At 69.8% G+C, this 55923-nt stretch carries 51 protein-coding genes, 2 tRNA genes and 1 pseudogene (1 of these 54 only partly in view); 33 read left to right on the top strand and 21 right to left on the bottom strand.

From position 1 onward, the window contains the following. Positions 1-46: 46 nt before the first annotated feature. The 5 genes from ACEJ41_RS05175 (at position 47) to ACEJ41_RS05195 (ending at position 6349) form a co-directional block, all read left to right on the top strand. Entirely contained in the window at positions 47-439 is a 393-nt protein-coding gene (locus ACEJ41_RS05175; RefSeq protein ID WP_374013723.1) for an MAPEG family protein, read from the top strand. An 84-nt stretch (positions 440-523) separates the two neighbouring features. Then, a complete protein-coding gene (locus tag ACEJ41_RS05180; protein WP_374013724.1) occupies positions 524-1714 on the top strand; it encodes a hypothetical protein in 1191 nt (396 codons plus the stop codon). Positions 1715-1898: 184 nt separating this feature from the next. Beyond that, a complete protein-coding gene (locus tag ACEJ41_RS05185) occupies positions 1899-3794 on the top strand; it encodes a DEAD/DEAH box helicase (protein ID WP_374013725.1) in 1896 nt (631 codons plus the stop codon). Positions 3795-3947: 153 nt separating this feature from the next. Further along, positions 3948-5633 carry a GGDEF domain-containing protein gene (locus ACEJ41_RS05190; RefSeq protein WP_374013727.1) on the top strand — a complete coding sequence of 562 codons (1686 nt, stop codon included), beginning with the start codon at positions 3948-3950 and terminating at the stop codon, positions 5631-5633. Next, the gene (locus tag ACEJ41_RS05195; RefSeq protein ID WP_374013728.1) at positions 5630-6349 is read left to right on the top strand and encodes a pseudouridine synthase; all 720 of its coding nucleotides are present in this window, start codon (positions 5630-5632) and stop codon (positions 6347-6349) included. The genes ACEJ41_RS05190 and ACEJ41_RS05195 overlap by 4 nt, the downstream gene beginning before the upstream one ends. Positions 6350-6391: 42 nt before the next feature. On the opposite strand, the gene ACEJ41_RS05200 is transcribed toward ACEJ41_RS05195, so the two are convergent. The 4 genes from ACEJ41_RS05200 to yidD are packed head-to-tail and all read right to left on the bottom strand — an operon-like array spanning position 6392 to position 9892. Further along, positions 6392-7348 (bottom strand): DMT family transporter, encoded by a 957-nt coding sequence (locus ACEJ41_RS05200; protein WP_374013729.1) that lies wholly within the window; start codon positions 7346-7348, stop codon positions 6392-6394. A gap of 53 nt (positions 7349-7401) precedes the next feature. Next, the gene (locus ACEJ41_RS05205; protein ID WP_374014073.1) at positions 7402-8232 is read right to left on the bottom strand and encodes a M23 family metallopeptidase; all 831 of its coding nucleotides are present in this window, start codon (positions 8230-8232) and stop codon (positions 7402-7404) included. Between the two features lie 59 nt (positions 8233-8291). Continuing rightward, entirely contained in the window at positions 8292-9644 is a 1353-nt protein-coding gene (locus ACEJ41_RS05210) for a dihydroorotase (protein ID WP_374013730.1), read from the bottom strand. Next, on the bottom strand, positions 9641-9892 hold the full coding sequence (gene yidD, locus ACEJ41_RS05215) for a membrane protein insertion efficiency factor YidD (protein ID WP_374013731.1): 252 nt from the start codon (positions 9890-9892) through the stop codon (positions 9641-9643). The genes ACEJ41_RS05210 and yidD overlap by 4 nt, the downstream gene beginning before the upstream one ends. A 355-nt stretch (positions 9893-10247) precedes the next feature. Here yidD and dksA point away from each other — a divergent pair, with 355 nt between their 5' ends. Next, positions 10248-11342 carry an RNA polymerase-binding protein DksA gene (dksA, locus tag ACEJ41_RS05220; RefSeq protein WP_374013732.1) on the top strand — a complete coding sequence of 365 codons (1095 nt, stop codon included), beginning with the start codon at positions 10248-10250 and terminating at the stop codon, positions 11340-11342. 416 nt (positions 11343-11758) lie between these two features. Here the strand turns inward: dksA and ACEJ41_RS05225 are convergent, their stop codons facing one another. The 3 genes from ACEJ41_RS05225 to cysS are packed head-to-tail and all read right to left on the bottom strand — an operon-like array spanning position 11759 to position 14911. Further along, the gene (locus ACEJ41_RS05225) at positions 11759-12997 is read right to left on the bottom strand and encodes an MFS transporter (RefSeq protein WP_374013733.1); all 1239 of its coding nucleotides are present in this window, start codon (positions 12995-12997) and stop codon (positions 11759-11761) included. Positions 12998-13001: 4 nt separating this feature from the next. Then, entirely contained in the window at positions 13002-13442 is a 441-nt protein-coding gene (locus ACEJ41_RS05230; RefSeq protein WP_374013734.1) for a SufE family protein, read from the bottom strand. 38 nt (positions 13443-13480) lie between these two features. Continuing rightward, positions 13481-14911: a cysteine--tRNA ligase gene (gene cysS / locus ACEJ41_RS05235; protein ID WP_374013735.1), complete on the bottom strand. Its 1431-nt coding sequence runs from the start codon at positions 14909-14911 to the stop codon at positions 13481-13483. 164 nt (positions 14912-15075) lie between these two features. Between cysS and ACEJ41_RS05240 the strand changes: the two genes are divergently transcribed. From ACEJ41_RS05240 to ACEJ41_RS05310, 15 genes and pseudogenes are all read left to right on the top strand, one after another. Continuing rightward, complete coding sequence (locus ACEJ41_RS05240; protein ID WP_374013736.1) at positions 15076-15606, top strand: hypothetical protein; 531 nt, start codon at positions 15076-15078, stop codon at positions 15604-15606. A gap of 315 nt (positions 15607-15921) precedes the next feature. Then, entirely contained in the window at positions 15922-16929 is a 1008-nt protein-coding gene (locus ACEJ41_RS05245; RefSeq protein ID WP_374013737.1) for an N-acetylornithine carbamoyltransferase, read from the top strand. Positions 16930-16964: 35 nt separating this feature from the next. Next, positions 16965-18170, top strand: coding sequence for an argininosuccinate synthase (locus ACEJ41_RS05250; protein ID WP_374013738.1), 1206 nt, complete (start codon positions 16965-16967; stop codon positions 18168-18170). Positions 18171-18213: 43 nt separating this feature from the next. Beyond that, complete coding sequence (locus ACEJ41_RS05255) at positions 18214-18636, top strand: N-acetyltransferase family protein (RefSeq protein WP_374014074.1); 423 nt, start codon at positions 18214-18216, stop codon at positions 18634-18636. A 17-nt stretch (positions 18637-18653) separates the two neighbouring features. Next, positions 18654-18785 (top strand): annotated as a pseudogene (locus ACEJ41_RS05260) (GNAT family N-acetyltransferase); the annotation flags it as partial. A gap of 10 nt (positions 18786-18795) precedes the next feature. After that, positions 18796-19899 carry an acetylornithine deacetylase gene (locus ACEJ41_RS05265; protein ID WP_374013739.1) on the top strand — a complete coding sequence of 368 codons (1104 nt, stop codon included), beginning with the start codon at positions 18796-18798 and terminating at the stop codon, positions 19897-19899. 62 nt (positions 19900-19961) lie between these two features. After that, positions 19962-21278, top strand: a complete 1317-nt coding sequence (locus ACEJ41_RS05270) for an acetylglutamate kinase (protein ID WP_374014075.1) — start codon at positions 19962-19964, stop codon at positions 21276-21278. 3 nt (positions 21279-21281) lie between these two features. Then, complete coding sequence (locus ACEJ41_RS05275; protein WP_374013740.1) at positions 21282-21890, top strand: GNAT family N-acetyltransferase; 609 nt, start codon at positions 21282-21284, stop codon at positions 21888-21890. Further along, the gene (argC, locus tag ACEJ41_RS05280) at positions 21887-22861 is read left to right on the top strand and encodes an N-acetyl-gamma-glutamyl-phosphate reductase (protein ID WP_374013741.1); all 975 of its coding nucleotides are present in this window, start codon (positions 21887-21889) and stop codon (positions 22859-22861) included. The genes ACEJ41_RS05275 and argC overlap by 4 nt, the downstream gene beginning before the upstream one ends. Beyond that, a complete protein-coding gene (argH, locus tag ACEJ41_RS05285; protein WP_374013742.1) occupies positions 22854-24161 on the top strand; it encodes an argininosuccinate lyase in 1308 nt (435 codons plus the stop codon). Before argC ends, argH begins: the two co-directional genes overlap by 8 nt. A gap of 83 nt (positions 24162-24244) precedes the next feature. Beyond that, positions 24245-24502 (top strand): YciI family protein, encoded by a 258-nt coding sequence (locus ACEJ41_RS05290; RefSeq protein WP_374013743.1) that lies wholly within the window; start codon positions 24245-24247, stop codon positions 24500-24502. 13 nt (positions 24503-24515) lie between these two features. Continuing rightward, the gene (gene proB / locus ACEJ41_RS05295; protein WP_374013744.1) at positions 24516-25685 is read left to right on the top strand and encodes a glutamate 5-kinase; all 1170 of its coding nucleotides are present in this window, start codon (positions 24516-24518) and stop codon (positions 25683-25685) included. Positions 25686-25836: 151 nt separating this feature from the next. Next, the gene (locus ACEJ41_RS05300) at positions 25837-27102 is read left to right on the top strand and encodes a glutamate-5-semialdehyde dehydrogenase (protein ID WP_374013745.1); all 1266 of its coding nucleotides are present in this window, start codon (positions 25837-25839) and stop codon (positions 27100-27102) included. 230 nt (positions 27103-27332) lie between these two features. After that, entirely contained in the window at positions 27333-28616 is a 1284-nt protein-coding gene (locus tag ACEJ41_RS05305) for a glycosyltransferase (protein ID WP_374013746.1), read from the top strand. 26 nt (positions 28617-28642) lie between these two features. After that, the gene (locus tag ACEJ41_RS05310) at positions 28643-29554 is read left to right on the top strand and encodes a hypothetical protein (RefSeq protein WP_374013747.1); all 912 of its coding nucleotides are present in this window, start codon (positions 28643-28645) and stop codon (positions 29552-29554) included. A gap of 25 nt (positions 29555-29579) precedes the next feature. Here ACEJ41_RS05310 and ACEJ41_RS05315 read toward each other — a convergent pair whose 3' ends face one another. From ACEJ41_RS05315 to ACEJ41_RS05360, 10 genes are all read right to left on the bottom strand, one after another. After that, on the bottom strand, positions 29580-30836 hold the full coding sequence (locus ACEJ41_RS05315; protein WP_374013748.1) for an MFS transporter: 1257 nt from the start codon (positions 30834-30836) through the stop codon (positions 29580-29582). 100 nt (positions 30837-30936) lie between these two features. Beyond that, positions 30937-31013 (bottom strand) — tRNA-Pro (locus ACEJ41_RS05320). Between the two features lie 70 nt (positions 31014-31083). Beyond that, positions 31084-31212, bottom strand: coding sequence for a cytochrome bd-I oxidase subunit CydX (gene cydX, locus ACEJ41_RS05325; protein WP_374013749.1), 129 nt, complete (start codon positions 31210-31212; stop codon positions 31084-31086). A 17-nt stretch (positions 31213-31229) separates the two neighbouring features. After that, the gene (gene cydB, locus ACEJ41_RS05330; protein ID WP_374013750.1) at positions 31230-32384 is read right to left on the bottom strand and encodes a cytochrome d ubiquinol oxidase subunit II; all 1155 of its coding nucleotides are present in this window, start codon (positions 32382-32384) and stop codon (positions 31230-31232) included. A gap of 13 nt (positions 32385-32397) precedes the next feature. Beyond that, a complete protein-coding gene (locus ACEJ41_RS05335) occupies positions 32398-33990 on the bottom strand; it encodes a cytochrome ubiquinol oxidase subunit I (protein WP_374013751.1) in 1593 nt (530 codons plus the stop codon). A 108-nt stretch (positions 33991-34098) separates the two neighbouring features. Then, positions 34099-35010, bottom strand: a complete 912-nt coding sequence (locus ACEJ41_RS05340; RefSeq protein ID WP_374013752.1) for a DMT family transporter — start codon at positions 35008-35010, stop codon at positions 34099-34101. A 16-nt stretch (positions 35011-35026) separates the two neighbouring features. Further along, the gene (murB, locus tag ACEJ41_RS05345; RefSeq protein ID WP_374013753.1) at positions 35027-36079 is read right to left on the bottom strand and encodes a UDP-N-acetylmuramate dehydrogenase; all 1053 of its coding nucleotides are present in this window, start codon (positions 36077-36079) and stop codon (positions 35027-35029) included. Then, positions 36076-37131 (bottom strand): quinone-dependent dihydroorotate dehydrogenase, encoded by a 1056-nt coding sequence (locus ACEJ41_RS05350; protein WP_374013754.1) that lies wholly within the window; start codon positions 37129-37131, stop codon positions 36076-36078. Before ACEJ41_RS05350 ends, murB begins: the two co-directional genes overlap by 4 nt. A gap of 13 nt (positions 37132-37144) precedes the next feature. Continuing rightward, the gene (locus ACEJ41_RS05355; protein ID WP_374013755.1) at positions 37145-37423 is read right to left on the bottom strand and encodes a DUF4190 domain-containing protein; all 279 of its coding nucleotides are present in this window, start codon (positions 37421-37423) and stop codon (positions 37145-37147) included. A gap of 194 nt (positions 37424-37617) precedes the next feature. Further along, positions 37618-39150: an aldehyde dehydrogenase family protein gene (locus tag ACEJ41_RS05360; RefSeq protein ID WP_374013756.1), complete on the bottom strand. Its 1533-nt coding sequence runs from the start codon at positions 39148-39150 to the stop codon at positions 37618-37620. A 164-nt stretch (positions 39151-39314) separates the two neighbouring features. Here ACEJ41_RS05360 and ACEJ41_RS05365 point away from each other — a divergent pair. The 5 genes from ACEJ41_RS05365 to secF all read left to right on the top strand — a co-directional run bounded on the left by ACEJ41_RS05365 (position 39315) and on the right by secF (position 44524). Further along, a tRNA-Arg gene (locus ACEJ41_RS05365) sits at positions 39315-39391 on the top strand. Between the two features lie 209 nt (positions 39392-39600). Next, positions 39601-40728 carry a tRNA guanosine(34) transglycosylase Tgt gene (gene tgt, locus ACEJ41_RS05370; RefSeq protein WP_374013757.1) on the top strand — a complete coding sequence of 376 codons (1128 nt, stop codon included), beginning with the start codon at positions 39601-39603 and terminating at the stop codon, positions 40726-40728. A gap of 578 nt (positions 40729-41306) precedes the next feature. After that, positions 41307-41642 carry a preprotein translocase subunit YajC gene (yajC, locus tag ACEJ41_RS05375; protein WP_374013759.1) on the top strand — a complete coding sequence of 112 codons (336 nt, stop codon included), beginning with the start codon at positions 41307-41309 and terminating at the stop codon, positions 41640-41642. A gap of 58 nt (positions 41643-41700) precedes the next feature. Then, complete coding sequence (gene secD / locus ACEJ41_RS05380) at positions 41701-43542, top strand: protein translocase subunit SecD (RefSeq protein ID WP_374013760.1); 1842 nt, start codon at positions 41701-41703, stop codon at positions 43540-43542. A gap of 16 nt (positions 43543-43558) precedes the next feature. Beyond that, positions 43559-44524, top strand: coding sequence for a protein translocase subunit SecF (gene secF / locus ACEJ41_RS05385; RefSeq protein ID WP_374013761.1), 966 nt, complete (start codon positions 43559-43561; stop codon positions 44522-44524). 1350 nt (positions 44525-45874) lie between these two features. On the opposite strand, the gene ACEJ41_RS05390 is transcribed toward secF, so the two are convergent. Beyond that, entirely contained in the window at positions 45875-46699 is an 825-nt protein-coding gene (locus ACEJ41_RS05390) for an inositol monophosphatase family protein (protein ID WP_374013762.1), read from the bottom strand. A gap of 93 nt (positions 46700-46792) precedes the next feature. Here ACEJ41_RS05390 and ACEJ41_RS05395 point away from each other — a divergent pair, with 93 nt between their 5' ends. Genes ACEJ41_RS05395 through ACEJ41_RS05405 form a run of 3 tightly spaced genes read left to right on the top strand, consistent with a single transcriptional unit; the run spans position 46793 to position 50708 of the window. Then, positions 46793-47587 (top strand): RNA methyltransferase, encoded by a 795-nt coding sequence (locus ACEJ41_RS05395; protein ID WP_374013763.1) that lies wholly within the window; start codon positions 46793-46795, stop codon positions 47585-47587. Between the two features lie 26 nt (positions 47588-47613). Then, entirely contained in the window at positions 47614-48585 is a 972-nt protein-coding gene (locus ACEJ41_RS05400; protein WP_374013764.1) for a phosphate/phosphite/phosphonate ABC transporter substrate-binding protein, read from the top strand. Further along, on the top strand, positions 48582-50708 hold the full coding sequence (locus ACEJ41_RS05405; RefSeq protein WP_374013765.1) for a putative bifunctional diguanylate cyclase/phosphodiesterase: 2127 nt from the start codon (positions 48582-48584) through the stop codon (positions 50706-50708). The genes ACEJ41_RS05400 and ACEJ41_RS05405 overlap by 4 nt, the downstream gene beginning before the upstream one ends. A gap of 98 nt (positions 50709-50806) precedes the next feature. On the opposite strand, the gene ACEJ41_RS05410 is transcribed toward ACEJ41_RS05405, so the two are convergent. Beyond that, a complete protein-coding gene (locus ACEJ41_RS05410) occupies positions 50807-51463 on the bottom strand; it encodes an exopolysaccharide biosynthesis protein (protein WP_374013766.1) in 657 nt (218 codons plus the stop codon). Beyond that, on the bottom strand, positions 51447-52760 hold the full coding sequence (locus ACEJ41_RS05415) for a hemolysin family protein (RefSeq protein ID WP_374013767.1): 1314 nt from the start codon (positions 52758-52760) through the stop codon (positions 51447-51449). The genes ACEJ41_RS05410 and ACEJ41_RS05415 overlap by 17 nt, the downstream gene beginning before the upstream one ends. Positions 52761-53005: 245 nt before the next feature. Between ACEJ41_RS05415 and ACEJ41_RS05420 the strand changes: the two genes are divergently transcribed. Both ACEJ41_RS05420 and ACEJ41_RS05425 read left to right on the top strand, forming a co-directional pair. Then, positions 53006-53632 carry a DUF47 domain-containing protein gene (locus ACEJ41_RS05420; protein ID WP_374013768.1) on the top strand — a complete coding sequence of 209 codons (627 nt, stop codon included), beginning with the start codon at positions 53006-53008 and terminating at the stop codon, positions 53630-53632. Between the two features lie 85 nt (positions 53633-53717). Beyond that, complete coding sequence (locus ACEJ41_RS05425; protein WP_374013769.1) at positions 53718-54839, top strand: anion permease; 1122 nt, start codon at positions 53718-53720, stop codon at positions 54837-54839. Between the two features lie 27 nt (positions 54840-54866). On the opposite strand, the gene ACEJ41_RS05430 is transcribed toward ACEJ41_RS05425, so the two are convergent. Continuing rightward, the gene (locus ACEJ41_RS05430; RefSeq protein ID WP_374013770.1) at positions 54867-55280 is read right to left on the bottom strand and encodes a hypothetical protein; all 414 of its coding nucleotides are present in this window, start codon (positions 55278-55280) and stop codon (positions 54867-54869) included. Positions 55281-55320: 40 nt separating this feature from the next. Between ACEJ41_RS05430 and ACEJ41_RS05435 the strand changes: the two genes are divergently transcribed. Both ACEJ41_RS05435 and ACEJ41_RS05440 read left to right on the top strand, forming a co-directional pair. Next, positions 55321-55662 carry an MGMT family protein gene (locus ACEJ41_RS05435; protein WP_374013771.1) on the top strand — a complete coding sequence of 114 codons (342 nt, stop codon included), beginning with the start codon at positions 55321-55323 and terminating at the stop codon, positions 55660-55662. A gap of 109 nt (positions 55663-55771) precedes the next feature. Continuing rightward, positions 55772-55923 carry the 5' portion of a rhomboid family intramembrane serine protease gene (locus ACEJ41_RS05440; protein ID WP_374013772.1) on the top strand. 523 nt of this gene lie beyond the right edge of the window, so the window shows 152 of its 675 coding nt (coding positions 1-152); its start codon is at positions 55772-55774; its stop codon lies beyond the right edge, outside the window.

Genomic DNA, 55923 nt, shown 5'->3' on the forward strand with positions numbered 1-55923 from the left:
GCTGCTAGGCTTGCTGCACGTCGGCCAGCGCGCATGGAGAAGCATCGTGGAGATCGAGATCCGGTACCTGGCCTGGGCCATCGTGCTCGGCTTCGCGCAACTGTTGTTGGCCAGCGCCCTGATCACGCGGCAGCGTGGCCTGGCCTGGGATGTCGGTCCGCGTGACGGCGAGGCCGGGCCGTTGCCTCCGCTGGCCGGGCGCGCACAGCGGGCCCAGCACAATTTCCTGGAGACGTTCCCGTTCTTTGCCGCCGCGGTGCTGGCGGTGGCCTGGAGCGAGCGCACCGATGCGTACACCGCACTGGGCGTGCAGCTCTATTTCTGGTCGCGCCTGGCCTACGTGCCGCTGTACCTGTCCGGCGTGCGTTACCTGCGTTCGCTGGCATGGACGCTGGCGATGGCCGGCCTGGCGCTGGTGCTGTGGCCGCTGCTGTCCTGAGCCGCCACCACGTTCATCGCCGGTTGTCCGCGCCGCCGGGGCAGCGCCTAGACTGTGCGTCTTCCGCTCCCCCGTAACCTGTCCGTGCCGCCACCTTCCTTCCTGCATCGTTTCCATGGCGCTCGCGCCGGCTGCCTGATCACCTGCCTGCTGTTGCTGGGCGCGTGTGGCGGGCAACAGCAAGCCCCCGCCCCCGAAGTCGAGACCCAGACGGTGGCCTCGCCGGAGGAGGGTGGTGCGGTGAGCCGCGCGCCGATGCCGGAGGAGTCCGTTCCCGCGCCTGCGCCCGTGCCTGCGCCCAAGGAAAAGGCGGCGGACTGGTCGCCGGTGGAGCTGGTCTCCGGCCAGGCGTGGATCGACTGCGCCCTGGACTACCGCCGCGGCGATGGCGAGCCGCTGCCCGCGCCCACCCGCGAGAATCTGCGGCAGCTGCTGGAGCCGTGCGTGGAAGGCGATGTCCTGCGCCTGCGCTGGCGCGGCAAGATCGCCAGCGACTTCACCACCCTGGTGGAGCGGGTGACCCGGGTAGCCGACGCCCTGGGCATCGGCAATCGGGTACTGGACCTGGATTCCACCGGCGGCCAGGTCGAGGATGCGATCCGCGCCGGAGACTGGATCGGCCGCCACCACTGGACCCTGTGGGTACGCGAGGACTCGCTGTGCCACAGCGCCTGCGTGTTCGTCCTGGCCGGCGGCGACAGCCGCATGCTGGCCGGGCGGGTGGGCATCCACCGGATCATCCGGCTCAGTTCCACCGCGACCAACCGCGAGGAGCTGAACACCGAGCTGCAGGCCGTGTACGCCACCGTGCGCGCCTACCTGGAGCGCAACGGTGCATCGCCGCTGCTGGCCGACGTGATGAAGACCGTGCCCAACCGCAGCCTGCGCCTGCTCACCACCGACGAACTGCGCGTGTATGGCCTGGACGGCAACAACGCCGCGCAGGACGACCTGGACCGGGTGCGCCTGCTGGACAAGTGCGGTGACGACTTCATGCACCGGCGCGATGCTTGGGTGCGTGCATTCCACGAGCGTTGCCGCGACGAGAGCGAACTCCACGCACTCAACAGCTGCGGCCTGGAACTGCGCCGTGGCTTTGGTTTTCCGGACGAGGACTGTCCGGCGGAAAGTCCCCTGGCCGAGTTCAATGCGCTGGCCGAGGTGCCGGCGGACGCGGCCGAAGCGGTGGTCGAGGAGGCCGCCGTCCAGCCCGCTGCCGCAGCCGTTCCGGCGGCCACCGCAGGCGATCCGGCACTGCTGCGTCCGGGCGGCTGATCCCGCGCCGCAGCGGCCTGCCGGCGCACATGCCGCGTCCCCGCCGGCGCCGGCCGGTCCGGTCGGCGCTGAATGCTTGCAGTGGTCCGCACCGCCCCGGACGCGACAAAGCCCCGCCCGGCAGCGCACAATGGCGCCTTTCGCATACCCGCCGCGCCGTCCTGGCGCTGCCGCCGGAGCCCGGATGTCTGCCCCAACCCCCGAATCCCCTGCCGCGCCGACTTTCGGCGAACTCGGCCTGCCAGAGACGTTGCTTGCCGCCCTGTCCGCGGTCGGCTACGAATCGCCATCGCCGATCCAGTCGGCCACCATCCCGGCGCTGCTGTCCGGCCGCGACGTGCTGGGCACCGCCCAGACCGGCACCGGCAAGACCGCTGCCTTCGCGCTGCCGATCCTGACCCGGCTGGAGCCCTCGCAGCAGAAGCCGCAGGCGCTGGTGCTGGCGCCCACCCGCGAGCTGGCCATCCAGGTGGCCGAGGCGTTCCAGACCTACGCTGCGCGCACCCCGGGCTTCCAGGTCCTGCCGATCTACGGCGGCCAGGGCTATGGCCCGCAGTTGCACGCGCTGCGCCGCGGCGTGCACGTGGTGGTGGGGACCCCGGGGCGGGTGATCGACCACCTCGAGCGCGGCACCCTGGACCTGTCGCAGCTCAAGTGCCTGGTCCTGGACGAGGCCGACGAAATGCTGCGCATGGGCTTCATCGACGATGTCGAGACGGTGTTGAAGAAGACCCCGCCCACGCGCCAGGTGGCGCTGTTCTCGGCCACCATGCCCGCGCAGATCCGGCGCATCGCGCAGACCTACCTGCGCGACCCGGTCGAGGTCACGATCGCGGCAAAAACCACCACCGCGGCCAACATCCGCCAGCGGTACTGGTTTGTCAGCGGCCTGCACAAGCTCGACGCGCTGACCCGGATCCTGGAAGCCGAGCCGTTCGACGCGATGATCGTGTTCGCCCGCACCAAGGCCGCCACCGAGGAACTGGCCAGCAAGCTGCAGGCGCGCGGCGTGGCCGCTGCCGCGATCAACGGCGACATGCAGCAGCAACAGCGCGAGCGCACCATCGCCCAGCTCAAGGACGGGCGTCTGGACGTGCTGGTGGCCACCGACGTGGCCGCGCGCGGGTTGGACGTGGAGCGCATCAGCCACGTGCTCAACTACGACATCCCCTACGACACCGAAAGCTACGTGCACCGCATCGGCCGCACCGGCCGCGCCGGGCGCAACGGCGAGGCGATCCTGTTCGTCACCCCGCGCGAGAAGGGCATGCTGCGTGCGATCGAGCGCGCCACCCGGCAGCCGATCGAGGAGATGCGCCTGCCCAGCGTGGCCGCGGTCAACGACCGCCGCGTCGCGCGTTTCTTCGAGAAGATTTCCGGCGCGCTGGAAACCGGCGGGCTGGAGCCCTACCACGAGCTGGTCGCGCGCTATGCCGGCGAGCACGATGTCGGCGCCACCGAGATCGCCGCGGCACTGGCGCGGCTGCTGCAGGGCGATACGCCACTGCTGCTGGACGCGCGTGACGAGCCGGCCCCGCGCGAACGGACCGCACGCCACGAGCGCGAGCTGCGTCCGTTTGCGGCCACCGATGCCCCCGGCCGTGCGCACGCGCCGCGCCCGCCGCGTCACCCCAGCGGCGACGAAGGCCACGCCCCGCGCCCGCCGCGCCAGGCCAAGCCGCCGCGCGCTGCGCCCGATACGGGCATGGAGGCCTACCGGGTCGAAGTCGGCCATGTGCATGGCGTCAAGCCGGGAAATATCGTGGGCGCCATCGCCAACGAGGCCGGGCTGGAAAGCCGCTTCATCGGCCGCATCGACATCCACGAGGACCATTCGATCCTCGACCTGCCCGAGGGCATGCCGCCGGAGATCATGGCCCACCTGCGCAAGTCCTGGGTCGTCGGCCAGCAGCTGCGGATCAGCCGCTGGGACGGCAGCCACGCGCCCGGCGAGGCGGTCGAGCCGCGTCCACGTGCGCGCCCGCACGCAGCGCGCGCCAATTCCGCGCGGCCTGCGGGCAAGCCCGCACGGGCGCCGGCCAAGCCCCATCGCAAGGGCCCGCCGAAGCCGGGCGGCTGACCGTATCGCGCGCGCTGCGGGCATTGCCGCACCGCGCTGCTGGATGAACGTTTCCGCGTTGCCGCCCCTGTCCCGGGGTGTTCCGGCCTGCGCTCATGCAGCGGCCGGCCGATATCATGTACGGGCGGCCGGGGAGGCCGCTGGGGAATGCAGATGGGAATCACGTCGCGCCGCGTCGCCGGTGCACGCCGGTGGTGCATGCACGTGGCGCTGCTGCTGCTGGCAGGGGCGTGGGTGCTGCCGGTCCAGGCAAGCCCTGCCGGCGCGCAGCAGGCCCCGCGCTACCTGATGGCCGGTGCTCCGGCGACCGGACCGGCACCGAGCAGGGCCTGTGAGCCGGAGATGCTTGCGCGGCTGGACCAGCACGCAGAGGTGCCGCCGCCGCCGGGGGGATGGCCCGGCGTGCCGCAGGCGGTGGAAGTGTTCAACGTGTTCGCCGGCGAGGTGATGGTCGGCCATGGCGAACAGGCGATCTGCGGCCGCCTGCATGATGCGCGCACCCTCGATACCCGCTTCCTTGCGGGCGTGGGCATGGTGCTGGTGCCGCCGGCAGGTGACATGCAGCCGATCCGGGTGGCCTGGGCCGCGCCGCTGCAGGCGCACTGGGTGCCGACGGTGCGGGTTGGCGCACCCAGCCAGGTGCACCAGATGGACACCGCGCGCCTGATGGTGCGCATCGCCAGCCTGTCGGTGGCCAACGCACTGGCGTTTGCCGCGTTGATGGGCTTCCTGAGCGCGCGCGACCGCGTGTTCCTGGGCCACGCCGTGCTGTGCGTGCTGGTGATGCTGTGGCAGGCCGTGCTCAGCGGGCTCAGCGGCTATCCGGTGCCGTGGCTGCCGGTGGACGAACACGCCTCGCGCTGGCTGCTGGCATTCACCTGCATGGGGCTGAGCGCGCTGTTGTACGTGCTGTGGCAACTGGCGGGCGTGCGCAGCAGGTCGCATGCGTTGCGGGTGTACCTGCTGCGGGCGCTGGCGGGCTTCTGGCTGCTGGGCGCGGCGGCCGCGGCGTGGCTGCCGCTGCACCTGCTGGGCATGTTTGCCGACGGCGTGGAGATCGCCTTCCGGGTGGCCAGTGTGGTGCTGTTCCTGGTCGGCGTGTACATGGCACGGCAACGGCGCGCCAATGCGCTGGTGGGGCTGCTCGCGATCGCGCCGTTCCTGGTGATGTCGGCCCTGGAAATCGCCGACAGCCGCTACCTGGTCGCATTCCGGGTGGAAATGATCCAGTTGTCGATCACCTGGTTCCTGATCATGAGCGCCTATGCCCTGAACCTGCGCCTGGGGAGCCTGCGCCGGCAACGCGACGAGATGCAGGCGCTGGTCGATACCGACGCATTGACCGGGCTGGCCAACCGCCGTGCCGGGCGCGCGCGCCTGGCGGCCCATGTCGAGCATGCGACCACGCACGGCGGCGCGCTCACGGTGGCGTTCCTGGATATCGACCGGTTCAAGGCCATCAACGATGTCTACGGCCATTCGGTTGGCGACCAGGTGCTGGTGGCGGTGGCACAGACCCTGTCGGCCGGGGTGCGGGATGCCGCCGACGCGGCGCGCATCGGCGGCGAGGAGTTCCTGATGATGCTGCCCGGGGTGGACACCGCCGCGTCGATGGAACGGATGGAGGCGGTGCGCGCCCAGGTGCCGCTGGCGGTGGCCCGGCTCGGCCTGCCCGGGCTGACCGCGACGATCAGCATCGGCGTGGCCACCCTGCACCCGCACGATGCCGGCCCCGACGCGCTGCTGGCCCGCGCCGACGCTGCGATGTACCAGGCCAAGCGCGGCGGCCGCGACCGGGTCGTTGCCGCAGGGCCACCCGGCGCCGAGAATGGTGCATGACCACCCGCCTCAACAAGCACATCGCCGGTACCGGGTTCTGTTCGCGTCGCGAGGCCGATCGCCTGATCGCCGCGCGCCGGGTCAGCGTCAACGGCCAGCCGGCCGGTACCGGCGCGGAAGTGGGCGAGGACGACGTGGTGCTCGTGGACGGGCAGCCGCTGCGTGCACGCACGGCCCGTCCCGGCCGCCGCCGCCACGTGTACATCGCGCTCAACAAGCCGGTGGGCGTGACCTGCACCACCGAGCAGGACGTCAAGGGCAACATCGTCGATTTCGTCGGCCACGAGCAGCGCATCTTCCCGGTGGGGCGGCTGGACAAGGACTCCGAAGGGCTGATCCTGCTGACCAGCAACGGCGACATCGTCAACCGCATCCTGCGCGCCGAAAGCGGCCACCAGAAGGAATACCTGGTCGCGGTGAACAAGCCGGTCACCGACGAATTCCTGCGCGGCATGGCGCGTGGCGTGCCGGTCCATGGGCAGATGACCCTGCCGTGCCGCACCGCGCGCATTGCAAGGTTCGGCTTCCGGATCATCCTGCAGCAGGGCCTGAACCGGCAGATCCGGCTGATGGCCGCGGCCTTCGGCTACCGGGTGACCCAGTTGCGGCGGGTGCGCATCGACAACATCTCGCTCGGTGCACTCAAGCCGGGGCAGTGGCGCAACCTGAGCGATGCCGAACTGCACGGGCTGTTGCCGGAGTTCAGCGACTGGTGAGGCGCTGGCCGGACACGCCCGGATGCCCGTGCGCCGGCGCGCTCAGTCGACCAGGCGCTTGGCTTCGGCCGTGCCCAGGACTTCCGGATGCGGGGCTGCGCCGCCGGGCCGGCGCCGGCCCAGCAGCGGGTCGAAGAACACCGCGCCCAGGATGATGGCCACGCCCAGGTAGAACTGCAGGCTCAGTTCGTGTTGTTCACCCAGCAGCAGCGCGGCCAGCGCGATGGCATACACCGGCTCCAGGTTGGTCACCAGCTGCACGGTGTAGGCGCTGAGCTGGCGCAGTGCCACCAGTGCCAGCGCGAATGGCAGCAAGGTGCAGGCCAGCGCCAGCAGCACCAGCAGGGCGCCGTCGCGCAGCCCGGGCAGGACCAGTAGTTCGCCGGCAAGCGCCGGCACCAGGGTCGGCATCAGCGGTGCCAGCGCAGTCAGCACGATCGCGCCCGCGCCCAGCTCCAGGGCGGTGACCGTCAACGGGTCGGCATGCTCGACCAGGCGCTTGTTGAGCGAGCCGAACACCGCCACCAGCAGTGCCGATACGGCGCCCATCGCCACCCCCAGGCGCATCCCGTCGGGCACGCCGCCCACCACCAGCGCCACGCCCGGCAACACCGCGATCCCGAGTGCCAGCTCCCGCAGCCGGAATGGGCGCCGCGCCACCCACGGCTCGATCACCGCGATGAACACCGGCGCCAGCGCGATGCAGGTGGCCGCCACCGAGGCGTTGGCCAGCTTGATCGCGCCGTAGAAGGTCAGCCAGTGCAGTGCGACGACGGCACCGATGCCGGCATACGCCAGCGCCAGCCGCGGCGCCAGCGCGCGCAGGCCGCGCCAGACCCGCGGCAGCATCGCCAGCGCGGCCACCACCAGCAGCATGCGCCACCACACCAGCGGCAGCGCGGGCAGGGTGATGAGCTTTCCCAGGATCGCGGTGCAGCCCCACAGCAGGACGCAGGCGTGGATCTGCAGGTGGGCGCGTCGGGTGGGGGCTGCCGGCATCGGCGCATTATCGCCGCAGTTGCCGCCGTGTCCGCAGCGCTACAGGCGTCTGGTCAGGGCTGGCGCTCAAGCACCAGCAGGGGATCGATGCGGGTGGTGAACCAATTCATCCCCCAATGCAGATGCGGCCCCGTCGCCCGCCCGGTCGCGCCGACCGCGCCGATCACCTGGCCCTGTGCCACCCGGTCGCCTGCCTTCACATCCAGCCGCGACAGGTGCAGGAAGTTGGAGCTGATGCCGAAGCCATGATCCAGCAGCACCGTGCCGCCGGTCAGGTACAGGTCGGGCGCGGCGAAGGTCACCACGCCGGCGGCCGGTGCCTTGACCGGCGTGCCGGCGGGGGCGGCGATGTCCATGCCCGAATGTGGCGCACCGGGCGTGCCGTTGTACACGCGCTGGTTGCCGAAGCGCCCGCTGATGCGCCCTTCCACCGGGCGGATGAAGCGCTGGGCGAAGTCGGCGCGGTCGTCGTCGCGCATGCGCGCGGCGGTCACCTGCGCCTGCTCGCGGGCGATGCGTTCGGCAATGGCCGGCGGCGGGTTGACCGTCTTCGGGGGCACGCCATCGACGCGCTGCACCGGCCAGTCGCGCGTGGTCACCACGATGACGGCGTCGGCGCGGCTGCCATCGGGGCGGGTCACCACCACGCGCACCGGCTCGCGCACGTCGCGACCGATGCCGAACACCACCGTGCCGTAGCCGGTGGTGCGCAGCACCCGTCCGGCGTATTCCACGCGGCTGCCGGGCGGTACCTTGCCCAACACCATCGACCCCTGCGGCACGCTGTCGGGGAATACGACCCGGTTGTCGGCGGCAGCCTGCGCAGGCGCAAGCTGCGCAGGCCCCAATGCAGGTGGCGCGGCCAGGCAGGCGGCAGCGGCAATGGCGGCGATGCAGACACCGATTGCCGCGCAACGGCGCGGCCGCGTTGCTCGCGCCGTGCTCAACGTGCGAACTCCAGGCGCTGCCCGTCGGCCGCGCCGACCAGCGCGCGGCCGTCCCACACCATGCGGCCGTTGACCCAGGTCGCGCCGATCCGCGAGCGGAACGTGGTGCCCTCGAACGGCGACCAGCCGCAGCGCGACAGCACGTCCTCGCGGCGCACGGTCAGCGGCGCGTCGTCCACCAGCACCAGGTCGGCCCAGTAGCCTTCGCGCAGGAAGCCGCGTTCCTTTACGTCGAACAGCTGCGCCGGTGCGTGTGCGGTCTTCTGCACCACCCGGGCGATGTCCATGCGCCCGTCATGCACCAGCTCGATCGCCGCCAGCAGCGCGTACTGCACCAGCGGCAGGCCGGACGGTGCCTGCAGGTAGGGGCGCTGCTTTTCCTCCAGGGTATGCGGGGCGTGGTCGGTGGCCAGCACGTCCACCACGTCGTCCACCAGCGCGGCGATCAGCGCCTGGCGGTCGGCCGCGTCCTTGATCGCCGGGTTGCACTTGATGAAGTTGCCCAGGCGCGCGTAGTCGGCGCGGTCGAAATGCAGGAAGTGGATGCAGGTTTCGGCGGTGATCTTCTTGCGCACCTTGCCATCGGCATCCACCAGCGGGCCGCGCTCGAACAGCGCCAGCTCGTCGGCGGTGGAGATGTGCAGCACGTGCAGGCGCGTGCCGTGGCGGCGCGCCAGCGACAGCGCCAGCTCGGTCGACTTGATGCAGGCCTCGCGCGAGCGGATGTCCGGGTGCATGTCCGGGGTCAGCCCGTCGGCCCCGAACTTCTCCTTGAACGCGGCCATGGTGCGGTCGATGGTCGGGGTGTCCTCGCAGTGGGTGATGATCGGCGTGGGCGCCTCGCGGAAGATCCCGTCCAGGGTCTGCGGGTTGTCCACCAGCATGTTGCCGGTGGAGGCGCCCATGAACACCTTGATGCCCGGGGCGGTCTTCGGGTCCAGGCGGCGCACGGCCTCCAGGTTGTCGTTGCTGGCGCCCAGGTAGAAGCCGTGGTTGCCCCAGGCCCGCCCGCGCGCGGCGGCGTACTTGGCCTCCAGCGCGGCCGCGTCCAGGGTGGGCGGGTTGGTGTTGGGCATGTCCATGAAGCTGGTCAGCCCGCCGGCCACCGCCGCGGCCGACTCGACCGCGATGTCGCCCTTGTGCGGCATGCCCGGCTCGCGGAAGTGGACCTGGTCGTCGATCATCCCCGGCAGCAGCCAGCGGCCTGCCGCATCCACCACCGCCTCGCCGGCGCGCGCCTGCAGGGCACTGCCGATCTGGGCGATGCGTCCGCCGGCGATGCGCAGGTCGCCCTCGAACTGGCGGCCTTCGTTGACCAGGCGGGCGTTGGTGATCAGGGTGTCGGTCATGGGTGGGGGTCCTTGCAGCAACGGGAGGAGGGGACGGCCGGGACGGGATCATGCCCGCCCGGGTGCAGTGGATGGCAACGCGCCAGCCGGCGTGCGGCCAGCCAGCTTCCGCGCGCGGCGCCATGGGTGGCGATGGCCTGCATGGCGTATTCGGAGCAACTGGGCACGAAGCGGCAGCGTGGGCCCAGCAGCGGACTGACCAAGCGCTTGTAGCCGCGCAATGCCAGGATGAGCGCGCGCGCGATCACCGGGCGGCATGCCGGTGGCAAGCCGGGCCATGGCGCGTCGATGCCGCGCCCATCGCCCGGATGCAGAGGGCGAAAGTCACGTGGCCGACACCGCGTCCGTGCGTCAATGCCAATGCCGGCGCCGGCCCGCGGAGGGTGGCGGAGCCGGACGCGCCGGCGCCTGGTCCACGTTGCGGGCGGCGCATGGTGGACATCACGCTTCCCTTGCAAGAGTGGGCACGCACGGACACGCTCGCATGATACTCCGGGGTGCGTGAGGTTGCCCCCCGGAGTGGGGTGGGCTATAAAGGCGCGCTTTCCCGGCAACGGGGCCAATTTTCCCGGTAACGGGGACACTTCGGAGGAACCTTCGTACGTGGCTGCCAAGAAATCCGTGAAAAAGTCCGCCAAGCCGGCCAAGAAGCCCGCTTCCGCCAACAGCAGGAAGCCTGCATCGGTGGCCGGCAAGGCCGTCGCCAAACCGGCCAAGAAGCCGGCGGCGAAGAAGGTCGCCAAGCCGGTGGCCAAGCCCGCCGTCAAGAAGGCTGCCAAGCCGGTCGCCAAGCCCGCCGCCAAGAAGGCGGTGAAGAAGGCCGTGAAGGCACCAGTCAAGGCAGTGAAGGCGCCCGCCAGGAAGGCGGTGAAGGCGCCTGCCAAGTCGGTGGCCAAGAAGGCTCCGGCAACGAAGAAGGCGGTGAAGAAGGCCGCGCCTGCCAAGTCCGCGGCCAGGAAGACCGCAGCGGCCAAGCCGGCCGCGCCTGCCAGGAAGATCGCCGCACCCAAGGCCGCCAGCCGGCCATTGGCCCCCAAATCCCCTGCCGCCAAGCCGGTCGCCACCAAGGCGCCGCCGGCCAAGGCTGCAAAGTCGCAAGTAAAACCAGTGCCCGCACCGAAATCCCCCAGCAAGCAAGCAGCCAAGCCGGCGCCGTCGTCCACCCCGCGTACTCCGCGTACGCTGGGCAAGGTGGCCGTGGCCGTGGTCCCCAAGCAGCAGGAATCCACCGTGGCGCAGCCGGCCCGCCGTGCCGCCGTCGATTACAAGGTCGATGAAAGCACCGGCCGTCCGCTGTTGCCGGCCGGGTACAAGCCCTCGCCGCGCGAGGAGTACATGAACCCGCTGCAGCAGGAATACTTCCGCCAGCGCCTGATGGACTGGCGCGCCGACCTGGTCGAGGAATCCAAGCAGACCATCGAGAACCTCAAGGACGAAGTGCGCGATATCGGCGACGAGGCCGAGCGCGCCACCCGCGAGACCGAGAATTCGCTGGAGCTGCGCACGCGCGACCGTTACCGCAAGCTGATCGGCAAGATCGACAGCACCCTGCGGCGCCTGGAAGAGGGTGACTACGGTTACTGCGTGGACACCGGCGAGGAGATCGGCCTGGATCGCCTGGACGCACGCCTCACCGCCGAGCGCACCATCGATGCGCAGGAGCGCTGGGAGCACCTGCAGAAGCAGCAGGGCGAGTAAGCCGGCCTGCGCGTTCGTATCGAAGCCCGCCGCAAGGCGGGCTTCTTCTTGGTTGTTCTCCCGGTGACGGGATGGTGCGGCCTTGCTGCCTGAACCGGTGCGGCGGGAGGCTTGGCCGCGGCCGCGGCCGCGGCGGCGCGGTGCGATGCCTGCTGCCGTTCATGTCCCCCGGCCGCAGCCTCCTCCTTGACTTCCCGTCAGCAGGCATCGCACCGCGCCGTGTCACCTGCATCGGCCCCCACCTGTAGGAGCCGGTCTTGCCGGCGACCCGATGCAGGCTGCGGCATCGCGACACGCCACCCCGTACCGCGGTCGCCGGCGAGACCGGTTCCTACAGGCGGCGGCCACGCGCCGCGCTGCGCCCAGGGCTCGCCGGAAGCGCGGGACGGGAGGTGTTGTCGCGGCGGCGCGGCCTGCTACAGCTGGCGAAGGTCCAGGCGGCGCAGCTTGGGCGCCTTCCATGCGGTGGTCGCGGCCACGCCCAGGGTCACGCAGCCGCCCAGCACCACGGCCGGTACCAGGCCCAGCAGGCGTGCCATCGAGCCGGCGTAGAACGCGCCCAGCTCGTTGGACGAGCCGATGAAGATGCCATTGATCGAGGCCACCCGGCCGCGCATGTCGTCGGGGGTGACCAGTTGCATGATCGTGGAACGCAGCACCACCGACACGCCGTCGCACACGCCCGACAGCATCAGGAACATCGCCGACAGCCAGAAGTGCCGCGACAGGCCGAAACCGATGATGCACAGCCCGAAGCCGGCCACCGCCCACAGCAGCAGGCGACCGGCACGCCGCCCGGGTGGTCGGCGCGCCAGCACCAGGCCGACCGCGACTGCGCCCAGCGCAGGCGCACCGCGCAGGATGCCCAGGCCTTCGGGCCCGTAGTGCAGGATCTCCTGGATGAAGGCAGGCGCCAGCGAGATCGCGCCGCCGAACAGCACCGCAAACAGGTCCAGCGCCTGCGCGCCAAGCATGATCTGGTTGTTGAACACGAACCGCAGGCCTTCGCCGATGCTGGAGAACAGCGGCGCGCGCGGGCCTTCGGCGCGCGGCTCGTCCACCCGCAGCACCAGCAGCAGCGCGCCTGCCGCCACCGCCAGGATCGAGGCCAGGCCATAGGCGGTGGCGGTGTCCTTCCAGCCCACCAGCACGCCGCCCAGCGCCGGCCCGATCACCATCGCGCTCTGGGTGAAGATGCTGCCGATGCTGGCGCCGCGGGTGAACTGCTCGCGGCGCAGGACCCGGGCAAACAGCGCGGTGTAGACGGGGGTCAGGAACGAGCGCACCAGGCCGGTGAGCACGATTGCCGCGTAGATCGGCCAGGTCTGGCCCGGGGCGATGTGGCCGGCCGCGATCAGGGCCAGCAGCACCGCAGTGGCGCACAGCCCGGAGCAGGCCAGTGCACCCAGCCGGCGCCGCGGCAGCAGGTCGACCAGGTAGCCGGCGAACAGTGCCATGCCGATGTAGGGCAGCACCTCGGCCAGGCCGATCAGGCCCAACGCGAATGGATTGCGGGTCAGCTCGTAGACATGCCAGCCGACCGTGACCGCGACGATCTGGTAGGACAGGATCGCGCACACGCGGTACGCCAGCAGGACCCGGAAGCCGCTTTCGCGCAGCGGCGAACCGGTGGCCGTCGATGGCGCGGCGGCCATGGACTCAGTCCTGCTGGCGGCGCGCGGTGTCGCGGATGAAGCCCAGCAACGCGGCCAGGCCGTTGTTGCGGGTCGGCGACAGGTGCCGGGCCAGGCCGATGTGGGCGATGTAGTCCGGCTCGGTAGCCAGGATCTCCTCGGCCGGGCGGCCCGAATACACCCGCAGCGCCAGGTAGATCAGCCCGGAGACGATGGCCGAGTCGCTGATGGCGTGGAAGTCCAGCCGCTGGCGGTTGCCCTGCGGCACGATCCATACCAGCGACTGGCAGCCGTGCAGGCGGTGTTCCTCGCTTTTCCAGGCATCGGGCAACGGCGGCAGCTTGCGGCCCAGGTCGATCAGGTACTGGTAGCGCTCGGACCAGTCGCTGAAGAAGGCGAATTCCTCGCGGATCGCGTCCTGCGCGGCGGCGGCGGTGGGTTCCAGGGGGAAGGGGGAGTCGGTCACGTCGGTGGTCTGGTGGTGGCGGCCAATGAAAGCGCAGGTCAGCCGCGCTTCCAGCGCACGCCCTGCGGGGTGTCCTCGAGCACGATGCCCTCGGCGGCCAACTGCTCGCGGATGGCGTCGGCGCGAGCGAAGTCGCGCGCCTGCTTGGCTTGCGCGCGCGCGTCGACCAGGGCCTGGATGCGGGCGTCGTCGTCGTCGCTGGCACCGCGGCTGAACCACGCATCGGGCGTCTGCTGCAGCAGGCCCAACGCGCTGCCGGCGCTGCGAAGCTGGCCGGCCAGCAGGCCCAGTTGCCCGATGTCCGCCGGCGCAGCGGACGGCTCATGCACAAGCTGGTTCCGCAGCTGGCGGACCCTGGCGGCGATGTCGGCCAGCTCGGCCAGGGCCTTGGGGGTATTCAGGTCGTCGTCCAGCGCGCCCTCGATCGCGGCAGGAATGGGCTGCGCCGCGGCGTCCTGCGGTCCCTGGCCCGGCACCACGAGGAGGTCGGCATCGCGCAGGGTGCCGTACAGGCGATCAAGCGTCTTGATGCTCTTGTCGATCAGTGCATCGGACCATTCCAGCGGCTGCCGGTAGTGGGCCGACATCAGCGCGTAGCGCAGCGCCTCGGGCGGGTGCTGGCGCACCAGGTCATGCACCTTCTCGATGTTGCCCACCGACTTGCTCATCTTGGCGCCGCCGAAGTTGAGCATGCCGTTGTGCAGCCAGACCCGGGCGAACACCTTGCCGCCGTGGGCGCACTGGCTCTGCGCGATCTCGTTTTCGTGGTGCGGGAACTGCAGGTCGATGCCGCCGGCATGGATGTCGATGGTCTGGCCAAGGTGCGCGGCGGCCATGGCCGAGCACTCGATATGCCAGCCCGGGCGCCCGCGTCCCCACGGCGACTCCCAGCCGGGCTGGTCGCCGGCCGAGGGCTTCCACAGCACGAAGTCGCCCGGATCGCGCTTGTAGGGCGCCACGTCCACCCGCGCACCGGCCAGCATCTCCTCGCGGTCGCGGCGCGAGAGCCGCCCGTAGTCGGGGAAGCTGGCCACCGCGAACAGCACATGGTCCTGCGCGGCATAGGCATGGCCGGCCTCGACCAGGCGCTCGATCATCGCCACGATCTGCGGGATGTGCGCGGTGGCTTCCGGCTCGATATCCGGCGCGGCAACGCCCAGCGCGGCCATGTCCTGGCGGTAGGCGGCGGCGAACCGATCGGTGATGGCCGAGATCGGTACCCCCTGCTCGGCGGCGGCGGCGTTGATCTTGTCATCCACGTCGGTGATGTTGCGCGCGTACTTCAGCGCGCCATGGCGCCGCTGCAGCAGCGCCGCCAGCACCCCGAACACCACCGGGCCGCGCGCATTGCCGATGTGCACGTAGTTGTAGACGGTCGGGCCACACACGTACATCGTCGGGCAGGCGGGATCCAGCGGCGCGAACGGCTCGATCTGGCGCGTGAGGCTGTTGTACAGGCGCAGGGGCATTCGGCACGGAAGGCTGGGGCAAGGCCGCTGATTCTAGCGCGCCGCGCGCCTGGCCCGCGGCGGCAGAGACCCTTGCCGCGATGGCAATGGATGCGGATGGGGCGTTCAGCGGGCTGCAAGGCGCAGCGCCTACACTTGCGCGCATGCCGTGCTTCCCGGGTCCGATGCTGCGTTCGTCCAAACTCCTGCCGATCATGCTGGCGTGCTGCGCAACGTGGCCGACCCTGGCCCAGGATGCAGCCACCAGCAGCGATGGGCGGATCCGGGTGGTCCCGGCAGAGAACGTCAAGCTCGATTATGCCCAGGTGCTGCGGGTGGAGCCGGTCTACCAGACCCTGCGCGCCACCCGGATCGAGGAGCGCTGCGAGTCCACGCCGGTGATCCAGGTGCAGGCGCCGCCTGAGGAAGAACAGTCCCCCGGCACGCTGTCGCGCATGGTCGATTCGGTCAAGGGCCTGTTTGTGCGCGAGGAGGCCGGCGCCAGCGCCGCCGCCCCGCTGCCACGCGCGCCGGGCGAGGGCTGCCGGCTGGTCCAGGTGGAGCGCGAGTTCGAACGCCCGATCGCCTACGACGTGGACTATGTCTACAAGGGCACCAAGTACCGCTCGCGCCTGGCCGAGGACCCGGGCAACCGCCTGCGCGTGCGCGTGTCGGTGGCGCCGTGGGTGGCGGACCTGCCGCCGCCGGCGCCCTGAAGCCATGGCCCGCGCCGTGCGGCCCTTGCGTGGTACGCGGACGCATGCGACCATCGCCACGATGAACACCGACCTGCAGCCGCACGCCGCAAGTTCCGCCCGGATGGCCTCCGGGATGACCTCGCGCGCGCGCCGACCGGAACCCCACCTTTTCGCTGGGTGACCGGAGCATCGTGCTGTCCGTTCGAAAACCCAGCTTGAAGCTGGGTTTTTTCGTTTCCGGGCCGGCGACGGTTTCAACGGTAAGGGACGCTCCCGGACCAAAGTGTCATGCCATCCCGCTCCGCGGGCAGCCACCACCGCAAGGATCGATCGATGTCGCCCAAGCACTTCCTCAACACCCAGGACTGGACCCGCCCGGACCTGGACGCCCTGCTGGCCCATGCCGCGCAGTTCAAGCGCAACAAGCTGGGCGACGCGCTCAAGGGGCGCTCGATCGCGCTGATGTTCTTCAACCCGTCCATGCGCACCCGCACCAGCTTCGAGCTGGGTGCGTTCCAGCTTGGCGGCCATGCCATCGTGCTGCAGCCGGGCAAGGATGCGTGGCCGATCGAGTTCGACCTGGGCACGGTGATGGACGGCGACACCGAGGAGCACATCGCGGAAGTTGCGCGGGTGCTGGCCCGCTACGTCGACCTGATCGGCGTGCGCGCGTTCCCGAAGTTCAAGGACTGGGGCTATGACCGCGAGGACCGCGTGCTCAAGGCCTTCGCCAGGTACTCGACGGTGCCGGTGATCAACATGGAGACGATCACCCACCCGTGCCAGGAGCTGGCCCATGCGCTGGCCCTGCAGGAGCACTTCGGCACCTCCGACCTGCGCGGCAAGAAGTACGTGCTGACCTGGACCTACCACCCGAAGCCGCTGAACACCGCGGTGGCCAATTCGGCGCTGACCATTGCCACCCGCCTGGGCATGGACGTGACCCTGCTGTGCCCCACGCCCGAGTACGTGCTCGACGAGCGCTACATGGGCTGGGCGCGCGACAACGTCGCCGAGAGCGGCGGCTCGCTTGCCGTCAGCCACGACATCGAAAGCGCCTACGCCGGTGCCGACGTGGTCTATGCCAAGAGCTGGGGCGCGCTGCCGTACTTCGGCAACTGGGAACCGGAAAAGCCCATCCGCGACCGTTTCAAGCACTTCATCGTCGACGAGCAGAAGATGGCGCTGACCAACAACGGCGTGTTCAGCCACTGCCTGCCGCTGCGCCGCAACGTCAAGGCCACCGATGCGGTAATGGACTCACCCAACTGCATCGCCATCGAGGAGGCGGAAAACCGCCTGCACGTGCAGAAGGCCGTGATGGCCGCCCTGGTCGCCTGAGGCGCCGTCCACCGATTTCCCCACGGAACCAACCCATGAGCAATCCCAACCAATCCCGCGACATCGTCCTGGCCTTTTCCGGTGGCCTGGATACCAGCTTCTGCGTGCCCTACCTGAAGGAACAGGGCTGGAACGTGCACACCGTGTTCGCCGACACCGGCGGCGTGGATGCCCAGGAACGCGCCTACATCGAGCAGCGCGCCGCCGAGCTGGGCGTGGCCAGCCACGTCACCATCGACGGTGGCGCGGCGCTGTGGAGCGGGTTCGTCAAGCCGTTCGTGCAGGCCGGCGAAGGCTACCAGGGCCAGTACCCGCTGCTGGTGTCCGACCGCTACCTGATCGTGGACGCCTCGCTGGCGCGCGCGGCCGAGCTGGGCACCAACGCGATCGCCCATGGCTGCACCGGCATGGGCAACGACCAGGTGCGCTTCGACCTGGCGGTGAAGTCGCAGGGCGATTACCGCATCGTTGCCCCGATCCGCGAAATCCAGAAGCAGCACACCCAGACCCGCGCCTACGAGCAGAAGTACCTCGAGGAGCGCGGCTTCGAGGTGCGCGCCAAGCAGAAGAGCTACACCATCAACGAGAACCTGCTGGGCGTGACCATGTCCGGCGGCGAGATCGACGAATGGAAGGCTCCGGGCGAGGGCGCGCGTGGCTGGTGCGTGCCGCGCAGCGCGTGGCCGGACGAGCCGCTGAACGTGACCTTGAAGTTCGTCGCCGGTGAGGCGGTGGAACTGGACGGCAAGGCGCTGGAAGGGGCGAAGATCCTGGCCAGGCTCAACACCATGTTCGCCCAGTACGGGGTGGGCCGCGGCATGTATACCGGCGATACCGTGATCGGCCTGAAGGGACGCATCGTGTACGAAGCGCCGGGCCTGACCGCGCTGCTGGTGGCGCACCGTGCGCTGGAGGAAGCGGTGCTGAGCAAGCAGCAGAACCGCTTCAAGCCGGACGTGGCGCGCAAGTGGGTGGAGCTGGTGTACGAGGGCTTCTACCACGACCCGCTGAAGACCGACCTGGAGGCGTTCCTGGCCTCGTCGCAGGCGCAGGTCAACGGCGAGGTGGTGCTGGAAACCCGCGGTGGCCGGGTCGACGCGGTGGCGATCCGCTCGCCGCACATCCTCAACGCCAAGGGCGCCACTTACGCGCAGTCGGCCGACTGGGGCGTGGAGGAGGCCGAGGGCTTCATCAAGTTGTTCGGCATGAGCAGCACGCTGTGGGCCGAGGTCAACCGCTGAGGTGGGTGCCAACACCGCCACTGTCGAGGTGCGCAGCGCCGGCATGGAAGACCTGCCGGCGCTGGCGGCGCTGTTCGATGCCTACCGGGTGTTCTACGGGCAGCCGTCGGACCTGGCGCGTGCCAGCGCGTTCCTGCGCCAGCGCCTGGAGCAGGGCGACTCGCACCTGCTGCTGGTTCCGGACGGGCAGGGCGGGGCGCTGGGCTTTGTCCAGCTGTATCCCTCGTTCACCTCGGTAGGCACGGCGCGGATCGAGATCCTCAACGACCTGTTCGTGGTTCCGGCCGCACGCGGCGGCGGCGTGGCCCGTGCCCTTCTGCAGCGCGCGGTGGCCGATGCCCGCGGCCGCGGCGCGGTGAAGCTGATGCTGTCCACCGCCGTGGACAACATCCCGGCGCAGGCGCTGTACGAGAGCGAAGGCTGGGTGCGCGACCCCGGCTTCGTCGAATACGCCAGGAGACTGTAGTGGACACCCTTCGCAGCCGGTTCATGCTGGCCACCTCCGATGCGCACGGCCTGTACACGCGGCATGGTTTTGCTGCGCCGGCCAGCCCGCAGACGCTGATGGAAGTGGTGCGTCCCGATATCTACCAGGCCGCCGCAGCGGCGCATTGACCCGATCACGATGACCGACCTGCTCGCACCCACCCTGGCCCACCTTGAGAGGCTGGTGTCCTTCGACACCCGCAACCCGCCGCGTGCGATCGCCGCGCAGGGCGGCATGTTCGACTACCTGCGCGCGCAGCTGCCCGGCTTCCACGTTGAAGTGGTGGACCATGGTGCCGGTGCGGTGAGCCTGTACGCGGTGCGCGGCACGCCGAAGTACCTGTTCAACGTGCATCTGGACACGGTGCCCGATTCGCCGGCGTGGAGCGCCGACCCGCACGTGATGCGGCGCCTGGACGACCGCGTGGTCGGCCTGGGCGTGTGCGACATCAAGGGCGCGGCCGCCGCGCTGCTGGCCGTGGCCAATGCCGGCGATGGCGATGCCGCGTTCCTGTTCTCCACCGACGAGGAAGCCAACGACCCGCGTTGCATCGCCGCGTTCCTGGCGCGCGGGCCGCAGCCCTACGAGGCGGTGCTGGTGGCCGAGCCGACCATGGGCGAGGCGGTGCTGGCCCACCGCGGCATCTCATCGGTGCTGATGCGCTACGCCGGCCGCGCCGGGCACGCTTCGGCGGCGCTGGACCCGTCCGCCAGCGCCCTGCACCAGGCGGTGCAGTGGGGCAGCCGCGCCCTGGAGCACGTGCAGTCGCTGGCCCACGCGCGCTTCGGCGGGCTGACCGGGCTGCGCTTCAACATCGGCCGCATCGAAGGCGGGATCAAGGCCAACGTGATCGCGCCGGCAGCCGAGCTGCGCTTCAATTTCCGGCCATTGCCGTCGATGGACATCGACGTGCTGCTGGGCGAGTTCGCCGCGTTCGCGCAGCCGGCCGCCGCGCACTTCGAGGAAACCTTCCGCGGGCCCAGCCTGCCTTCGGGGGACGTGGCCCGCGCCGAGGAGCGGCGCCTGGCCGCGCGCGACGTGGCCGACGCGCTGGGCCTGCCGGTCGGCAACGCGGTGGACTTCTGGACCGAGGCCTCGCTGTTCTCCGCCGGCGGTTACACCGCGCTGGTGTACGGCCCGGGCGACATCGCCCAGGCCCATACCGCCGATGAGTTCGTCACCCTGGACCAGCTGGCGCGGTACGCCGCCTCGGTGGACCGCATCATCAACGCACCGAAATGAACCTGCCGATCCCGACTCCGCTCCCCGCCAAGCCCCCTCCCACCTACCGCCGCGCCGATCCCATGCACGCCCACCAGCAGACCCGCCAGACCATCGTCCGCCTGCTCTCCAGCATGGCCAGCGCCAAGGAGATCAGCCAATACCTGAAGCGCTTCTCGCAGGTGGACGCCAAGCGCTTCGCCGTGGTCAAGGTCGGCGGCGCGGTGCTGCGCGACGACCTGGACGCGCTGACCTCCTCGCTGGCGTTCCTGCAGGAAGTCGGCCTGACCCCGATCGTGGTCCACGGCGCCGGTCCGCAGCTGGATGACGAACTGTCGGCCGCCGGCATCGAGAAGCAGACCGTCAACGGCCTGCGGGTGACCACGCCGCAGGCGCTGGCAATCGTGCGCCGGGTGTTCCAGGCGTCCAACCTGCGGCTGGTGGATGCACTGCAGCGCGCCGGCGCGCGCGCCACCTCGATCACCGGCGGCGTGTTCGAGGCCGATTACCTTGAGCGCGACACCTACGGCCTGGTCGGCGAGGTCAAGGCGGTGAACCTGGCGCCGATCGAGGCCAGCCTGGATGCCGGCTCGATCCCGGTGATCGCCAGCCTGGGCGAAACCGCCGGCGGCCAGATCCTCAACGTCAATGCCGATTTCTCGGCCAACGAACTGGTCCAGGTGCTGCAGCCGTACAAGATCATCTTCCTCACCGGCACCGGTGGCCTGCTGGACGAGCAGGGCAAGGTGATCGACTCGATCAACCTGTCCACCGAATACGAGCACCTGATGGCGCAGCCGTGGATCAACGGCGGCATGCGGGTGAAGATCGAGCAGATCAAGGCGTTGCTGGACCGGCTGCCGCTGACCTCCTCGGTGTCCATCACCCGGCCGGCGGACCTGGCCAAGGAACTGTTCACCCACCGCGGGTCCGGCACCCTGGTGCGGCGCGGCGAGAAGGTGCTGCGCGCCACTTCGTGGGACGAACTGGACCTGCCCCGGCTCACCTCTCTGATCGAATCCAGCTTCGGCCGCGCGCTGGTCCCGGACTATTTCCAGCGCACCACCCTGCTGCGCGCCTACGTCAGCGAGAACTACCGCGCCGCGGTGATCCTGGTGGACTCGGGCGAGGGCGTGTACCTGGACAAGTTCGCGGTGCTCGACGACGCGCAGGGCGAAGGCCTGGGCCGGGCGGTGTGGAACGTGATGCGCGAGGAGACGCCGGAGCTGTTCTGGCGCTCGCGCCACAACAACCAGGTCAACATCTTCTACTACGCCGAGTCCGACGGCTGCATCAAGCAGGAGAAGTGGAAGGTGTTCTGGTACGGCATCGAAGGCTTCGACCGGATCGGGCGCTGCGTGGCCCACTCCGGCGGCCGCACTCCGACCCTGGTGGGCTGAACGATGGCCGCCGCACTCCCGGGCCAGTGGCAGCAGGTGCCGGTCCTCGCCGGCCACCATGCCATGCTCGAGCCGCTGCAGGCCGCGCATGCCGATGGCCTGCGCGCGGCGGTGGAAGGCAGCGGCCTTGACCGGCTGTGGTACACCAGCGTGCCGGCGCCGGACAGGGTGCAGGCCTACGTCGATGGCGTGCTCCAGGCGCAGGCGCAGGGCCGGGTGCTGGCGTTCACGGTGCGCGACGGGTCCGGCGCCATCGTCGGCAGCACGCGCTTCTACGCGCTGGAGCCGGAGGTGCCGCGCCTGAGCATCGGCTACACCTGGTATGCACCCCGGGTGCAGCGCACCGGGCTCAACACCGAGTGCAAGCTGATGCTGCTGGGCCACGCCTTCGAGGTGCTGGGTTGCGCAAGCGTGGGCTTCGAGACCAGCTGGCACAACCACGCCTCGCGCGCGGCCATCACGCGCCTTGGCGCACGCCAGGATGGCGTGCTGCGCAACCACAAGCGCCACGCCGACGGCACCCTGCGCGATACCGTCGTGTTTTCCATCATCGATGCGGAATGGCCGGCGGTGCGCAGCCACCTGCGGTTCCGCCTGGACGCAAATACATGAGCAAGCAGACTTTCACCCTTGGCATCGTCGGTGCGCGCGGGCATACCGGCGCCGAACTGATCCGGCTGGTGTCGGCCCATCCGGGGCTGGAGCTGGCCTTCGTGTCGTCGCGCGAGCTGGACGGCCAGCGCGTGGCCGACCACAGCCACGCCTACCGCGGGCAGCTGCGCTACGAGAGCCTGGACGCCGCAGCCGTGGCCGCCAAGGGGGCCGACGTGGTGATCCTGGCGCTGCCCAACGGCAAGGCCGGCGGATTCGTCGAGGCAATCGACGCGGTGCGGCCCGACACCCTGATCGTGGACCTGTCGGCCGACTACCGCTTCGACCCGGCCTGGTACTACGGCCTGCCGGAAATCACCCGCGGCGACTATGCCGGCCAGCGCCGCATCGCCAACCCCGGCTGCTACGCCACCGCCATGCAACTGGCGATCTGGCCGATGCTCGAGGAACTGGCCGGGCCGCCGCAGTGCTTCGGCGTGTCCGGCTATTCCGGCGCCGGCACCACGCCCTCGGACCGCAACAACCCCGAGCTGCTGCGCGACAACCTGATGCCGTACTCGCTGGTGGACCACCTGCACGAGCGCGAAGTGTCTGCGCGGCTGGGAGTGCCGGTGGAGTTCATGCCGCACGTGGCCAGCCATTTCCGCGGGATCACGGTGACCATCAACCTGTGGCTGACCGAGCCGCGCACGCTGGACTGGGTGCGGGCGCGCTACACGCAGCGCTACGCCGGTGAGGGGCTGGTGGACGTGGTGGAGCAGGCGCCGTGGGTCAGCCATATCGCCGGCCGCCACGACGTGCAGATCGGCGGCTTCACCGTGGCCCCGGGCGGCAAGCGCCTGGTGGTGGTGGCCACCGAGGACAACCTGCTCAAGGGCGCCGCCACCCAGGCCATCCAGAACGTCAACATCGCCCTGGGCTTCCCCGAACTGACCTCGGTGCCCGCTTCCAAGGAGAATGCCGATGGCTGACCTGTTGTGGCAGAAGCCCGGCGTGGCGGTGGATGCGCAGATCCAGCGCTTCCTGGCCGGCGACGACGTGATCCTGGACCGCGAGTTCTTCCTCCACGACATCGCCGCAAGCACCGCGCACGCGCAGGGCCTGCAGCGCATCGGCATCCTCTCGGCCAGTGAGCTGGACGGACTGGAGCGCGAGCTGGCCGTGCTGGCCGAGGATTTCCGCAGCGGTGCCTTCGTGCTGGACGAGCGCTACGAGGACGGCCACTCGGCGATCGAGGCGCGGCTGACCGAGCGCCTGGGCGATGCCGGCCGCAAGATCCACACCGGTCGCAGCCGCAACGACCAGATCCTGGTCGCCACCCGGCTGTGGCTGAAGGAAAAGCTGGCGCGGCTGGCCGCACTTTCGCGCGAGGTGGCCAAGGTCGCCCTGGACCGCGCCGCCGCCGAGAAGGGCCTGCCGCTGCCGGGCTATACGCACATCCAGCGCGCGGTGGTGTCCTCGGCCGGCATGTGGTGGGCCGGTTGGGCCGAAGCCTTCATCGACGACGCCGTCCGCGCCCATGACACCCTGGCCCTGGTCGATGCAAACCCGCTGGGCACCGCCGCCGGCTATGGCGTCAACCTGAAGCTGGACCGCGCCCATACCACCGCTGCGCTCGGCTTCGCGCGGATGCAGGTCAGCCCGATCTACGCGCAGCTGTCGCGCGGCAAGTTCGAGCTGGCCGCGCTGGAAGCGCTGGGCAGCGCCACCCTGGACCTGCGCCGGATCGCCTGGGACCTGTCGCTGTTCACCAGTGCCGAATTCGGTTTCGTCGCGCTGCCGGCGCAGTACACCACCGGCAGTTCGATCATGCCCAACAAGCGCAACCCGGACGTGGTCGAACTGATGCGCGCCACCCATGCCAGCGTGGCCGCCGCGCGTACCGAGATCGAGCAGTTGCTGTCGCTGCCGTCCGGCTACCACCGCGACCTGCAGGCCTCCAAGGGTGCGATCTTCCACGGCTTCGGCCGAGGGCTGGCCGCGCTGGAACTGCTGCCCGCGCTGCTGGCCAACCTGGAATGGCGCGACGACAAACTGCGCGCGGCGATCGACTCGGGCATGTACGCCACCGACGTGGCGGTCGAAGCCGCGCTGGCCGGCGTGCCATTCCGCGAAGCCTACAAGGCGGCCGCCGCCAGCGCCGACACGGCCGGGCAGGGCAGGACGCCGGAAGGCAGCCTTGCGGCCCGGGTCTCGCCAGGGTCGGCCGCCGACCTGCACCTGGACGCGCTGCAGGCGCGCTGGGCGGCGCTGGGCGGACCAGCGCGCTAGTCCACGCCGCCGCGCCCATGCACCGCACCATCCCGGCATGATCGGCGCTCGCCACCGACACCACATCAACCACAGGCCACACCATGCCCCACTATCTCGTTCTGGCCATCCGCAAGCCCGGCTTCGACGAAGCGGTCGTCGCCCCGCATGTGGCCTGGCTCGAGGACCTGCGCGCCCGCGGCCTGCTGGTGTCCAGCGGCGGTTTCAGCGACCGCAGCGGCGGTGCCTACGTGCTGCACGGGCTGGGCAGCCTGGCCGAGGCACAGGCACTGGTGGCCACCGATCCGCTGGCGGTCACCGGCAATTCGGACTTCACGGTCCATGAGTGGAACGCACGATAGGAACGGTGCAGGCATGAGCGCGGCAGCGGAATCGCAGATGGAGACGGTGGCGCTGCCGGAGTGGCGCCGGGCAGTGCTCAAGGTCGGCAGCAGCCTGCTGGCGGCCGATGGCGGCGGCCTGTCGCCGCGCTTCGCCCTGGGCCTGGCCCAGTTCGTGTCATCCAGCCTGGCGGCCGGGCGCGAAGTAGTGATCGTCTCGTCCGGCGCGGTGGCGGCCGGCCGTGCCATCGTGCCGCGTGCGGCCGAAGCCGGCGCGGCGATGGCTGCGCGCCAGGCGCTTGCGGCGCTGGGCCAGGCCCAGTTGATCGGGCTGTGGCAGCGGTTCTTCGAGCGTCCCGTGGCGCAGGTGTTGCTGACCCATGATGACCTGCGCAACCGCCGCCGCTATCTCAACGCCCGCGCCACGCTGAAGGAACTGCTGGCGCTGGGTGCGCTGCCGGTGATCAACGAAAACGACACCGTGTCGGTGGACGAGCTCAAGCTGGGCGACAACGACAACCTGGCAGCCATCGTCGCCGCGCTGATCGATGCCGACGTGCTATTCATCGCTACCGACATCGACGGCCTGTTCGACGCCAACCCGCGTACCCATGCCGATGCCCGGCTGGTGCCGGAGGTGGCCGAACTGACCCCGGAAGTATTCGCCATGGCCGGCGACAGCGGCAGTGCGGTGGGCACCGGCGGCATGCGCACCAAGCTGGAGGCGGCGGCCAAGGCGGCTGCAGCCGGCATCGACACCGTGCTGTTCAATGGGCGCCGTGCCGAGGTGTTGCGGCAACTGCTGCAGGGCCGGCTGCACGGCACCCGCATCCGTGCCGGGCACAGCCGCATCGCCGCGCGCAAGAACTGGCTGCGGCACGCACCGCTGGAGCCCGGGTCGATCCTGGTCGATGCCGGCGCCGCGGCCGCACTGATGGGCAAGGGCGCTTCGCTGTTGCCCGGCGGCGTGCTCGGTGCCGAGGGCGACTTCCGCCGCGGCGACATGGTCGAGGTGATCGTGCGCGATGGCGAAGGTGAGCGCCGGGTCGCGCGTGGCGTCAGCCAGTACTCGGCGCTGGACGTGCGCCGCATCGCGCGCCGCCACTCGCGCGACATCGAGTCGATCCTGGGCTACAACTACGGCGGCAACGTGATCCACCGCGACGACATGGTGCTGCTGCAGCCCGCCCGCTCTTCCCTGTAGGAGCCGGCCTTGCCGGCGACCGTGGAGGTGGATGACTTGCCGGCACCCGGTTTCACATGGACATACCCGCCATCGCGGTGGCCGGCCTTGCCGGCCCCTGCAGCGGAAACCACACATCCCGGCGCGAGCCGGCAGCACGAGGAATACATCCATGGCCACCAGCGACATCAAGACCCAGGCCCTGCAGGCGCGCGAGGCAGCGCGTGCCATCGCCCAGCTGTCCACCTCGGCCAAGGACGCATTGCTGCGGGCCATGGCCCAGGCCCTGGAAGATGATGCCGAGGTGATCCTGGCCGCCAATGCGCGCGACATCGAAGCCGCGGCAGCCAAGGGCGTGGGCAGCGCCATGCAGGATCGCCTGCGCCTGGATGGCAAGCGCCTGGGTGGCGTGGCCGATGCGCTGCGCGAAGTGGCCGACCTGCCCGATCCGGTTGGCCAGGTCACCCGCACCTACGACCGCCCCAATGGCATCCAGGTCGAGCGCGTGCGGGTGCCGCTGGGCGTGATCGCGATGATCTACGAGGCCCGTCCCAACGTCACCGCCGATGCGGCGGCGCTGTGCATCAAGGCCGGCAACGCGGTGATCCTGCGCGGCGGCTCGGAGGCGATCCATTCCAACACCGCGATCGCCGCCTCGCTCAAGCGCGCCCTGGCCGCCGCCGGCCTGCCGCAGGACGTGGTGACCCTGGTCGAGGACCTGCGCCGGGACACCATCCTGGAGCTGATCCAGCTCAACGATATCGTCGACCTGGTCATTCCGCGTGGCGGCGAGGGCCTGATCCGCTTCGTCGCCGAGCATGCGCGGGTGCCGGTGATCAAGCACTACAAGGGCGTGTGCCACCAGTACGTGGATGCCCCATCCGACCTCGGCCTGGCACTGGACCTGCTGATCGACGGCAAGGTCTCGCGCCCGGCCGCGTGCAATGCGCTGGAGACCTTGCTGGTGCATGCCGACGTGGCCGCCGCGTTCCTTCCGCGTGCCGCCGAAGCCCTGCGCGCGCGCGGCGTGGAGTTGCGCGGCGACGACCGCAGCCGCGCCCTGGTGCCGGACATGGCCGCGGCCAGCGACGACGACTACGCCGCCGAGTACCTGGACCTTGTGCTGGCGGTGCGCGTGGTCGACGACCTCGAGCAGGCCATCGCCCACGTCCAGCGCTACGCCTCGGACCACACCGAGGTGATCGTCACCAGCGATCCCGCCCACGCGGCCCGCTTCGTCCAGGCGCTGCGCTCGGCGGTGGTGATGGTCAACGCCTCCTCGCGGTTCTCCGATGGCGGGGAACTGGGCCTGGGCGCGGAGATCGGCATTTCCACCACCCGCCTGCACTCCTATGGCCCCATGGGCCTGGAAGCATTGACCGTGGAACGCTTCGTGGTCCGCGGCCAGGGCCAGGTGCGGCACCCCGACCTGCTGTGACCCGCCCGCCACGGGGCGGCCTGCGAAAATGAATGGGCGCCATGGCGTTCATGCAGCGGTTCTCGCGGGCCTGTAAAATTTACGTGAAATAGTGAACCGCATCACATTTCATGCACACTCGGAAATGCGGCCCGGAACCGTGCCCGGCGGGGGATGCGCCCACATCTGCGTTCCCGCCTGCCCACGGCAGTCGCCGCCGCTTCTATGTCCCGGTCATCGCCAAGTTCTGCATGGTGCTGGCCGCGTCCCTGGCCTGGCTGGCGCTGAGCATCCTGTTGTCGCTGCCCTGGTTGCGCGGCTTGTCCGAGGTGGTCGGCGTCGGCCTGGCGGTGTTCATCATCACTTTCATCGCCTACGTGCCGGGCTTCATGAATGCGTTCCTGATCGGCTCGATCCTTGCCGACCGCCGCCCGCGGCGCGCCCGGATCGAACACTACCCGGACGTGTGCGTGCTGGTGGCCAGCTACAACGAGCGCGAGAACATCACCGACACGCTGCAGAGCCTGGCGCTGCAGGACTACCCCGGCCAGGTGCGGGTGCTGGTGGTGGACGATGGTTCCACCGACGGCAGCTGCGAGCTCGCCCGGCAGGCCGCCGCGCGGCTGTCCCGGCCGGGCATGGACATGGCGGTGCTGGCGATGCCGCGCAATGGCGGCAAGTCGCGCGCGCTCAATGCCGGCCTGGCGGCCACCACCGAAGCGCTGGTGGTCACCGTGGACGGCGATTCCTACCTGCGCACCAACGCCCTGCGGTTGCTGGTCGAGCGGTTCCTGTCCGATCCGCCGGGCACGGTGGCAGTGGCCGGCTGCGTGCTGGTGCGCAATTCGCGCCTGAACCTGCTCACCCGTGGCCAGGAATGGGACTATTTCCACGGCATCGCCGCGGTCAAGCGCATGCAGAGCATGTACCACGGCACGCTGGTGGCGCAGGGCGCGTTCTCGCTCTATACCCGCCAGGCACTGGAGCAGGTGGGCGGGTGGCCCGAGTGCGTGGGCGAAGACATCGTGGTGTCGTGGGCGCTGCTCAAGACCGGTGCGCGGCTGGGCTACTGCGAGGAGGCCTGCCTGTTCACCCAGGTGCCGACCACCGTGGGCCAGTTCGCGCGCCAGCGCCAGCGCTGGTCGCGCGGGCTGATGGAAGCGTTCGCGCGGCATGGCAGCCTGTTGTTCAAGCGGCGCATGTCGACCCTGTTCATCTGGTGGAACCTGCTGTTCCTGCCGCTGGACCTGGTCTACACCCTGGCCTTCCTGCCGGGCATCGTGCTGGCCTTGTTCGGCTACTACTGGATCGCCGGGGTGATGACCCTGCTGGTGTTGCCGCTGGCCGCGATCTGGAATGCGATCATCTTCCGGGTGCAGGCACGCATGTTCAAGAACCATGACTTGAAGGTGCGGCGCAACGTGCTTGGTTTCCTCTTCTACACGGTGGGTTACACCATGCTCCTGCAACCGGTGTGCGTGATGGGCTATGCGGCCGAACTCCTGCGTCTGCGCAAGACCTGGGGGACCAAGTGACGGGGCCGCGGCTTGCGGCGCCGCTGGTGGTGCTGGTTCTCGCATCCGCAGCCACGATCGGGGTACGGGCCGAGGACGCGACGGGCGCGCTGCAACCACGCCTGCAGCTGTCCTCGGACGCCGAAGGCAATGACGTGCGCAAGCTCTCGCTGGGCTGGGACTGGAAGCGGGTCGATCGCGAGCACTGGCTCGGCGCCGAGGTGCAGCACGCGCGGTTTTCCGGCGATGGCTGGGCCCATGACGAACAACGGGTCTATCTCGGCGCGGCCGGTGTGGCAGGCCAGGGCCCGGTGGATGACGACGCCTGGCGCTGGCAGGCACGGCTGGGCAGCAACGGCCATACCGTGCTGGGCAGTGCCAGCATCCACACCGAAGGGCCGCGCCGGCGCGAGGTCTTCTTCGAGCGCGAACTGCTGGAAACCCGGGCCGGGATCGAGCGCAGGCAGATGTACAACTTCCTCGGCGCGGCCATCGACCATCCCTTCAGCGACCGCTTCAGCGGGACCGTGCTGGCAGGCGTGCAGACCTTCGGCGACAGCAATCGGCGTGACCACCTGCGTGCGAACCTGGTGTACGCCGTGGCACCGGAGCAGGGCATCAGCATCCAGTTGCGCAACCGCTACTACCGCAACAGCGAGCCGTACACCGGCGGGTACTTTTCGCCGCCCTGGTACGCGGAAACGGTTGCGGCAGTGGGCGTGCGCCGGGTCGTGGGCGGACACGCCTGGCGCGTGATCGCAGGCAGCGGACGCCAGCGCACCGCCGACGAGGGCTGGAAGCGCGCCCGGGTGTTCGAGCTGGGCTATGAATCGCCGCGCTGGCGGCAGAGCTGGCTGCGCGTGAGCGCGGGCTACTCCGACACGCCGGTGGCGACCAGCACCCGTTCGGCGACCTACAGCTACCGCTACCTGATGCTGGAGTCGGTGGTCGCGTTCTGAGCCGGCAGCGCGCGGCGCCACATGCCTACCAGCGATCCTCGAGATAGCCGGGCCGGCAGGCGAACCACGCCCCCGTCAGCAACACCCCCACGCACAGCGCCAGGAACGCGAACGGCAGGGCCCAGCCCTGGCTGGATGCGTGCAGCGCGCCGAACAGCAGCGGTCCGGCGCAGCTCAGGCCGTAGCCCATGCCCTGCATGAAGCCCGACAGCGATGCCGAACCTGCCTGGGTGCGGGTACGCAGGTTGATCAGGATCAGCGAGATCGGGAAGGTACTCGGCCCGAGCCCCAACAGTGACACCCACAGCAGCGGCGCGGCCATCGGTGCCCACAGCAGGCCGGCAAACGCCGACAGATGGCAGGCCGCGCACGCCAGCACAATGGGATAGGGATTGCGCATCCGCACCGCCACCGACGGCATCACCAGCGCACTGAACAGGCCCAGGGTCGAGAACAGCGCCACCATCGCGCCGCCGAAGGCGGGGCTTGCACCTGCCTCCACCAGCAGCTTCGGCAACCAGGTGAACATGGCGTAGGTGATCAGCGAGGTCATCCCGAACATCAGCGCCGAGCCCCAGCCCAGCGCGGTGGCCCAGGTGCGTCCGGCGGCCGGCGCTGCCGCCAGCTCCGGGGCCTCGTCGCCGGCCACGACCGCGCGGTTGCGCAGGCGTGCCAGCGCACTGTCGGCACGGCGCTCGATCCGCAGCACCGCCACCCACGGCAGGATCGAGGCGATGGCCAGCAGGCTCCACGCCCCCATCGACACCCGCCAGCCCGCCACCTGTGCCAGCGGCACCGCCAGCAGCGCCGGCAGGATGGTGCCGACCTGCAGCATGGTGATGTACATCGTGCTGACCGGCCCGAGCCAGTCGGCGAAATAGCGCTTGACCAGCGGCGGCAGGATCACGTTGCCGATGCCCATGCCGGCCAGGGCCGCGGCCGAACCAGCCAGCAGGCCGCCGGTACCGCCGGCCAGCGAACGCCACAGCAGGCCGGCGGCGGCCAGGGCCATCGACAGCACCGCGGTGCGTTCCAGGCCCAGGCGGTGGGCCAGGCGCGGAGTGCCGATGCCTGCCACGGCGAATGCGGCGGTGGGGATCATCCCCACGACGCCGGCGACCATCGTGCCGAAGCCGAATTGCCGGCCCAGCACGTCCAGCAGCGGGGTCACCGAGGTGACCGCGGTACGCAGGTTGAAGGCGGCCAGCAGGATGCCGGCCAATACCAGCGTGCGGCCGGCGAGCCGGCCCCCGGGGAGCGCAGGGTGGGGGTGCGCGTTCATCGTCCTGCCAGGGGTGGACTTGCATCCGCAACGGCGCGGCGCGCCGTCCCGGGAAAGCAAAAACCGGCACGGGGCCGGTCTGCGTACCGCATCGATCTGTTGGTCGGGGAGACAGGATTCGAACCTGCGACCTCTACGTCCCGAACGTAGCGCTCTACCAGCCTGAGCTACACCCCGACAAGGCCGCACATGATACTGGATCGCCGCCGACGTGGGCAACAATATCGCGCGGCTTTTGCCGGTGGCGTCAGTCGGCCCCGTCCGGGCCGGTGCCGCCGCGCGCCTGGGCGTCCTCGCGCATCTCGAACCACATGCCGTTGAGGATGGCGAAGCTGGCCGCCAGGCCCACGCCGAGGATCCAGGAGAAGTACCACATGGCCAGGGCCTCCAATGTCAGTAAGCGTTGGGGTTGTCTTCCAGCGAGTCGGCGCTGACCTTGCCGCCGAGCACCCTGTATACCCAGGCGGTATACAGCACCACCAGCGGCAGCAGGGTGGCGGTCACCAGCAACATCACCCACAGGGTGAGGTGGCTCGATGAGGCATCCCACAAGGTCAGGCCCGCGTCGGGCACGGTCGAGGACGGCAACAGGAACGGAAACACGGCCGCGCCGAAGGTCAGCACCGTCGCGGCCACCGCCAGGGTGGTGCATGCGACCGCCGCCGCGCCGCGGCGTGCGCGCAGGAAGTACGCGCCCAGCAATGCCCCGGCCACCGCACCCAGCGGCGCCAGCCACAACACCGGCAGTGCGCGGTAGTTGTGCAGCCACAGCCCGGCCGCGGCGTGCACCGACTTGCGCAGCGGATTGGACGCGCCGTTGCCGTCGATGATCGAGTCGATCCTGTAGCCCGGCAGGCGCGTGGCCACCCATGCGCCGGCTGCCACCAGCAGCACCGCGGCCACCAGCGCCGACAGGCTGCCGTAGCGCGCCGCGCGCCGTGCTACCGGGCCGTCGGTCTTGGTCACCAGTGCGGCCGCGCCGTGGGCGACCAGCAGGCTCAGGCTGACCAGCCCGCACACCAGCGCGAAGGGGCTGAGCAGGGCAAGGAAGCCGCCGGTATACACCGGCCGCAGCGTGGCCGGCTCGAAGTGGAACGGCACTCCAAGTTGCACGTTGCCGACCGCCACCCCGAACAGGAGCGCCGGCACCGCCCCGCCGACGAACAGCATCCAGTCCCAGCTCTGGCGCCAGCGCGGATCGGCCACCTTGCCGCGGAACTTGAAACCCACCGGACGCAGGATCAGCGCGAACAGGATCACGAACATGGCCAGGTAAAGCCCGGAGAAGCTCACCGCGTACAGCGGCGGGAACGCGGCGAAGGCGGAGGCGGCGCCGACGATCAGCCAGACCTGGTTGCCCTCCCAGGTCGGGCCGACGGTGTTGACCACCAGCCGCCGTTCCTGGTCGGTGCGCGCCACGAACGGCAGCAGTGCACCGATGCCCAGATCGAACCCGCCCATCACCGCGAACCCGAGCAGCAGCAGGCCCAGCAGCGCCCACCAGATCAGGCGCAAGGTGGCGTAGTCCAGGGGAATGAAGTCGGCCATGTCGTTCTCCGGGTCAGCCTGCGTCGCCACCGGACTCGGCCGGCACGATCGGTGCCTGCGGCCGTTCGCGCCGCGGCTGGAATGGCTTGAAATCCTTCGGCCCCTTGCGCACGGCCGCCAGGATCAGGCGCACGTCGATTACCGCCAGCACCGTGTAGAGCGCCACGAAGCCGGTGAGGGTGATGAGGATGTCGCGCAGCGCCAGGTGCGAGGCTGCGTAGAAGGTGGGCAGCACGCCTTCCACCGCCCACGGCTGGCGCCCGTACTCGGCCACGAACCAGCCGCACTCGATGGCGATCCATGGCAGCGGCAGGCTCCATACCGCCAGTTTCAGGAACCAGCGCCGGTCCTCGAAGCCGGAGGTGCTGGCCAGCCAGAACGCGAAGGCGAAGAACGCGATGAAGTAGAAGCCCAGTGCCGCCATCACCCGGAACGTCCAGAACAGCGGCGCCACCCGTGGCACCGTGTCCAGCGCCGCGCGTGCGATCTCCTCCTCGGTGGCATTGCCGATGTCCAGCCGGTAGCGCTTGAGCAGCAGGCCGTGGCCCAGGTCGGCCCAGTGCCGTTCGAACAGTGCACGCGCCTGTGCATCCTGCGGGTCGGCCCTGATCCGCTGCAGCGCGGCGTAGGCGACCTGGCCGCTGCGGATGCGCCGTTCGGCCTGCTCCACCAGGTCCAGGATCCCGGGGATTTCGCCGCTCAGCGAGCGGGTGGCGATCAGGCCCATCAGCCAGGGGATCTTCACCTCGAAGCGGTTCTCCTGGTTGTGCTGGTCGGGCAGCCCGAACGCGGTGAAGTCGGCCGGTGCCGGCTCGGTGTGCCACATCGCCTCGATCGCGGCCAGTTTCATCTGCTGGTGCTGGGTGGTGCTGTAACCGCTCTCGTCGCCCAGCACCACCACGCTCAGGGCCGAGGCCAGGCCGAAGCTGGCAGCCACCGCCAGCGAGCGCCGGGCCAGCTCCAGGTGGCGCCCGCGCAGCAGGTACCAGGCGCTGATCGAGGCCACGAACATCGCCCCGGTGACGTAGCCGGCACTGACCGTGTGCACGAACTTGGCCTGCGCCACCGGGTTGAACAGCACCGCGCCGATGTCGGTGATCTCCATGCGCATGGTGTCCGGGTTGAACACCGCGCCGACCGGGTTCTGCATCCAGCCATTGGCAATCAGGATCCACAGTGCCGAGAAGTTCGCGCCCAGGGCCACCAGCCAGGTGACCACCAGGTGCTGGACCCTGGTCAGCCGGTTCCAGCCGAAGAAGAACAGGCCGATGAAGGTCGCTTCCAGGAAGAAGGCCATCAGCCCTTCGATCGCCAGCGGCGCGCCGAAAATGTCGCCCACGTAGTGGCTGTAGTAGGCCCAGTTCATGCCGAACTGGAATTCCATCACGATGCCGGTGGCCACGCCCATGGCGAAGTTGATGCCGAACAGCGTGCCCCAGAACAGGGTCATCCTGCGCCACACGTCGCGGCCGGTCATCACGTACACGCTTTCCATGATCGCCAGCAGCAGCGACAGGCCCAGGGTCAGCGGCACGAACAGGAAGTGGTACATCGCCGTCAGCGCGAACTGCAGGCGCGACAGCTCCACGATGGTTGGATCGATCATGGTGGGCACACCAGGGTGTGATGGCGTCCGCCAGCGTACTCCCGCAGTGCGTGTGGCGCAGGTGGACGGATCGTCCCACCCCTTGCATGGCCGGCGTGCGCGGGCCGGCTATTCGCCCGGCTTGGCCGCCGCGCTGGCGCCTTCGGACGAGGCGCGCCGCACCGCCATGGCCTCGCGGTGGGCGATATAGGCGTTGGCGCCCAGGATCACCAGCGCGCCGGCCACGGTCCAGCGGTCCACCAGTTCGCCAAACAGCAGCCAGCCCAGCACCACCACGATCGGCAACTGCATGAAGCTGATCGGGGTCAGTGCCGATACCTCGCCCAGCTTGAGCGCGCGGGTCCACAGCATGTGTCCACCCGTGCCCAGCATGCCGGCGCCGATCACCCACAGCCAGGTGATGCCGGTGGGCCACATCCACACGCCCAGCGCCGGCACCAGCGACATCGGTACCCACAGCAGGGTGGTGTAGATGACGATGCGGTCGGCCGGTTCGGTGGCCGAGAGCTGCTTGATCTGGATGGCCACGATGCTCGACAGCAACGCGGCCATCAGCGCGATCAGGGTGCCGGTGCTGAAACCGGTCGAGCCCGGACGCACGATCAGCAGCACCCCGGCGAAGCCCAGCACCACCGCAGCCCAGCGCCGTGCGCGGACCTGTTCGCCGAGCATGGCCGCCGCGGCGATGGTCACGAACAGGGGCGTGGCATAGGACAGCGACACCGCCTGCGCCAGCGGCAGGTTGCCGATCGCCCAGAAGCCGGCGAGCATCGAGCACACCCCGACCAGGCAGCGGAACAGGTAGCGCGGGAACTGGGTGGTGCGCAGCAGCCCCGGGCCGTGGTGCAGCAGCAGCGGCAGCGCCGCCAGCAGGCCGAAGAAGTTGCGGAAGAAGGCGATCTGGAAGGTGTGCAGGTCGGCCGATGCCAGGCGGATGGCCACCACCATCAGCGCGAACAGTGCGGTGCTGCCCAGCATCAGCACGGCCGCGCGCAGCGGTGCGGGCAGGGAGCGGCTCATGGCGCGGGCGCGACCATCACCATTGCGCGCCGATGATGCCGGGTTCCGGTTCCAGGGCGACGTCGAAGCGCGCCTGCACCGTCGCCGCCACCTGCCGTGCCAGGGCCAGCAATTGCGCGCCGCTGGCGGTCCCGTGGTTGACCAGGACCAGTGCATGCGCGGCGGAGATGCCGGCATCGCCCTCGCGCATGCCCTTCACCCCGCACGCCTCGATCAGCCACGCGGCCGGGAGCTTGCGGGTATCGGCCGTGGTGCCGGGGAACACCGGCAACTGCGGATGCGCGGCCTGCAGTGCTGCGGCCTGGGGCGCCGGCACCAGCGGGTTCTTGAAGAAGCTGCCGGCGTTGCCGGTGACCAGCGGGTCGGGCAGCTTGCGCTGGCGCACGCGGATGATGGCGGCGGCCACATCGCGCGCGCGCGGCGAGGTCACGCCCATCGCCGCAAGCTCCGCCTCCACGCCGGCGTAGCCCAGCTGCAGCGCCGGCGCGGCACGCTCCTCGCGGGCCAGCTCCAGCTCCAGCGCGGTGATGATCCAGCGGCCGGGGTGCTGCTTGAACACGCTGTCGCGGTAGCCGAAGGCGCAGGCGTCCCGGTCCAGGCGCAGCCATCGGGCCTGCTGCCGGTCCCACGCATCCACCGCCACGATATGCATGCCTGCTTCCACGCCGTAGGCACCGATGTTCTGGATCGGCGCGGCACCCACGCTGCCGGGGATCAGGGCCAGGTTCTCGAGCCCGCACAGGCCCTGGCCCAGCGACCACATCACCAGCTCATGCCAGGCCGCACCGGCCTCGGCGCGCACCCGCACGCTGGCGCCGCGGTCTTCGGCAATGCCGATCCGTGCCGCACCCAGTTCCATCACCACCCCGGGGGCGTCGCCTGCAAACAGCAGGTTGCTGCCGCCTCCAAGGACCAGCAATGGCTGCCCGCGTACCTGCTCCAGCGCCAATGCTTCGGGCAGGGCGGTGGCCTGGTTGACCCGCAGCAACCACGGCGCGCGTGCGGCGACCCGGAAGGTGTTGCGCGCGGACAGGTCCGCATCGCGCTGCAGGTGGAAAAGCGCGCTCACGTGTGGTCGGCCGTGCCCCGGCTGGGAGATTCCTTGCGCCGGCGCATGGCATCGACGCATTCGCCCACCAGTTCCGGGCCGCGGTAGATGAGCCCGGTGTAGCACTGCACCAGGGTGGCCCCGGCGGCCATCTTGGCCACCGCCTCGGCCCCGGAGAGGATGCCGCCGACGCCGATCAGCGGGATCGATTCGGGCAGGCGGGCGCGCAGCCGGCGCAGCACCAGGGTGGCCTGGCCCATCAGCGGTGCGCCCGACAGTCCGCCGGCTTCGCCGGCATGGCGGTGGTCTTCCACCGTGGTCCGGGCCACGGTGGTGTTGGTGGCGATCACTCCGTCCACCTCCAGGTCCGCAAGCACCCGCGCGGCCGCATCGATGTCGTTGTCATCCAGGTCCGGCGCCACCTTGACCAGCACCGGGACGCGCTTGCCGTGCTGCGCGCCCAGCCGTTCCTGGGCCTCGCGCAGGGTGCCGACCAGCCGGCGCAGCGCCTGTTCCTCCTGCAGTTCGCGCAGCCCGGCGGTGTTGGGCGAGGAAATGTTGACGGTGACGTAGTCGGCCACCGGATAGACCCGCTCCAGGCAATGCAGGTAGTCGGACGCGGCGTCCTCGTTGGGCGTGTCCTTGTTCTTGCCGATGTTGATGCCCAGCAGGCCGCCCTTGCGCCGCGCGCGTTCCACGTTGCGCACCAGCGCGTCCACGCCCTCGTTGTTGAAACCCAGGCGGTTGATCAGCGCATGGTGCTGCGGCAGGCGGAACATGCGCGGCTGCGGGTTGCCAGGCTGCGGGCGCGGAGTGACGGTGCCCACTTCGACAAACCCGAAGCCAAGCGCCAGCAGCGCGTCGATGTGGGCGCCATTCTTGTCCAGGCCTGCCGCCAGGCCGACCGGATTGGGGAAGGTCAGGCCAAGCAGGCGGGTGGGCAGCGGCGGGCGCGGACGCGCCAGCAGGCCGGTGGTGCCGGTGGCGAAGGCCAGGTCCAGCGCCTTGAGGCCGATGCGGTGGGCGCGTTCGGCCTCAAGGCCGAAGAGTAAGGGGCGGGTAAGCGGATACATTCGGTGACGTCGCTCAGCCCAGTGAAACCAGCCAGGCCACGCCGCCCAGGAACAGGAACAGCACCAGCACGCCCACCAGCCAGGTCGCCACCGCCAGCCAGCCCAGCACCAGGCCGCCGATTGCCAGGCCGTCGCCATCCAGGTGCCCGGCGCTGTTGCGGATCTCCTTGCGGGCCATGTGGCCGGTGACGATGGCCACCACCGTGCCCAGGAATGGAACCAGGCTCCAGCCCAGGATGCCTGCGACGAGGCTGGTGATGGCGAGGCTGCTGGTCTGGCGGATCGGGTTCATCGCAGGGTTCCGGGACAGGGGGAGGCGCGCGATGGCCGTGCCACCCGGGCAGGCCGGGCGGCTGCGGAGACAGTGCGCACCGTGCGGGGCGTGATTATTCCAGAACCCGGCGGCGGCCGCGTGCGGGTGCGTATGCCGGGCCGGCGTCGCGTGCGTCCGCGGCCTGCCCGGTGCCGGGCAGGCACGGTCGTCGGCTACAGGTCGAAGCGGATGCCCTGGGCCAGCGGCAGCGAGTCGGAGTAGTTGATGGTGTTGGTCTGCCGGCGCATGTACACCTTCCACGCATCCGAGCCGGACTCGCGGCCGCCGCCGGTGTCCTTCTCGCCGCCGAAGGCGCCGCCGATCTCCGCGCCGGAGGTGCCGATATTGACGTTGGCGATGCCGCAGTCGCTGCCGGCCGCCGACAGGAACGCCTCGGCGGCCTTCAGGCTGGTGGTGAAGATCGACGACGACAGGCCCTGCGGCACGCCGTTCTGCATGGCGATGGCCTGGTCCAGGCTGGAATACTTCATCACGTACAGGATCGGGGCGAAGGTCTCGTGCTGGACGATGGCATCGCTGTTCTGCAGCCCGGTGATGATCGTGGGCAGGACGAAATGGCCGGGCCGGTCCAGCTTGCGCCCACCGGTCACGACGGTGCCGCCGGCGGCCGTGGCCTGCTCGATGGTGGCCAGGTACGCCTCCACCGCCTGCGCGCTGTTGAGCGGACCCATCAGGTTGGCGGTGTCCAGCGGATCGCCGATCTTGCCCTCGACCTGCCGGTAGGCCTTGACCAGGGTGTCGAGCACGGTGTCGTGGATCGATTCGTGCACGATCAGGCGGCGGGTGGTGGTGCAGCGCTGGCCGGCGGTGCCCACCGCGCCGAACACGATGCCGGGGATGGCCAGCTCCAGGTCGGCGGTCTGGTCCAGGATGATCGCGTTGTTGCCGCCCAGCTCCAGCAGGCAGCGGCCCAGGCGCGCGGCGACCTTCTGGTTGACGATGCGGCCGACCTGGGTGGACCCGGTGAAGCTGATCAGCGGCACGCGGGTGTCCTCCACCAGCGTCTCCGACAGCGCCGTGCCGGCATCGTTGATGAGGAAGAAGATGTCCGGGAAGCCGGCCTCCTTCAGTGCCTCGTTGCAGATCCTCATCGAGGCGATCGCGGTCAGCGGGGTCTTGTTGGATGGCTTCCAGATGCAGATGTCGCCGCAGATCGCGGCCAGGAACGCATTCCAGCTCCACACCGCCACCGGGAAGTTGAACGCGGAGATGATCCCGACCAGGCCCAGCGGATGGTACTGCTCGTACATGCGGTGGCCGGGACGCTCCGAATGCATGGTGTAGCCATACAGCATGCGGCTCTGGCCCACGGCGAAATCGGCGATGTCGATCATCTCCTGCACTTCGCCGTCGCCCTCGGCCTTGGACTTGCCCATCTCCAGCGCGACCAGCGAACCCAGTGCATCCTTGTGCCGGCGCAGCGCCTCGCCGCACAGGCGGATCGCCTCGCCACGGCGCGGTGCCGGGGTGGTGCGCCACACCTTGAAGGCCTCCTGGGCGCAGGCGATCACCGCCTCGTAGTCGGCCTCCGTGGTGGCCTGGACCTCGGCGATCACCTCGCCGGTGGTGGGGTTGGCCGGGCGCAACACGCCGGCGCCGGTGGCATCGGACCAGCGGCCGTCACCGAGGTAGGTGCCGGAATTGACGGCGCGCAGGCCCAGGGCCTGGAGCAGGGACGTGGACATGGGGTCTCCTCGGTTCGGGGTGTGGACGCACGGCCCCAAGGCATGCCGCCGAAGCGGGCGGGGCGACGTCCTTGCGTTTGCAACCATTCTAGCCCGGCACCCGTGAGGGCCTCCCGGCCGCAACATTGGCCGTGCCGGGGCGCCATGCGACAATCCGCGGCCGTGGCCCCGTAGCTCAGCTGGATAGAGCGTCCCCCTCCTAAGGGGAAGGTCGCACGTTCGAATCGTGTCGGGGCTGCCACTTCCCCCTGGACCCGAGCCGCGCTCGGCACCGGGCGGCTCCAGTGGGGCGCCCGCCGCCCCGGTGGGCCGCCCGCCGCCCCGGTGGGCCTGGCCCGGGCATCGTGCGGGCACACGACGTTGCGCGACCAGGAGCGCCCGGGCCGTTGAAGTGGCGGCATGCGCAGTGCCAATCGGCGACAATGCGCGCCCCGCACACCTCCCGGCTCGATGTCCCGACTCCAGTTCCAACTCCTGGCCAGCGATGGCGCCGCGCGGCGTGGCCGCCTGGCCTTTCCGCGCGGCACCGTGGAGACCCCTGCCTTCATGCCGGTCGGCACCTATGGCTCGGTCAAGGGAATCATGCCGGACCAGGTGCGCGCGCTGGGCGCGCAGATCATCCTGGGCAACACCTTCCACCTGTTCCTGCGCCCGGGCCTGGACGTCATCGGCGACCACGGCGGCCTGCACGGCTTCGCGCGCTGGGATGGGCCGATCCTGACCGATTCCGGCGGCTTCCAGGTGTTCTCGCTGGCGCACCGGCGCAAGATCACCGAGCAGGGCGTGACGTTCGCCGCCCCGACCGACGGCTCGCGGGTGTTCCTGGGGCCGGAGGAAAGCATGCGGATCCAGCACGTGCTGGATTCGGACGTGGTGATGATCTTCGACGAGTGCACGCCATACCCGGCCAGCGAGGACGTGGCCCGGCGCTCGATGGAACTGAGCCTGCGCTGGGCGCGGCGCTCGCGCGATGCGCACGACGGGCTCGGCAACGATGCGGCCCTGTTCGGCATCGTCCAGGGTGGCGTGCATCCCGAATTACGCGCTCGTTCGCTCGAGGGCCTGCAGGCGATCGGCTTCGATGGCTACGCCATCGGCGGCCTGGCCGTGGGCGAGCCGGAGCACGAGCGCAACGCCATGCTCGAGCACCTGCACCCGCGCCTGCCGGTGGACCACCCGCGCTACCTGATGGGAGTGGGTCGGCCGGAAGACCTGGTCGAGGCCGTGGCCCGCGGCGTGGACATGTTCGATTGCGTCATGCCCACCCGCAATGCACGCAATGGCCACTATTTCACCTCGTTCGGCACGGTCCGCATCCGCAACGCGCGCTACGAGCGGGACATGGACCCGATCGAACCCGGCTGCGGCTGCGTGGCCTGCAGTGGCGGCTATACCCGCAGCTACCTGCGCCACCTGGACCGCTGCAACGAAATGCTGGGGCCGATGCTCGGCACCCTGCACAACCTCTGGTACTACCAGAAGCTGATGGCGGACATGCGCGCGGCGATCGCGGAGGGGCGCTTCGAGGCCTTCCGCAGGGAGTTCCACGCGATGCGCGGGGCGGGGCAGGGCGGCTGACGGTCGCGGCGGCGACGGCAACGCGAAAGCGAAAGCGAAAGCGAAAGCATTGAGGGCGTGGGCTCCGGCGGGAGCCGCGATGCACCGGGTGTGCCGTGGCCGCTCGGGCGCACATCCATGTGCGCACTCGCTACCGCGGCCATCCATGGCCGCTGCCCCGACACACCCGGCACATCACGTCTTCTGCGCGCGTCCGGGGCGTGGCTTCTGCGTGGGGTTGGGAAGCCATGGCCTTCACGCTTGCGAAGGACGTCGTACCCCGGGTATCCGGGGCAAGCGGCACATGGATGTGCCGCGGCCGCGAGTGCGTACATGGATGTACGCCCGAGCGGTGACCCGGATACCCGGGGTGCGGCGGCCCCCGCCGGAGCCAGCGCACGCTTCTGCCCTTGCTTCGGCCTTGGCCTTGGCCTTGGCCTGTTCCGGCCCCGGGCCGTTGGCTGTGGGCCCCTCCGGCTCCCCGTGCCGCCCTCCGCGCTCAATTCCGGGCGGAAACATCCCGGCTCGGGCTTGCAATGGGTCGATCCCGCCCCTATGGCATAATCCACGGCTATTTTCCGCACCACACTGGAAGTCCCATGAGCCTGTTTGCCTCGCTGGCCCCGACCGCCGTCCTCGCTGCCGCCTCGCCGCAGGGCGGAGGCTTCGGCATGCTGCTGTTCCCGGTCATCCTGATCGCGATCATGTATTTCCTGATGATCCGCCCGCAGATGAAGCGGCAGAAGGAGCACCAGGCCATGCTCGGCAAGCTCTCGCGCGGCGACGAGGTGCTGACCAATGGCGGCGTGGCCGGCGTGGTCACCGACATCGGCGACAACTTCGTGACCGTCGAGGTGGCCGACAACGTCCGCCTGCGCGTGCAGCGGGCAGCCATCTCCAACGTGCTGCCCAAGGGCACCTTGAAGGCCGCCTGATCCTCCTGTCCCACCTATGAGCGTGGTCCTGCCTGGCAGGGCCGCGCGGGGTTCCGCAATGCTCGAGTTTCCGCGCTGGAAATATTTCGTCATCCTCCTGGTGCTTGCCATCAGCGCGCTGTACGCGCTGCCCAACGTGTACCAGAGCGACAATGCCGTGCAGATCACGGCCAACCGCGGCGCCAGCCTTGACGAGGCACTGCGCGCCCGGGTGCAGGCCGACCTGGAAAAGGCCGGGCTGACGCCCAAGTCCGTGGCCATCGAGGGCGACAGCCTGATGGTGCGCGTGCATGATCCCGAAGCGCAGACCGTGGCTGCCGACGTCCTGCGTGAGGACCTGGGCCAGACCCATACGGTGGCCCTGAACCTGGCCTCCAACGTGCCGGCCTGGCTGGACATGCTGGGTGCCAAGCCGATGGTCCTGGGCCTGGACCTGCAGGGCGGCGTCCACTTCGTGCTGCAGGTCGACCAGAACGCCGCGCTGGAAAAGCGCGTGGAATCCTACGTCGAGGACGTGCGCGTAACCCTGCGCGAGAACCGCATCCGCTACACCGCGGTGGATCGTCGCGCCGACAACAGCATCCACGTGTCGCTGGCCTCCGATGCCGATCCTGCGCGCGCGCGCGAGCTGCTGGTCAAGGCCATGCCCACCCTGGGCATCGACACCCAGGGCGGGCGCCTGACCGTGCGCATCCCGGAGACCGAACTGGCCCAGATCGCCGGGTCGGCGATCGAACAGAACATGACCACGCTGCGCAACCGCATCGACTCGCTGGGCGTGGCCGAGCCGATCATCCAGCGCCAGGGCAACGACCGCATCGTGGTGCAGTTGCCCGGCGTGCAGGACACCGCCGAGGCCAAGCGCATGATCGGCGCCACCGCCACCCTGGAATACCGCGCGGTGATCGACGGCAACGCCTATGACGCCCTGTCCACCGGCCGGGTGCCGCCGGAGGCCAAGGTGTTCCGCCGCCGCGACGGCAGCCCGGTGCTGCTGAGCAAGCGGGTGATCGTCACCGGCGACCAGATGGTGGACGCGACCAGCTCCATCGACCAGAACGGCCAGCCGGCGGTCAGCGTCACCCTCAACAACGTCGGCGGCGACCGCATGTTCGACTTCACCAGCCAGAGCGTGGGCAAGCCGATGGCGGTGGTGTACACCGAGCGCATCCCGCAGGTGACCATGGTCAACGGCGAGGAGGTGCGCAGCTTCCGGGTCAAGGAAGAGGTCATCTCGGTGGCCAACATCAACGGCGTGTTCGGCAAGAACTTCCAGACCACCGGCCTGGAAAAGACCGAGGCCGACGACCTGGCCAAGCTGCTGCGCGCCGGCTCGCTGGCCGCGCCGATGGACTTTGTCGAGGAGCGCATCGTCGGCCCCAGCCTGGGCAAGGAGAACGTGGAGCGCGGCGTGACCGCGGTGCTGTTCGCATTCCTGTTCACCCTGGTGTTCTTCGGGGTGTACTACCGCATGTTCGGCGTACTCACCGGCCTGGCGCTGATGTTCAACCTGCTGATCGTGGTGGCGGTGATGTCGCTGTTCGGAGCGACCATGACCCTGCCGGGCTTTGCCGGCCTGGCCCTGTCCATCGGCCTGTCGGTGGACGCCAACGTGCTGATCAACGAGCGCATCCGCGAGGAACTGCGCGCCGGGGTGCCGGCCAAGGCCGCCATCGTGGGTGGCTACGAGAAGGCGTCGGGCACCATCCTGGACGCCAACCTCACCGCCATCCTGGCCGGCGTGGCCCTGTATGCGTTCGGCACCGGCCCGCTCAAGGGCTTTGCGGTGACCATGGTGGTCGGCATCGTCGCCTCGATGTTCACCGCGATCACCGTGTCGCGTGCGCTTGCCGTGCTGATCTATGCGCGCCGCAAGAAGCTCAAGTCCCTGGCCATCTGAGGGAAGGAACCAGAACATGAATATCTTTCCCCTGACCCTGATCCCCCACGAGCCGCGCGTCGGCTTCATGCGGGTGCGCTGGGTGGCCATGGTGGTGGCGGCGCTGCTGCTGGTGGCCTCGATCACAGGCATCGTGGCCAATGGCTTCAACTACGCGCTGGATTTCACCGGCGGCACCGTGGTGGAAGTCCGGTTCGAGCACCCGGCCAACGTCGACCATGTGCGCGAACAGGTCGCGCGCGCCGGCTACGAGGGCGCCCAGGTGCAGAACTTCGGCAGCGGCAGCGACCTGCTGGTGCGGCTGCAGCCTCGCGACGGCCAGACCACCACCGACGCCAACAACCGCACCGCCCAGGAAGTGATGGAGGCGGTGAGCACGCCGGAGAACAAGGCCACCCTGCTGCGCACCGAGTTCGTCGGCCCGCAGGTGGGCAAGGAACTGGCGATGAACGGCCTGTACGCGGCGATCTTCGTGGTGGTCGGCTTCCTGATCTACATCGGCTTCCGCTTCGAGTTCAAGTTCGCGGTGTCGGCCACCCTGACCACCATGTTCGACGTACTGGTGGTGGCTGGCTACTTCGCCTGGAGTGGGCGCGAGTTCGACCTCACCGTGCTGGCCGGGTTGTTGTCGGTAATGGGCTTCTCGATCAACGACACCATCGTGGTGTTCGACCGTGTGCGCGAGAACTTCCGCAGCCTGCGGGCGGACCCGGACGAGGTGTTCGACCGCTCCATCAACCAGACCCTGTCGCGCACCATCATCACCTCGGTGGTGTTCTTCCTGTCGGTGCTGGCGCTGTACCTGTACGGCGGCGGCTCGCTGGAAGGGCTGGCGCTGAGCCAGATGATCGGCGCGGTGATCGGTACGCTGTCCTCGATCTTCATCGCCTGTCCGCTGCTGACCCTGGGCTTCCTGAGGGTCACCAAGCAGGACCTGCTGCCCAAGGCCAAGGACGAAGCCGAACTGGCCCGCCGGCCGTAACGTCGCGCCACGCCGCGAACGAGAAGCCGCCTCCGGGCGGCTTTTTTCGTTGCATCTCCCAAGGGCGGGATGTGCGCTGCCGCGAGACAAGGGGGCGCACTGGGTCCACCATCTGGATGGTGAGCACAAATTGAGGCGGTGGATGTTGTTGGCTTCGGAGGGAGCCGTGGCCTGTCGAAGCCAGGGCGGAGGGATATCGGCTTCGGAGGGAGCCGTGGACGTGCGGGTGTGGCGTGACCGCTCGGGCGCACATCCATGTGCGCACTCGCTACCGCGGCCATCATGGCCGCTGCCCCGACACACCCGCACGCCCACGTCTTCGGCGTGCCGATGCCACCTCCCCGTCGTAGGAGCCGGTCTTGCCGGCGACCGCGGTGCTGGATGGCGTGTAGCGATGCTGCGGCCCGTCACAGGCCGCGTCATTGCTGGACGCCGCACGGCACCGCGTCACGTCACCTGCGCCACACGCCGCACTACCCCGCGGTCGCCGGCAAGGCCGGCTCCTACAGGAGTGCAGCGGCACCACGTTGGTGAGGGGGGATACACGGTTCGCATCCACCGTGGTCGTTGCCGCCGCAAACGTTGCCGCGCCATCGATACACCGATGGATGTCGTCCGGCTGTGGGGATGGGGCAAGCTGCGTCTGTCGGCTTGGGATCACGACCTCGAGGCGGTGGGTGTTGTCGGCTCCGGAGGGAGCCGTGGGCGTGCGGGTGTGGTGCGACCGCTCGGGCGCACATCCATGTGCGCACTCGCTACCGCGGCCATCCATGGCCGCTGCCCCGACATACCCGCACATCCACGTCTTCGGTGCGCCTGTGCCTCATCCCCGTTGTAGGAGCCGGTCTTGCCGGCGACCGCGGCGCGGTGTGGTGTGTCGCGATGCCGCAGCCTGCATCGCGGTCGCCGGCAAGGCCGGCTCCTACACGGGTGCAGCACACGTCGGTGATGGGATGCACGGTTTGCGTACGCCGTTGCCGCCGCAAACGATGCCGCGGCATCGATACACCGATGGACGTCGTCCGGCCGGGGGGATGGGGCAAGTGGCACATGGATGTGCCACGGCCCCGAGTGCGCACATGGATGTGCGCCCGAGGGGTGCGCCATCCCCCCGGTCGGACGACGGCCCCCTCCGAAGCCATACATCACAGGCGCACTTGCTCATGCGCTCAAAGGCTGCACCCTTCGCCGGGCATGGTGGCCACGTCTTGGGCAGGCGCTGATCCACTCCGGCAGCCCCGTTTCGCGCAGCGGGCTGGTTCGCCTTCGAGGAGCCGGCCCCGTGCGTGTATGCCTCGTATGTGCCTTGAACCGACGGGGTCCAGCGTCACGCCACGCAGGGCAGGTGGTTCAGTCGAACGCCTTGGCGTATCCGGTGTTGACCACCAGCTTCTGCAGTTCGTCGGCAACCTTGACGTTGGCGGCGATCACCTGCCGCGCCTCCGGGCCGCGTTCGTCCAGGCGGGCCAGCGCTGCGCCGCGGTAATCGCAGACCCGACCCCCGGCCTCGCGCACCAGCAGCACCCCGGCGGCGATGTCCCAGACCTTCAGCCCAGCCTCGAAATACGCATCCAGGCGGCCGCAGGCCACGTAGGCCAGGTCCAGCGCGGCCGAGCCGGTGCGGCGCACGTCCTCGGCAGTGGTCAGCAGCGAATCGACGCACTTGAGCTGGGCGCTGGCGCGGGCGCGCTCGCGCGGCGGGAAGCCGGTACCGACCTGTGCGCCAGCCAGGTCCTTGCGGTCGGCCACCCGGATCTTCTTGTCGTTGAGCAGCGCGCCGGCACCGCGGCTGGCAGTGAACAGCTCGTTGCGCAGCGGGTCGAAGATCACCGCGTCGGTCGGTTCGCCGTTCTCCACCAGGGCGATCGACACGCAGTAATGGGGAAACCCGCGCAGGTAATTGCTGGTGCCATCCAGCGGATCGATCACCCACTGGAAGCGGCCCTGGCGACCCGGCTGGTGGCCACCTTCCTCGCCCAGCACCCCGTAATCGGGGTAGGCGCGGCGCAGCTCCTTGACGATTGCCAGTTCGGCATCGGCGTCGACTTCGCTGGCGTAGTCCATGCGCTGCTTCTGGACCACGGTCAGGGCGTCCAGGCGGTTGATGCTGCGCAGCAGGACATTGCCGCCGAGGCGGGCGGCCTTGACCATGACGTTGACGGCGGGCTTGAGCATGGCAAAGGTGTCCCGTGGGCAGGGCCGGGTGAGGCGGGCGAAGGAAAAGAGCAAGCCGGCGCGAGGCCGGCCGCGCAGTTTACCATTTGCGTCATGTCTACTTCCGCACCGCAAGGCCCGGCTGGCCGCATCCGCATCGTCCTGGTCGGCACCCAGCATCCGGGCAACATCGGCGCAGCCGCGCGCGCACTCAAGACGATGGGCCTGTCGCAACTGGTCCTGGTGGCGCCGGAGAAACCGCTGGACGATGCCGCCTACCGGCGCTCGGCCGGGGCCGAGGACGTGCTGGGCAACGCGCCGCAGTACGCCACCCTGGCCGAGGCGGTGGCCGACTGCCGCCTGGTGCTGGGCTGCACCGCACGCAGCCGGCGCGTGCAACTGGAGCAGCTGGAGCCGGACGTGGCCGCCGGACGCCTGCTGGAGCTGGCCACGCAAGGCCCGGTGGCGCTGGTGTTCGGGCGCGAGCGTACCGGGCTGACCAACGAGGAACTGCAGCTGTGCCATGCGTCGGTCCACATCCCGTCCGACCCTGCGTTCAGTTCACTCAACCTGGCTGCCGCGGTGCAGGTCCTGGCCTATGAGGTACGGCGTGCGCTGCTGCGGTCCGTGCCGGTGGCGGTGCCGGCATCGAGCGGTCCGGACGCGCAGCCGGCCACGCACGAACAGGTGGAGGGGTTCTTCGCCCAGCTCGCGCACACCCTCGAGGACATCGACTTCCACAAGGGGCGGGCGCCGGAATCGGCCATGCGCAAGCTCAGGCGCCTGTTCCTGCGTACCGACCTGAGCGTGCATGAAGTGCGCCTGCTGCGCGGCGTGCTGGCCGATGCCCAGCGCATGGCCAGGCTGGCAACCGAGGCCGGCCACGGCCCGTCGCAGGTGTCGCCCTGAACGGCTTTGGGCTAGGCTGCGCGGATATGAAGCGGGTAGGCCTTTGGTCCGGCGTGCACAGGAGTATCCAGGCCGTTTTCTGGACGCTGCTGGCCGCCCTTGTGGCGGCACCGGCACAGGCGGCCGGTCAGGCGGCTCCTGGCGCCGACGTCGACGATGCGCATGTACTGGTGCTGGGCCGCATCAGCGACGATCCGCGCTCGGATTACGACCCGCTCAAGGCGTTGCTCGATTATGTTGTCCCGCGCATGCGCGAGGTCGGCATCACCGAGGGCCGGGTGCTGATGGCCCGCGATGCCCGGCAGATGGCCAGCTACCTGCGCCGCGGCCGGGTGGACTGGGTGACCGAGGCGGCGGGCACCGCGGTGCAGTTGCAGCAGCGTGCCGACGCGCGGCTGCTGCTGCTGACCGAGCGCAACGGCACCAGCCGCTACCGCACGATGTTCTTCGTCCACCGCGACAGCCCGATCCGCAACCTGTCCGGTTTGCGCGGCCACACCCTGGCCTTGCAGGACCCCGGCTCCACCAGTGGCTACCAGGTACCGATGATCACCCTGCTGGACAACGGCCTGGTGCCCGGAATCCTGGCCGGGCCTGGCGACCGCCCCGGCGCCGACCGGGTGGGCTACCTGTTCGCGCGTTCGCAGCTCAATGTCGCGGTGTGGGTGCACAAGCGCATGGTCGATGCCGGCGCGATCAGCGACCTGGACTGGAATGATCCGGCGCGGGTGCCGCCGGCGTTCAAGCCCAGCCTGCGGGTGGTGCACCAGACCGATTCCTACCCGGGGGCACTGGAACTGGTCGGACCGGGCATGCGCCCGGAAGTGGAGGCGCGCCTGCGCCAGGTCCTGCTGCAGGCAGCCGAAGACCCCGCCGCCGCGCAGGCGCTGGAAAAGTTCTTCGACACCTCGCGCTTCCTGCCGCCGGACGAAGACACCCGGCGCTCGCTGGCGAACCTGCGCGAGGGCATCGCGCGGGTGAACGCGGAGGTCGAATGAAGCTCCGGCTCGGCCTGCAGGCCCGCTTCCTGCTGGCCATGGCCGTGGTGCTGGCCGTGGTCGTGGCGTTGCTCGCATTGCTGCTGCACCGGCAGGGCCAGTTGCACGCGGAAACCGAGGCCCTGGGCAACGACACCGTGCACCAGATGGTCGAGGATTACCTGCATTCGCGCGGACATGCAGTGGCCGAGCACCTGGCTGTGATCCTGGCCAATCCGCTCTATTACCAGGATCTGGAGGCGATTGGCCGGATCCTGCGCGACAACCGCCGTGGCGACCTGATCCACTACCTGCTGGTGTTCGACCGGGAGGGGCGCCTGGTCCACGACGGCACCACCGAGATCGATGGCTACGGCTGGCGCATGGACGACCCGTTGGCAGCCGGGGCGGTGGCCGCCGAGCAGACCCTGAGCCAGAGTTCGCCGCAGGTGCTGGAGGTATCGGCACCGATCCGGGTGGGAAGCGAGCGTATCGGCGGGGTCCGCGTGGGCCTGTCGATCCCGGTCGCCTATGACTACGAGCAGCGCAATACCGAGCGCCTGGGCGCCAGCATGGAGGAGCTCGCGCGCCGCTACCGGGAGTGGCTGGCATTGATGCTGCTGATGCTGCTGGCGGTTGCGCTGCTGGCGGCCATGTACGTGCAGCGCACCCTGGTGCACCCGATCCGCAAGCTTGCGGCGGCGGCCCGCCGGATCGAGGCCGGCGACTACAGCGTGCAGGGGCAGGGCAGCACCCGCACGGACGAACTTGGCGAGCTGGTCCGCGCCTTCGACCGGATGAGCGAGAGCGTGGCCCGGCATGACCGCGACGTGCGCCGAATGGCCTATACCGATGCGCTCACCGGCCTGACCAACCGGCTCGCATTCCGCGAAAGCCTGGATCATCGGCTGATGGCCTTGCGTGGCTCCGACCACCAGCTGGCCCTGCTGTTTGCCGACATCGACGATTTCAAGCGGGTCAACGACACCCTCGGGCACGAGGCCGGCGACGAGGCCCTGCTGCAGTTTTCCGGCCGGATCCGCGACGCGGTTGAAAAGTACGGCGGCCCGGATGCGTTGCTGGCCCGCTTTGGCGGCGACGAGTTCGTGATCCTGGTCCAGGAGGGCGACGTGCGTGCCGCCGCGACCCGCCTGGCCGAGGCGCTGGTGGCCGAGCTGCGGCGGCCGCTGGACATCCAGGACCGGCAGGTGTTCCTGGGCGCCTCCATCGGCATCACCCTGTTCCCCGAGGACGCGTCCAGCGCCACCGCGCTGATGAAGAATGGCGACATCGCCATGTACCAGGCCAAGGTTGCGGGCAAGAGCGGTTTCCGTTTCTACAGCCGGGCCATGGACCATGCGGTCGAGCGTCGGGTGCACATGGAACAGGAGCTGCGCGGCGCGTGGGAGCGTGGCGAGCTGAGCGTGGTCTACCAGCCGTTGTGCCGCACCAGCGACGGCCGGGTGGTCGGCGCCGAAGCGCTGCTGCGCTGGCAGCATCCGATGCTGGGGACGATCGCCCCCTCGGTGTTCATCGACGTGGCCGAGCAGAGCGGCCTGATCGAGCAGATCGGCCCGCAGGTGCTGCTCACCGCGTGCAGCGAGGCGGTGCGCTGGCTGCCCCGGGCCGACGGCGAGCGCCCGTTCGTCTCGGTCAACGTATCGCCACGGCAGCTTCGGCGCGGCGACCTGCCGGACATGGTGGCCCGCTGCCTGCGCGAAACCGGCCTGCCGGCGTCGTGCCTGCACCTGGAGCTGACCGAGACGTCGGTGATCAGCGACGAGCTGCAGGCCTCCGCCTTGCTGGCCCGGCTGCACAGCACCGGGGTCAAGGTCTGGCTGGACGATTTCGGCACCGGGTTCTCCGGCCTGAGCCACTTGCGCCGGGTGCCGGTGGACGGGGTGAAGATCGACCGCAGCTTCGTGGCCGACCTGCAGCGCGACCCGGACGACCTTGCCCTGACCACGGCCATCATCGCCATGGCCCACTCGCTGGGGATCACGGTGGTGGCCGAAGGCGTGGAGAAGGAGGTGCAGTACAACCTGCTGGTCGAGCGCGGCTGCGACCTGGTCCAGGGCTACTGGCTCAGCCACCCGATCAGTGCAGGCGAGTTCGCCCACCTGCTGGCCCAGGGCGTGCGCTGACCGCCACCGGGCGGCCGCAGCCGCCCCTCGCTAGCCTCCGCGCCGCAGTTTGTTGGCGCGGGCTTCCGGCGCTCGCGGGCGCGCGATGCCAGCGCCGATCACGCCGGCCACAGCCGCTGCCAGGCCTGCGCCAGCAGCTCGGCAAGCGACTCGGACAGCAGCCCCATCGCCAGCAGGCCGCCAAGGGTGGCCACCCACAGCACCAGCAGCAGGGCGCCGTCGCGTTCGATCAGCGCCAGCGCATAGAACAGCAGCACCCCGGCGAACAGGTAGTTGGTCATCGGCAAGGGCAGGGCCAGCAGGATCCCCAGCACGACCAGCAGCAGCCCGGTGAATGCGTTGGCCAGGCGGTTGCCGACCAGCAGCGGAAGCCGCGGGCGTACCAGATGCTCCAGCCGCGCCAGCCAGGGCGCGATGCGGTCGCCGAACCGGACCAGGGTGCGCCGCCGCGGTCCGCGCCGGCCGATGAAGCGCGGCAGCCATGGGCGCGCCAGGCCCACCAGCAACTGCAGTCCGATCAGGATCACCAGCGGTCCGCCCACTGCGCCACCGACCCCGGGGATGGGCACGAACCCGGGCAGGATGGAGACGAACAGGAACATCCCGAAGGCGCTGCGGCGCAGGCCGGTGAGCAGCGTGTCCAGGCTCAGCAACTGGTCCGGGTCGCCTTCGGTGAAGGCTTGCAGCCGGCGCATGATGCCGCCACCCACCGGGGTCCCGGCGGGCGGCGGGTTCCGCTCAGATGGCGAGTTCATTTTCCGGCGTCGATACGCGGGTGAGCAGCAGCTTGTCCACGCGCGCGCCGTCCAGGTCGACCACCTCGATGCGCCATCCCGCCCAGTCGAAATGCTCGCCCACGTGCGGGATGCGGCCGAAGTGGGCAATGCACATGCCGGCCAGGGTGTGGTAATCGCCATCCTCGGCGTCCGGCAGCGCGGCGCCGTCCATCAGCTCGCGCAGGTCCTCGGTTGGCAGGGTGCCGCCCACCAGCAGCGAGCCATCGTCGCGGGTGATCACCAGTGCGTCCTCGTCGGCGTTCTCCACCGCCTGCAGGCGGCCGACGATGGCGCCCATCAGGTCGCTGATCGTGACCAGGCCCTGGATCTCGCCGTACTCGTCCACCACCAGCGCCAGCGACTGCTGTTCCTCGCGGAAGATCTCCAGCAGCTTCATCGCGTGGGTGGACTCGGACACGAACAGGGCCGGGATCAGCTGCGCAAACAGGCGTTCGGCCAGTGACACGCCCGGCACGTGCAGCAGGGTCTTGACCTCCAGCACGCCGGCCACGTCCTGGTCGCTGCCGCGGTAGACCGGATAGCGCGAGAACCGGCTCTCGCCCATGGTCTCCAGGTTCTCTTCCACCGGCGCGGCGCTGTCCAGCCAGGCAATCCGGTTGCGCGGGGTCATCAGGCTGGCGGCGGTGCGGTCGCCCAGGCGCATGACCCGGTTGACCATGTCGCGCTCGTGGGCGTCGATCACGCCCTGCTCGTGGCTCTCGGCCACCAGCATGCGGATTTCCTCTTCGCTGATCGTGCTGGCCTCGTTGCCGCCCAGGCCGATCAGGCGCAGCACCAGGCGGGTGCTGTGCGACAGCAGCCACACGAACGGGAACGCGGCCCGGGCCAGCCAGCCCATCGGCAGGGCGACGAATCCGGCAATGCGCTCCGGCGCGGTGATCGCCACGCGCTTGGGCACCAGCTCGCCGAACACCAGGGTGAGGAAGGTGATCATGGCAACCGCCACCAGCTTGCCGATGGTGGCCGCGTACGCCGTCAGCGCCGGGATCGCACCGGCGATCCAGTCGCCGATGGCCAGGCCGATGGCCTCGCCGCCGAACAGGCCGGTGAGGATGCCGATCAGGGTGATGCCGATCTGCACCGTGGACAGGAAGTTTTCCGGTCGCTGCGCCAGCGCCAGCGCCTTGGCCGAGCGCTTGCTGGCCTGGGCCAGTTGCTTGAGCCGGCTCTTGCGCGCGGTCATCACCGACATCTCCGACATGGCGAAGAAGCCGTTGACCAGGATCAGCACGAGGACGATCACCAATTCAGCCACGGCGACAGGCCCCGCGGCATGAAGGGAACGGGCGGCGGCCGGCGCAGGTGGCGCGGCGGCACGGCAGTGGGGAAGTCGGGTCGTCCATAGGTTGCGCCCAGCGGGCGCGGCGGCATCTTAGCAAACCGGCGGCGGCCGCCAGCAAGGCGCCGGCACGCACCGGCGGCGCGGCACAGTACCCGCGGCGCGGACTGGCTGTCATAATTGCGCGTTCGCGCCCTCTTGCGCGGCCCAGGACAGCCTTCATGTTCTCACTGCAGACCATCTTCGGTTCCGGAAAACAGTTCTTCGTCCTGCTGGACGAGGCGGCGGAAGCGGCCCATGACAGCACCAAGGCCCTGTACGAGATGATGAAGGCCTCCGACCGCCAGCCGGCGCTGGATGCCTTCAAGCTGGCGCGCCTGCGCGAGCGCGCCGCTTCGGAGAAGATCAGCAAGGCGCTGGTGGACAGCTTCATCACCCCGCTTGAACGCGAGGATATCGAGGCGCTCGGGTCGGCCCTGTACAAGATTCCCAAGCAGGTGGAGAAGTTCGCCGACCGCTATTCGCTGGCCACCCAGCACCTGGCGCACATCGATTTCGCCCCGCGCGCGGCCATGCTCGAACAGGCCGCGTCGGTGGTGGTGGACATGGTCCACCAGCTGCGGCACATGAACCTGGACAAGATGACCGCGCTCAACGAGCGGCTGCGTTCGATCGAGAACGAGGCCGACCGGCTGATGCTGGAGCTGTACCGCGACATCTACTCCGGGCGCCTGGACCACCTGCAGATGTTCCTGCTCAAGGAATTCTTCGAGATCCTGGAAAAGGCCATCGACCGCTGCCGCGAGGCCGGCGTGGTCGCCTACCAGATCGTGCTTGCGAATTCGTGATGAAGCGCGTCCTGGCCTGTTCCGGCGCCAGCTGCGGGGAAGAGGGCGGCATCGTCGCCCCCGCCCCTGCGACGGGAGGCTCGCCATGCTGACCCTGGTGATCGTGGTGATCCTCACCGCGCTGGTGTTCGAGTTCATCAACGGCTTCCATGACACCGCCAATTCGATCGCCACGGTGGTGGCGACCAAGGTGCTTTCACCGGGCGCGGCAGTCTCGCTGGCGGCGGTGATGAACCTGGTCGGCGCGCTGATGGGCACGGCCGTGGCGGCGACCATCGCCACCGGCATCATCAACACCGAGGTGGTGGAGGCCTCCTCCCAGGTCATCCTGTGCGCGCTGCTGGGCGGCATCGCCTGGAACCTGATCACCTGGTGGTTCGGCCTGCCGTCCTCGTCCTCGCATGCACTGATCGGCGGCCTGTGCGGCGCCGCGCTGGCGGCCGCCAGCAACGACTGGTCCGCGCTGATCTGGTCCGAGGCAGTGGGCGACTGGACCAAGAACCGCGGCCTGATGTGGAAAGTGTTCCTGCCGATGGTGACCTCGCCGCTGGCGGGGTTCCTGCTGGGCGTGGTGATGATGCTGCTGCTGTGGGCGCTGATCGCCGGCATGGCCCGCGCCGGCGGGCTGCTGCGCCGGCTGGCGCGGCCGCGCTGGGTGAATGCGTTCTTCGGCAAGGCGCAGATCCTGTCCGCGGCCTACATGGGCTACGCCCACGGCCACAACGATGCGCAGAAGACCATGGGCATCATCGCCCTGACCCTGCTTGGCGCCGAGGCGGCGGGAACCCTGGACGAACTGCCGGCGTGGCTGGAATTCCTGCATCCGGGGGTCGGCGACGGCACCCAGATCGCCACCTGGATCGTGATCACCTGTGCGCTGGTGATGGCCGCCGGCACGGCGTCGGGTGGCTGGCGGATCATCAAGACCCTCGGCCACAAGATGGTCAAGCTGCACCCGATCCACGGTTTCGCCGCAGAAACCAGCTCGGCCACGGTGCTGACCCTGGCCGCGCACTTCGGCATGCCGGTGTCGACCACCCACAGCATCTCCACCGCGATTATGGGCGTGGGCTTTGCCAAGAACCCGCGCGCGCTCAAGATCGGCGTGATCGAGCGGATCGTGTGGGCGTGGATCCTGACCATTCCCGCAGCCGGCGGCCTGGCCTACCTGTCCCTGCGCGGCATGCGGGCGATGGGCTGGGCCTGAGCACGGCGCGCGGCGGCCAGGGCGTGCCTAGAGCAGGTCGCCGCCGGCGGACAGGGCCCGTTCCATGCGGTCGCCCAGCCCGCCGATCTCCAGCACCAGGCGTTCGATCTCGGCCGGCGTGAGGCCCTCGTAGGGCCGGTTCTCGCACAGTTGCAGGTACGGCACGTCGTCCAGGTCGCCCACGGCCAGGTAGCCGACGCTGCTGTGCCAGTTGAATCCGAGTGCGCGCTGCGCATCGACCCCGGTCATCGGCGCGACCGCCGTGCTCACGCGCAACAGCGGCCGGTCGTCGTCGTCGCCGGCCAGTTCGGCCAGGAAGATCGACTGGTGGCGGCTGCCGCCTTCCAGGGAAAGTTCCACGCAGGCCACGTCAGGTTCCTGCATGCTCAGCTGGAAGTCGCAGTTGAGCAGGTGGCCGCAGATCTGTTCGAAGTTGCGCATGACCGTCCTCGCCGGTTCGCTGCCCCTATGCTAACGGCAGATGTCCGCTCCGTGTGCCGACGCTGCCAGCCTCATCCTCGCCGCGGTCCGCGCGATCCCGCGCGGGCAGGTCGCCGGCTATGGCGAAGTGGCGCGCCGCGCCGGGCTGCCGGGGCGGGCGCGGCTGGCGGCACGGGTGCTGGCCGCCAATGCCGATCCGGAGTTGCCCTGGCACCGGGTGCTGCGTGCGGATGGGCGCATCGCCTTCCCCGAGGGGTCGGCCGGCTGGCGCGAGCAGTGCCGGCGGCTGCGCGCCGAGGGCGTGCTGGTGGCGGACGGGCGGGTACGGCGGGCGACCGCGCCCGGCGACCTGGACGCGGCGGTGTGGGGCCCGGCGCCCTGATCCGTCCGCCCCGCGGTCGCCGGCAAGGCAGGCTCCTGCACAGGTAGCGACGACGGCGGCCTGTGCGCGCGGCCGTTATGATGGGCACCCACTTGCCACGGAGCCGTGGATGCTTTCACGCCTGCCCACCGTTACCCGTGCGCTGCTGATCGGCAACGTCGCCGTGTTCCTGCTGCAAATGCTGCTGGGGCAGGACACCTTCGCACCGTTCATGCTGTGGCCGCCCAGCGAGATGGGGTTCGACCCGTTCTCGCCGGGCCA

This window comes from Pseudoxanthomonas koreensis (genome assembly GCF_041890415.1).
In the GTDB taxonomy this organism is placed as follows: Bacteria; Pseudomonadota; Gammaproteobacteria; order Xanthomonadales; family Xanthomonadaceae; genus Pseudoxanthomonas; species Pseudoxanthomonas koreensis_A.

What these genes read in the sequence shown, in the direction of transcription:
- ACEJ41_RS05185 (WP_374013725.1), top strand. Translation starts at nt 1,899, where the DNA reads ATGTCTGCCCCAACCCCCGAATCCCCTGCCGCGCCGACTTTCGGCGAA.
- ACEJ41_RS05190 (WP_374013727.1), top strand. Translation starts at nt 3,948, where the DNA reads ATGGGAATCACGTCGCGCCGCGTCGCCGGTGCACGCCGGTGGTGCATG.
- ACEJ41_RS05195 (WP_374013728.1), top strand. Translation starts at nt 5,630, where the DNA reads ATGACCACCCGCCTCAACAAGCACATCGCCGGTACCGGGTTCTGTTCG.
- ACEJ41_RS05200 (WP_374013729.1), bottom strand. Translation starts at nt 7,348, where the DNA reads ATGCCGGCAGCCCCCACCCGACGCGCCCACCTGCAGATCCACGCCTGC.
- ACEJ41_RS05210 (WP_374013730.1), bottom strand. Translation starts at nt 9,644, where the DNA reads ATGACCGACACCCTGATCACCAACGCCCGCCTGGTCAACGAAGGCCGC.
- ACEJ41_RS05225 (WP_374013733.1), bottom strand. Translation starts at nt 12,997, where the DNA reads ATGGCCGCCGCGCCATCGACGGCCACCGGTTCGCCGCTGCGCGAAAGC.
- cysS (WP_374013735.1), bottom strand. Translation starts at nt 14,911, where the DNA reads ATGCCCCTGCGCCTGTACAACAGCCTCACGCGCCAGATCGAGCCGTTC.
- ACEJ41_RS05240 (WP_374013736.1), top strand. Translation starts at nt 15,076, where the DNA reads ATGCTGCGTTCGTCCAAACTCCTGCCGATCATGCTGGCGTGCTGCGCA.
- ACEJ41_RS05245 (WP_374013737.1), top strand. Translation starts at nt 15,922, where the DNA reads ATGTCGCCCAAGCACTTCCTCAACACCCAGGACTGGACCCGCCCGGAC.
- ACEJ41_RS05250 (WP_374013738.1), top strand. Translation starts at nt 16,965, where the DNA reads ATGAGCAATCCCAACCAATCCCGCGACATCGTCCTGGCCTTTTCCGGT.
- ACEJ41_RS05255 (WP_374014074.1), top strand. Translation starts at nt 18,214, where the DNA reads ATGGAAGACCTGCCGGCGCTGGCGGCGCTGTTCGATGCCTACCGGGTG.
- ACEJ41_RS05265 (WP_374013739.1), top strand. Translation starts at nt 18,796, where the DNA reads ATGACCGACCTGCTCGCACCCACCCTGGCCCACCTTGAGAGGCTGGTG.
- ACEJ41_RS05270 (WP_374014075.1), top strand. Translation starts at nt 19,962, where the DNA reads ATGCACGCCCACCAGCAGACCCGCCAGACCATCGTCCGCCTGCTCTCC.
- ACEJ41_RS05275 (WP_374013740.1), top strand. Translation starts at nt 21,282, where the DNA reads ATGGCCGCCGCACTCCCGGGCCAGTGGCAGCAGGTGCCGGTCCTCGCC.
- argC (WP_374013741.1), top strand. Translation starts at nt 21,887, where the DNA reads ATGAGCAAGCAGACTTTCACCCTTGGCATCGTCGGTGCGCGCGGGCAT.
- argH (WP_374013742.1), top strand. Translation starts at nt 22,854, where the DNA reads ATGGCTGACCTGTTGTGGCAGAAGCCCGGCGTGGCGGTGGATGCGCAG.
- ACEJ41_RS05290 (WP_374013743.1), top strand. Translation starts at nt 24,245, where the DNA reads ATGCCCCACTATCTCGTTCTGGCCATCCGCAAGCCCGGCTTCGACGAA.
- proB (WP_374013744.1), top strand. Translation starts at nt 24,516, where the DNA reads ATGAGCGCGGCAGCGGAATCGCAGATGGAGACGGTGGCGCTGCCGGAG.
- ACEJ41_RS05300 (WP_374013745.1), top strand. Translation starts at nt 25,837, where the DNA reads ATGGCCACCAGCGACATCAAGACCCAGGCCCTGCAGGCGCGCGAGGCA.
- ACEJ41_RS05305 (WP_374013746.1), top strand. Translation starts at nt 27,333, where the DNA reads ATGGTGCTGGCCGCGTCCCTGGCCTGGCTGGCGCTGAGCATCCTGTTG.
- ACEJ41_RS05315 (WP_374013748.1), bottom strand. Translation starts at nt 30,836, where the DNA reads ATGAACGCGCACCCCCACCCTGCGCTCCCCGGGGGCCGGCTCGCCGGC.
- cydX (WP_374013749.1), bottom strand. Translation starts at nt 31,212, where the DNA reads ATGTGGTACTTCTCCTGGATCCTCGGCGTGGGCCTGGCGGCCAGCTTC.
- cydB (WP_374013750.1), bottom strand. Translation starts at nt 32,384, where the DNA reads ATGGCCGACTTCATTCCCCTGGACTACGCCACCTTGCGCCTGATCTGG.
- ACEJ41_RS05335 (WP_374013751.1), bottom strand. Translation starts at nt 33,990, where the DNA reads ATGATCGATCCAACCATCGTGGAGCTGTCGCGCCTGCAGTTCGCGCTG.
- ACEJ41_RS05340 (WP_374013752.1), bottom strand. Translation starts at nt 35,010, where the DNA reads ATGAGCCGCTCCCTGCCCGCACCGCTGCGCGCGGCCGTGCTGATGCTG.
- ACEJ41_RS05350 (WP_374013754.1), bottom strand. Translation starts at nt 37,131, where the DNA reads ATGTATCCGCTTACCCGCCCCTTACTCTTCGGCCTTGAGGCCGAACGC.
- ACEJ41_RS05355 (WP_374013755.1), bottom strand. Translation starts at nt 37,423, where the DNA reads ATGAACCCGATCCGCCAGACCAGCAGCCTCGCCATCACCAGCCTCGTC.
- ACEJ41_RS05360 (WP_374013756.1), bottom strand. Translation starts at nt 39,150, where the DNA reads ATGTCCACGTCCCTGCTCCAGGCCCTGGGCCTGCGCGCCGTCAATTCC.
- tgt (WP_374013757.1), top strand. Translation starts at nt 39,601, where the DNA reads ATGTCCCGACTCCAGTTCCAACTCCTGGCCAGCGATGGCGCCGCGCGG.
- yajC (WP_374013759.1), top strand. Translation starts at nt 41,307, where the DNA reads ATGAGCCTGTTTGCCTCGCTGGCCCCGACCGCCGTCCTCGCTGCCGCC.
- secD (WP_374013760.1), top strand. Translation starts at nt 41,701, where the DNA reads ATGCTCGAGTTTCCGCGCTGGAAATATTTCGTCATCCTCCTGGTGCTT.
- secF (WP_374013761.1), top strand. Translation starts at nt 43,559, where the DNA reads ATGAATATCTTTCCCCTGACCCTGATCCCCCACGAGCCGCGCGTCGGC.
- ACEJ41_RS05390 (WP_374013762.1), bottom strand. Translation starts at nt 46,699, where the DNA reads ATGCTCAAGCCCGCCGTCAACGTCATGGTCAAGGCCGCCCGCCTCGGC.
- ACEJ41_RS05395 (WP_374013763.1), top strand. Translation starts at nt 46,793, where the DNA reads ATGTCTACTTCCGCACCGCAAGGCCCGGCTGGCCGCATCCGCATCGTC.
- ACEJ41_RS05400 (WP_374013764.1), top strand. Translation starts at nt 47,614, where the DNA reads ATGAAGCGGGTAGGCCTTTGGTCCGGCGTGCACAGGAGTATCCAGGCC.
- ACEJ41_RS05405 (WP_374013765.1), top strand. Translation starts at nt 48,582, where the DNA reads ATGAAGCTCCGGCTCGGCCTGCAGGCCCGCTTCCTGCTGGCCATGGCC.
- ACEJ41_RS05410 (WP_374013766.1), bottom strand. Translation starts at nt 51,463, where the DNA reads ATGAACTCGCCATCTGAGCGGAACCCGCCGCCCGCCGGGACCCCGGTG.
- ACEJ41_RS05420 (WP_374013768.1), top strand. Translation starts at nt 53,006, where the DNA reads ATGTTCTCACTGCAGACCATCTTCGGTTCCGGAAAACAGTTCTTCGTC.
- ACEJ41_RS05425 (WP_374013769.1), top strand. Translation starts at nt 53,718, where the DNA reads ATGCTGACCCTGGTGATCGTGGTGATCCTCACCGCGCTGGTGTTCGAG.
- ACEJ41_RS05430 (WP_374013770.1), bottom strand. Translation starts at nt 55,280, where the DNA reads ATGCGCAACTTCGAACAGATCTGCGGCCACCTGCTCAACTGCGACTTC.
- ACEJ41_RS05435 (WP_374013771.1), top strand. Translation starts at nt 55,321, where the DNA reads ATGTCCGCTCCGTGTGCCGACGCTGCCAGCCTCATCCTCGCCGCGGTC.